Genomic DNA, 57,671 nt, shown 5'->3' with positions numbered 1-57,671 from the left:
CGGTATTGCGATTAACGATTATTGCCAAACTTCAAACCCTGACATTTATGCCATTGGTGAATGTGCGCTTTGGCAGAATAAAATTTATGGCTTAGTTGCACCGGGCTATGACATGGCGCGTATTGCAGCAAAGCATGTGATGGAACAAAACTGCACGCTTTTCGCTGGTGCGGATATGAGCACCAAGCTGAAACTGATGGGTGTTGATGTTGCATCTGTTGGCGATGCGCATGCAATGACACCAAATTCTTTAAGTTATTTCTATGCAGATGAAGCAGCTCAGGTTTATAAAAAAATTGTCGTGAATGCAGAGAAAACTAAGCTGCTAGGTGCAGTATTGGTGGGCTGTGCTAAAGAATACAATGACCTGCTGCAAATGATGCTGAATGGCTTAGAAGTTCCAGAAAGCCCAGAAAGCCTAATCATGCCTGGTTATGCACAATCTGCAGGTAAATCGGGCGGAAGCGGTGTCGATCTGCTGCCAGACAGCGCAACGATTTGTTCATGTAACAACGTCTCTAAAGCAGATATTTGTTCAGCCATTGCAGACGGATCGACCTCTTTAGGCGCATTGAAAAAATGTACTAAAGCTGCAACAGCTTGCGGCGGCTGTGCGCCATTAGTCACTCAAGTACTTAAATCGGAGCTTCAGCGTCAAGGTGTAACTGTAAATAACCATTTATGTGAACACTTTGCTTATTCACGCCAAGAGCTCTATCACTTGGTACGTGTGAACGAAATCAAAACCTTTGATGACCTGATTCAACAGCATGGCCATGGTTTAGGCTGTGATATCTGTAAACCGACGGCAGCCAATATCCTAGCGTCATGCTGGAATGACTTTGTACTTAAACCAAGCCATGCGGGCTTGCAAGACAGTAATGACTACTACCTCGGCAATATTCAAAAAGACGGTTCATATTCGGTTGTACCGCGTATGGCGGGCGGTGAAGTTACTCCGGACGGATTAATTGCCGTGGGTCAAATTGCCAAAGAATATGGTCTATATACCAAACTTACAGGCGGTCAGCGTGTTGATATGTTTGGTGCACAAGTGCATCAACTGCCTGAAATCTGGGAAAAATTGATTGCTGCTGGTTTTGAGTCTGGCCATGCCTACGGCAAATCACTGCGTACGGTGAAATCTTGTGTCGGCAGTACTTGGTGCCGTTATGGCGTGGACGATTCAGTCGGCTTGGCGATTTTTTTAGAGAACCGCTACAAAGGCCTTCGCTCACCGCACAAACTGAAAATGGCTGTGTCGGGCTGTACCCGTGAATGTGCTGAGGCGCAAAGTAAAGATGTTGGCGTGATTGCGACAGAAAAGGGCTGGAACCTTTATGTATGCGGTAACGGCGGTATGAAACCGCGTCATGCAGAATTATTGGCTTCTGACTTAGATACGCAAACATTGATCAAATACATTGACCGTTTCTTTATGTTCTACATTCAAACAGCAGACCGTTTGCAGCGTACTTCTGTATGGCGCGACAACATGGAAGGCGGTTTAGATTACCTGAAAGATGTCGTTGTGAATGATTCGCTTGGCGTAGCGGGTGAACTTGAACGCCGTATGAGCCATGTTGTGGGGACATATCAAGATGAATGGCGTACCGCTGTAGAAGATCCTGAAGTACGTAAACGCTTTGTGACTTTCGTGAATGCAAAAGCAGAACAGCAAAATGATCCGCATATTCAGTTTGCATCCGTTCGCGGTCAAATCAGACCCAAAACAGAAGCTGAACGCGATTCGTCACGCATTCCAGTGGTTGAAGCTTAATCACAGCAATAGAGATCTTACGAAAGTTAAAATTAAAATTTTCCATTATTTTTCAAAGTATAAATTCCTTTACTTAGACCTTATATGGCTCAGGTAGAAGGCTAGGATGAAGAGTTTTAACAAATACCTCTCCCTAACCCTCTCCTAAAAGGAGAGGGAATTTAGATCTAAATGAATTTATGGATAAAAAGAACTTCTGTAAGAGATCTAATAAAGCTAAAGAATGATAAGAGGAACTTAAAGATGACAGTTTTAAAAGAAATGAATGATTTAGACTGGTTTGATATTTGTGCATTAGATGATATTACGCCAAATACAGGTGTGGGCGCACTGATTGAAAATCAGCAAATTGCGATATTCCGTGTCGGTGAAGAAAAGCGGGTTTATGCACTGAGCAATCAAGATCCGTTTAGTCAAGCCTATGTTATGTCCCGCGGTATTATTGGTGACTTGCAGGGTGAGCGTGTTGTGGCATCACCCATTTATAAACAGCATTTCAGCCTTGCTACTGGACGCTGCTTAGAAGATAAAGACCAAAAACTCCTGGTTTTTCCAAGCAAAATTGAAAATGGCCGTGTGCTGATTAGTCCAACTGCTCAAAAAACCTATATTACCAATAACGCGCCATCGTCTGAGTTGATGAAACTTGTTTTGGTCGGCAATGGCTTAGCAGGTATGCGTTGCTTAGAAGATCTGCTGGATATGGCGCCAGAGCGTTATGAAATTACGGTCATTGGTGAAGAACCTTGGGGTAATTACAACCGAATTATGCTTTCACCTGTGCTTTCAGGTGATAAAACCATTGAAGATATCATGCTGCATTCACATGCTTGGTATAAAGACAAAAATATCCGTTTTGTAGCAGGTGATGCGGCGGTACGCATAGACCGTCCGCGCAAGCAGGTATACACAGAAAAAGGCTTGGTCATCGATTATGACCGTCTGATTTTAGCGACAGGTTCTAAGCCATTTATTCCGCCTATACCGGGAACTGACTTAAAAGGTGTTCTCAGCTTCCGTGATATTTATGATGTAAACCGCATGCTGGATTACTGTAAATCTAAGCAAAATGCAGTGGTGATTGGCGGCGGTTTACTTGGCCTAGAGGCTGCGTATGGCCTGAAACAGCGTGGCATGAATGTCACAGTACTGCATTTGATGGATCGTATTATGGACCGTCAGTTAGATGAAAAAGCCAGCTTAATGCTCAATCATGCGATTGAACAAAAAGGTATAAAAATCATGACCGCAGCAAATACCCAAGAGTTGATGGGTGAAGATGGCCATGTGAAGCAGCTGCGTTTGCAAGACGGTACTGTTTTAGATGCAGATCTTGTGGTTTTTGCGGTGGGTATTCGTCCGAATATTGAGCTTGCGCAAAGTGCAGGACTGCGCTGCGGCCGCGGTGTCATGGTGAATGACACCATGCAAACTTTTGATCCGAGTATTTATGCGGTGGGTGAATGTATTGAACACCGAAGCCAAACTTTCGGTTTAGTTGAACCGCTTTGGGGACAGGCATTCATTTGTGCATCGCATTTGGCCGAACATGGCAGCTTAACCTTCAAAGCGCCTACGGTTCCGACGCAGTTAAAAGTCAGCGGCTGTGATGTTTTTTCTGCAGGCAACTTTGAACCGTTGGATGATTTTGAAGACATTATTTTGAATGATGAAAAACGCCAAATCTATAAACGCATTATTATTCAAAAAGATAGAGTGATTGGTGCTGTGCTGTTTGGCGATACTGAAGACGGGGCATGGTATGCAGAATTGATTTCAGATCAAACTCCAATTTCAAGTATCCGAAACAAATTGCTGTTTGGTAAGGATTTTGCATTAAAGAAAGCAGGGTAATGCGTCTTTAATTTTGAAAGTCCCTTCTCCCACTGGGAGAAGGTTAGGATGAGGGGGCTTTTCATATAAATCCTCTCCCACTTGCGGAACTATGTTCCTCATCCTTTAAAAGGAGAGGAAACTTCCTATATGAATTAAGTGTTGATTAAAAATCTACTTATGCAAGTAGTCTAATATTAAAAATTATTGCAATACCTCGTTAGAATTGGAAAAGGAGCCAGCAGAAGTGAATAGCATCCCGATAGTGGAACTGCATAGCTCCACAGAAAATAAAATTAAAACAACGCAAACCACTTGTCCATATTGCGGTGTCGGCTGCGGCGTGAGCGCAACAGTTGAACAGACAGCTTTAGGGCAAAAAGTGAGCGTGACTGGCGATGCGAACCATCCATCAAACTATGGCAAGCTGTGCATTAAAGGCAGTAACTTAGCCGATACGATTGGATTAGAAACACGTGTTTTACAGCCGATGCTTGGGCGTCAAACATCACCATTTCATACTCGTCAGGCTACAGATTGGAACACAGCAACAGCACTGATTGCCAAAAAATTTCAGCAATGTATAGATCTTTACGGACGTGAAAGCATCGCTTTTTATGTGTCGGGCCAACTGCTGACGGAGGATTACTATGCCGTTAACAAATTTGTCAAAGGCTATTTAGGTACTGCAAATATTGACACCAATTCACGGCTTTGCATGTCATCGGCTGTGGCGGCACATAAGCGTGCATTTGGTGAAGACCTTGTACCAGCAAGCTATGAAGACTTTGAGCATACAGATATGGTGGTGCTGGTCGGATCCAATACAGCATGGTGCCATCCCGTGCTGTATCAGCGCATTATGAAAGCCAAAGAAGAACGTGATTTGTTCGTGGTGGTCATTGATCCGCGCTTTACCAGTACCTGTGAGGCTGCAGATTTGCATTTGCCAATTTTACCGGGGCAAGATGTCGCACTGTTCAACGGTTTGCTGCAGTATTTAGTACAAAATAATCATAGTGATGTAAATTTTATCACCAAACATACTCAAGGTTTGGCGCAAGCGCTGGAGCAAAGTAAAACAGAAGCTTCTATGACAGCAGTTGCTGAGCGTACAGGTATTTCTTTAGAAAAATTACAGCTATTTTTTGAAAAATTTGCGCAAACTGACAAAGTTATGTCGCTATTTTCGATGGGGGTTAATCAGTCTTCGCGCGGTGTAGACAAAGCCAACAGTATTATTAACTGCCATTTGCTGACTGGCAAAATCGGAAAATTAGGTGCAGCGCCTTTTTCTATGACAGGTCAGCCCAATGCAATGGGTGGCCGCGAGGTTGGCGGCTTAGCCAATATGCTGGCTGCGCACTTAGATGTCGATAACACAGCGCATCAGGCATTAGTACAAGCGTTTTGGCAAAGTCCATTTATTGCCAATAAAGCGGGATTAAAAGCGGTTGATCTGTTTCAGGCGGTTGAAAGCGGCAAAATAAAAGTCATCTGGATTATGGCTACTAATCCTGTAGTTAGCTTACCAGATGCAGATCAAGTCAAACGTGCCTTAGAGCAATGCGAGTTTGTAGTGGTGTCGGATATTTGCAAAGACACAGACACAGCAATATATGCAGATGTGCTTTTACCTGCATTGGGCTGGGGTGAAAAAGACGGAACCGTTACCAATTCTGAACGCCGTATTTCACGTCAAACTGCTTTTTTAGATGCGCCGGGTGAAGCCAGAGCAGACTGGTGGTCTATTGCACAAGTGGCGAAAAAAATGGGCTTTTCAGGTTTTAACTTTAACAATGCTCATGAAATCTTTATTGAACATGCAAAATTATCTGCCTATCAAAATGCGCCTTTAGATCAACGTGATACAACTGAGTCTTTTCGCTACTTTAACTTGCAGGGTTTAAGTAAGTTATCTGCACAAGATTATGCTGAATTAAAGCCCGTGCAATGGCCAGTTTGGCAGTTAGATCAGAGCGCTGATGCAGTCAGCCGTTTGTTTGCAGCAGGCCAATTCAGCCATGCCGATGCCAAAGCTAAGTTTGTAGCAACAACCGCTATTGACCCTTTGAACAAGATTTGCGGCGAATATCCGCTGGTTTTAAATACTGGCCGTATCCGTGATCAATGGCACACCATGAGCCGTACGGGTTTATCTGCAAACTTGAGTACACATATCGCCGAACCATTTTGTGAAATACACCCGCAAGATGCACTGAAGTTTGGTGTTAAAGATGGTGAACTGGTTGAGGTGAAATCTAACTGGGGCTTATGTATTTTACGTGCACAGGTCAGCAGTAAAATTCGACGCGGTCAAATTTTTGCGCCAATTCATTGGAATGACCAAGTCGCATCGGATGCGCGTATTGGCAAAGTGGTGAATCCTGTGGTCGATGCACTATCTGGTGAGCCTGAATTTAAACATACACCTGTATTTGTACAGCCGTTTTATACACAGTGGCAAGGTGTACTGTATGTACGTGACGGCTTTGAGCAAATGGTGCAAAACACCATTCAAAACACGGTGTGGTGGACCAAAATTAAAACAGCGAAAGCGACACGTTTTGAGTTGGCAGATCGTAAAAAATTTAGAAACACAGTTCAGCAGCTGAAAACATTACTGCCATTTACCGATGAAAGCTTTGAATGGCTGAATTTGGAAGATCAAACTGCCGATTTGAGTCATACCGTGGTGCTGCAAGATGGGCATTTAATTGCCAGTCTATATATTGCGCAACGCTCTATGCTGCCAGACCGTGATTGGATTGCTGGCATGTTTAAGCGTGAACGACTAAGCGCAATGCACCGCAAAGCGCTGCTTGCAGGTCAGCCGATGAACATGACCAACAGTGCAGGTCCGCTGGTGTGTAGCTGCTTTAAAGTCGGTAAAAATACCATTATCGAAACCATTAAAGAAAAGAATATTACCCATGAAAAACAAGTTACTGCATGTTTAAAGGCTGGCGGCAATTGCGGTTCGTGCTTATCAGAAATTCGAGGCTTAATTAAAGCCTGTCAGACGGAGTACGCAGAATGATGAAGAAAATCACCAAATCAATAGGCTATCCAGAAACAGACTTGGTTATTTTGGCGGGCGGTCAGGCCCGCAGAATGAACGGCATGAATAAAGTGCTGCAAAAATTTGATAATGAAATTCAGCTGATTAAGATCCATCAGCAGTTGAAATCACGGGCTGAAAATGTCTGGATCAACAGCCATCGCGATCATTCGATTTATAAACGGCTCATTCCCTCGATCCGCTTTTATCAAGATGATGAAGCCGGATTTTTAGGGCCATTGATGGGGATGAAAAGCGCGTGGTCACATGTTGAGTCTGATTATGTTTTGTTTGTCCCGTGCGATGTGACCTATATCCCGAAGAAAGTGCTTTCGAGATTGCATCAGGCCATGCAGCGGGATCCCTTGTGTGAAGTAGCTGTAGTGGAAATTAATGGCAAAGCGCTGTATCCATTTTGTTTGCTGAAACGAAGCAGTCTCACAATGCTGCAGGTGCATCTTGATCAAAAACAGCGCAGTTTGAAGGGGTGTTTTAGTAAAATGCACATGCAAGTTGCACGTTTTCAAAATAATGCACTCTTTTTTCACAGCATTAACTCTCTAGATGAGCTGCAGCAGCACCGTCAGCTGAATTTTCTCTAAAAGCTGTACCTTTTGCGGAGCTTTCCTTTCAAATAATGAGCCTAATGTGCTGTTTTTGAACCCAGAGAGAAAATCTACAGCCAATATGAAGCTTTTGAGCATGATATCTAGAGATAAAACAGACTGCTTTTATACCTTAGATAATGGGCTTAACGGCAATTTATATTTTTAATTGCTATTAGTTATTTATAAGTTATTGATTTTGTGTGTCAAAAAAAACAAACCAAATCCTCTGAAATAAATATTCAAAAAAGCGCAAAGTTGGAACACTTATTGCAATTTTTACTGCAAGAAAAGAGGGCGCAAAATTTGTACTGAGCTAAGACAGGGCAAATGACAGCACCATGGAAGATAAACATGAACAGCATGACACAATTACAGCCAGCGACCATTTTTAAGGATCAGTTTGGCCGTGAAAAACGCAAGTTGCGCATTTCAGTGACAGACCGCTGTAATTTTAAATGTGTCTATTGTATGCCTGAACATCCTGAATGGATGAAAAAACATAATCTTCTTAGTTTTGAATCACTTTACAATTTTTGTGAGTTTATGGTGCTGCGCGGGATTGATCAAATCCGGATCACCGGCGGTGAACCTCTTATGCGTCAAGGCGTTGTACATTTTATTGAACAGCTGCAGCACCTCAGAAAGCTAGGCCTTAAACGTATTTCCATGACAACCAATGGACATTATCTGAAGCAATATGCACAGGCCCTAAAACAAGCTGGCCTAGATGGCATAAATATCAGCTTAGACAGTTTGGATGAAGCGCAATTTTTCCAGCTGACACAAAAACAATTACAGCCTGTATTAGATGGGATTGAAGCAGCTCAGCAAGCGGGCTTTGAAATCAAAATCAATGCTGTGTTAATCAAAGGCTTGAATGAACAGCAAATCATTCCATTAGCAAAATGGGCGCTGCAAAAAGGTTTCGAACTACGGTTTATCGAGTTTATGCCGCTGGATGGCGATCAAAACTGGTCTAAAGCTGCGGTCGTTACCGAACAAAACATACTGGATAAACTCAATACTGTTTTTGAAGTGCAAACACTGCACGGTCAAGGCACATCGCCAGCCAGATCATACTTAATCAACGGCTTGCCTATAGGCATTATTTCAACCATCAGCAATTCTTTTTGCGGCAGCTGCGACCGTTTGAGACTGAATGCGCAAGGCGAGTTTTTTAACTGCCTGTTTGCCCGAAAAGGTTTAAATCTCAGCCATGAAATTCAACAGCTGAAAAGCAGTAAAACAACAGAGTTAATGCCGCTCGATGCAATGGCTTTGCAGCAAAAATTAGGCAGTTATATTTGGCAGAAGGAGCAAGGCTTTCATGCCATAACTGCCCAATCCAGCCCATCTAGAAAAATCAGCATGCATATGATTGGAGGTTAATGATGAGTCAGATCACCATCAAAATAGAATCTTTTGGCGCTATTGAACGCCTGCTGCCAGAGAATTTGAGTCTGACTTGCTTCGAACAGCAGTCAATCGCAGAGGTTTTGCTGCAGGTCGCAGATCAATTTCCGCAGTCATTCGACATGCTTGAACGCTGCGCCTGCGCTATGGGAGAAGACATTGTGCCAAGGCAAACCGCATTGATGCAGGACAGTACCGTTGTGCTGTTGTCACCTGTGGCGGGAGGCTGAATATGGAGCTCAAGCATATTTCACGCATACAAGACACGGTATTCAGCCAAGCCGATTTTGACAGCATTAAGGCATTTCCTGAATGCGGCGGTATAGGTGTATTTATAGGCGCGGTGCGTAATCACCATGAAGGCAAAGCGGTAAAAGCTTTGAAATATACCGCTTATGCGCCTGTGGCTGAAAAAATGATCCGTCAAATTGAACAGGAAGTTCAAGCCAAATACGGCGTGTCATATGTACGGGTTGTACACCGTATTGGCGCGCTGCAGGTCGGTGATACCGCCATTATCGCCATGGCCTATGCGCCGCACCGACGTGAGGCTTTTGCTGCCTGCGAAGAAGCGGTTGAGCGGGTTAAGCATGAAGTTCCGGTCTGGAAAGAAGAGTTTTATATGGACGGCAGCAGCCAATATGTAGAGGGCTGCTGTATTCGTAAAGATCATGTGCTCAAGGCGACAAGTCATGCAGCGCAGCATGCTCATATTCATGGCGAGTCATGTGAACATGCACATCAAAACAGCCATCAGACCATGCATTTGAACGCCAATATTTACCAATGGCACCTATAAAACTCCAAATTTAATACTGCACATGCAAATGAATAAGATAAGGACAAAGCAATGAAAAATGTGGGCATGAAAGCGGAAAGTTACCGTACAGCCATTGCAACTGGAATTCTGCATGCGCCGCCACATTGCATTGAACTGCTGCGTAATGGCAATACAGAAAAAGGCGATGCGCTGAAAACCGCACGGATTGCAGGTATATTGGGCGCAAAACGCACGGATGAACTCATTCCGCTGTGTCATCCGCTGCCGATCTACCGTGCAGATGTCGAATATGAATTATTTGAGGCGCATGTCGAAATCAGTGCTGTGGTCGAAACCATTGGCCCAACGGGTGTGGAAATGGAAGCATTAACTGCGGTCAGTCTTGCCGGTTTAACGCTGTATGACATGCTGAAACCGCACTGTGAGCCTGAAGATTTATGCCTAGATCAGGTGAAACTGCAAAAGAAAAAAGGCGGTAAATCACATTTTACCCGTGTATTGAAAGAAAGCTTATCGGCGTCGATTATTGTGCTTTCAGATACGGTTGCTGCCGGTAAAAAATCAGATACTGCAGGGCAAAATGTCCTCGAAATTTTAGAAGAAGCAAACTTCAGCAACATCAGCTATCAAGTGATACCGGACAGTCCTGAACAGCTTTTGACTCTTATTGAACAGCATAAGACGCAATATCCGCTGATTTTGACCGTGGGCGGTACAGGTCTAGGCCAGAAAGATTTAACCGTTGAAACCATTCAGCCGCTGTTAAAACGGGAAATTCCAGGGCTGATGGAAGCATCCCGCAGTTTTGGGCAGAAACGCACCCCTTATGCGGCCCTCAGCCGCGGTGTTGCCGGCTATATTGATGACAGTTTAGTCATTACACTGCCGGGCAGCAGACAAGGCGCAAAAGAATCATTGATTGCCATTTTACCTGCCTTGGTGCATCTATTTGATGTGCAGAAGAATATTCCGCATGCAGGAGGCTACCAATGAACCAAGCCGTATTGCACGCAGGCTGCGGGGCCGAGGCTGGACTGATTTCAGTGGACGAAGCGCTTACGCTGATTCAGACACATACGCAAAGTTTAGCGCATGAAACTTTGGCGCTTCAGCACGCTTTAGGCCGTTATTTGGCGGCAGATGTGCATTCACCAATTCAGCTGCCTTTATTTGCGCAAAGCGCAGTGGATGGCTATGCCATTTGCGCAGCGGGTGAAATTAAACCCGGCGCGCAATTTGAGCTCATTGGAGAAATCCGTGCAGGGCAAACAGCTGAAACTATTTTAAAAGCAGGCCAAGCTGTCCGGATATTTACCGGCGCGCCGATTCCTGAAGGCACGGCAACTGTGGCGCGGCAAGAAATAGTGAAGGCGGATAGACAGCAGATTGAACTGACTGCAGCCTTAAGCCCGCATGCAGATATTCGAGATGCAGGTGAGGAAATTTCATTTGGACAATGTTTAGCAGCGCGTGGTCAAAAGCTGACGGTTGGATCAATTGCAGCGCTCAGTATGGCTGGTATTTCACACTGCGAAGTTTTTGCCTATCCGAAAATTGCGGTCGTAATTACAGGTGATGAAGTTGCGCAAAATATAGAAGATTACCGTGCTGGTAAAATATTTGATGCCAATGCGCCGCTGATTTTAGTATGGTTTCAGTCGCAGCACGTCCAAGTTGAAGTGATTCATATTGCAGATGAAAAACAGGCGGTTTTAGATTTATTCAACCGTTTAAAAGACAGCTTTGATTTAATTATAACGACTGGCGGCGTATCTGTCGGTGATTATGATTTTGTTCGGCCGGCAGCCTTGGACATCGGTTTTCAGCAAATTTTCTGGAAAGTGAAACAAAAACCCGGCAAACCGATGCTGTTTGCACAATATCGACGTCCTGACAGCAGTTCCTGTTATTTACTCGGACTGCCGGGCAACCCCGCTGCAGTCTATGTCGGCATGCAAATTTATACAGATAGATTATTGAAAGCCCTACAAGGTCAAACACCTGCGCTGGACTGGTTCAGCGCAGTCATGACACATGACCTAAAAGCAGATGCACGTGAGCGGTTTTTAAGAATGTCGGCGCACTTTGATAAGCAAGGCAAGCTTCAACTAACCAGCCTGTCTAAACAGCAGTCGCATATGTTGAGCAATTTAATGCAAGCCAATTGCATTGTTCGGATTCCTGCAGGGCAGTCTGTGCAAGCAGGACAAATTCTTCAAGGCGTATTTATTCAGCATTAGGAGTTTGCTATGCGATTCAAATTTATTTTAGCACTAGGACTGAGCTTCATTGCTGGCGCATCTCAGGCGGAAACAGTCAAAATTTATGCTGCAGCCAGTTTAAGCAATGCTATCAGCGATATTGCAAAGCAATATCAGGCACAGAATCCAGACATCAAAATTGTACCGGTATTTGGCGCGTCATCTGCTTTAGCCAAACAGATTGAAGCCGGTGCGCCAAGTGATTTGTATTTTTCAGCAGATGTGGACTGGATGAATTATTTGGTGCAAAAACAGAAAATACCTGCAAAGCAAGTATTCAACATGCTAAGCAATGATTTGGTGCTGATTACGCCTAAAGCGGTGAATATGCAATTTAAAGCCGTGCCGCAGTTTAATTTTGCCAAGGCATTCAAAGGTCACTTATGTACAGGGCAAATGGAGTCTGTACCTGCTGGAAAATATGCTAAACAAAGCCTAACCAAGTTGGGCTGGCTATCAAGTTTGAATGGAAGGATTGTCGGGACAGATGATGTACGATCGGCTTTGGCTTTTGTTGAACGCGGTGAGTGCCAAGCGGGGATTGTTTACCGTACCGATGCGCTGATCAGTTCTAAAGTTAAAATAGCCGGGATTTTTCCAAATCATACTCATCAACCGATCATTTATCCATTGGCTTTAACATATCAAGGCGCAGCTAAACCTGAGGCCGTGAAGTTTTACCGTTATCTTAAAGACCATGCGCAAAGCAAAATGCTTTTTAAGCATTATGGCTTTGGTGTGAAAGGCTAAAGCATGCTCAGCCCAGAAGAGTGGAGCGCCTTGTTTCTGTCGGCTAAGGTTGCCGTTTGCGCCACTGTATTTTGCTTGCCATTTGCTATTGGGCTGGCTTGGGCGCTGGCGCGCTATGAGTTTCATTTGAAATTTTTAGTCGAAGCGCTGTTACAAATGCCGATGGTGCTGCCGCCGGTGGTTTTAGGTTATCTGCTATTGGTGCTGTTTGGTTCAAATGGCTGGATCGGCAAGCTGCTCAATGAATGGGGCATTCAACTGGCTTTTAATTGGAAAGGCGCCGTTTTAGCATCCATGATTGTGTCATTTCCGCTGATTGTGCAGCCGATCCGTTTGTCTTTTCAAATGATTAATCAGCAGCTGGAGCAGGTTGCAGGCTCACTAGGCGCGCATCCGTTACGGGTATTTGCATCAATTAGCCTGCCGCTGGCATTGCCGGGCATTTTAATCGGGAGCATTTTAGGATTTAGCCGAAGTTTAGGCGAATTTGGCGCAACCATTACCTTTGTGGGTAATATTCCTGATGAAACCCGAACCATTCCAATTGCTATCTATTCGCTGATACAGCAGCCCAATGGCGAAGAATCCGCAATGCGTTTAGTGATCCTTTCACTGCTGGCGGCTTTGGGCGCATTGATTGCCAATTATTATATTTTACAGCGCTATCAGCGAAAACTCGGAGCCGGCCATGCTTCAGTGTGATTTTCAGTTTCAATATGCAGATTTTCAATTGCAGGCTCGGCTGCAGATGCAAGAACAGCTGCTTGGCATTATGGGGCCATCAGGCAGCGGCAAGTCTACGCTGCTGAAAAATTTGGTTGGTTTGCTGCAGCCGCAGCAAGGTTATATATCGCTGAATCAGCGTGATGTGTTCGATACGGCGCAGAAGATTAACGTGCCGATGCATAAACGCCGTATTGCGCTGATTTTCCAAAAAGCATGGCTTTTCCCGCATATGAATGTGCAGCAAAATTTACAATATGCGGAGAACCTAGGCGCTCAGGAAAATGCGAAATTTAAATTTGAGCAAGTGACTAATCTGCTTGAGTTACAGCCACTGCTCAAACGGCGGGCGCATGAACTTTCTGGCGGTGAGGCGCAGCGCGTTTCCATAGGACGCGCATTGCTGTCACAGCCTGACTTACTGCTGTTAGATGAACCGCTGACAGGACTGGACCGCAGGCTGAAAGATCAAATATTGCCATTTTTAAACACGGTGAAAAAACAGTTGGCGCTGCCGATGATATATGTTACGCATCATGGCGATGAGTTAGATTATTTAAAAGCCCATATTTTGTATCTAGAAAATGGTCAAATAAGTTTTTAAATAAATATAAATTATATAAGTAATAACAGTGAATTAGATGAAAAAATGGTATTAAGCTGCATCTTAAAGTTTTGATTAGAACTATGAAAAACTCATTTTCTAGATTAAATTGTTACAAAACAAGGGAGAACACAGCGTTTTCCCTTTTTTATTCCTAATGATCTTGGAAATAATGATTTGTACGACTGACCGTGCAGACAGGGAATCTAATCGATGCATGATGATAGCTTAGCCACACATAATTCAACTGCAAAACTGGGTGCAGGGCTATCTAATCGGCATATTACAATGATCAGTATTGGTGGTGTAATTGGTGCTGGACTGTTTGTTGGATCATCTGCTGCGATTGCAAAAGCAGGGCCTGCCGCCGTTCTTGCTTATATTACTACCAGTATTTTGGTTTTTTTAATCATGCGAATGTTGGGAGAAATGGCTGTAGCTCAACCTGACACCGGCTCATTTTCAACCTATGCAAGAAAAGCCATTGGGCCTTGGGCGGGCTTTACCATCGGATGGTTATATTGGTGGTTTTGGGTTTTAGTTATTCCAATTGAAGCAATCGCTGGTGCAGAAATTCTGCATGCATGGTTTCCTTCAATATCAAGTGCTGTATTTGCGACATTCTTTATTGTGCTTCTCAGTTTAGCGAACTTTTTTAGTACTCGGAGTTTTGGTGAGTTTGAATTTTGGTTTTCTCTGATAAAAGTCTTGGCTATTGTAATTTTTATCGGCATTGGACTCACCGCCATATTGGGGTTTTGGCCCTTAGCACCTAATGTAAGTGGTGTAGAAAATCTGTTTAAAAATGATGGATTTATGCCAAATGGCCTGGGTGGTGTACTTTCAGCAATATTGATTTCAGCATTTTCATTCTTTGGTGTAGAAATACTGTCTATCGCTGCAGCAGAATCAAAAGATCCTGAACAAAAAATTAAACGTGCAACCAATTTAGTACTGTATCGGGTCATCTTATTTTTTGTGGTTTCAATTTTTATAACGGTTGCACTGGTAGATTGGCGTTCACCACAATTACAACAATTAGGCACTTTCCAATATGTCTTGGTCAGTTTAAATGTCCCTCAATCAAAATTGATTATTGATAGTGTAGTCTTTATTGCAGTTGCAAGTTGTATGAATGCTGCACTTTATAGTTCATCAAGGATGCTATTTTCATTGGGGACACGCAAAGAAGCACCTCAATGGGTCACATCAATTAATGCCTCTGGTGTACCTGCTATTGCTGTATTTGCATCGTCTGTAGTGGGCTTAATGTGCTGTGCAGTCAATTATTTATTTCCAGGCCAAGTATTTGGATTTTTACTTTCAACCACAGGTTCAATTGCCTTATTGGTTTATTTAGTGATTGCATTTTCACAGCTTAAATTGAGAACACAAATCGAAAAAAATGGAACTGAGGTTGCGTTTAAAATGTGGCTATTTCCATGGCTGACATGGGCTGTCATTATTGTGATTTTAAGTGTGCTGATCTATATGTTTTTATCTCCAGCCTACAGTTATGAGACTTCATTATCTTTAGGTGTTACGACATTGGTAGTTCTCTGCGGCATAGTGGTGACAAGAAAAGCTAAGTTGAAGAATGATTCCGAACTGAATTAAAAATAAAGGTATCGCTGATAAAAATCGTAAACGTGAACCAATGGATTGTCTTTAGAATGTGCCATGTAAGGGGATTAAGGCGAATGGGTTAGGTTATATCTCTATGGCAATCCATTTTTAAGACAAATTCAAAAATTCACTTGACCTTCGACTGACTCCAAGCTTTATCATCATTCAAATTTTCTTGATTGATGCAATATGCGTTCTGCGACATGGATAACAGTCTTAGTCGGATTGTTCATGTTCCAAAGCCTTTGGAACGTGGCAGCCGCTTTCTGTGTGCATGAAGAGCAAACCCAAGTTGTTCAAAGCTATCATTTTGGTCATCATCAAAATACCTTATGCGTCAGCAGTGAAACCAATCCACAGCATTCGTTGCATCAAGCATCTGAATCAAGTAATAAACCAGTCAAAAATACCGCAAGTGATCTGCAACTCGGTGAAGATCATCAAGACCATTTGCCGTCTATGACGCATTTGATTGTGCAAAATCAACAATCGATTCTTTTTATTGCACATCAGGCCTTTGAATATTTGCCAAAATTTGTTTGGACGAATCTTTATCAAGCGCCTGATCTCTTACTGCAAACACCTCCTCCTGTTTATGCCCCGCTAATGGCGGGATAGCCTAAAACATTCCCGCCACTTTTTTTTAATAAATGAGTGGGAAAAATCATGTCTTTATATTTTACGGCGTTTATACGTCTAGGCTTAGCTGTTGGTATTTCGATGGCCTTACAAAGTACTTTTGCGGAAAATGTCAGCAATTTCGAATCTGCATTTGCCAAGGTACAATACGACCAAGCACAAACAGATATTTGGCTACTGCCAGTGCTTTACCGCTGCCTTAATTCAGCTCGATCTCAATTACGGTTCATTCATTAGACAGAATGGATCGTATGGACTCAGGATCCATTAATATTTAAAATCAGCAAATCAGCAAATCAGCAAATCAGCAAATCAGCAAATCAGCAAATCAGCAAATCAGCAAATCAGCAAATCAGCAAATCAGCATAAGCCGATATTCACCTGCATTTTCAACAGGTGCGCGGTGCACACAAGGTAAAACTGGCTGTGTAGGATGATCCACCGCTAAACGCCATAGATAACCATTGCCTAAATTTACAGGCACAGCATTGTCTTTGAGTTGATAATGTAAATCAAAAAAATATTCCTTTAAAAAGTCATCAAACTCTGAGTCAGGGCCATCGTATAAAGCTTTGAGTTGCTCTCGTATTTCAGGAATTAAGATTTTTTGTGTGACTTGATCATTTGGCACAATATCACTAGAAGCACCATAATACGTACATAAAAAGGTATCGGTAGCGATGGGTGATCGATCAACATGAAAAGAATAAACATCGGTTGAGATGAAATCGAATTGATCATCGCGTTCATAACATTTAAGCAAATTCAGCGAGGGTGATGCACCAAATGCTGTTAATTGTTGCATGTCATTTAAAATGATTTCTCTAGCTAAATGACCTTGCGCTGAAAGCTTTAATTCCATCAGATAATCTATAGAAACTTCAGTAATATTTTCAATCAGTTCGAGTTTTTTGACTACTTCTTTAAAGTCACCTTGTAAGCTACGTTGCCAGCAAAGCGCATTCATTTGACCTTCGAAATGACTGTGAATCAATTCAGAAAATGTAGTAACTACACCAATTTGAGGATGCTGGGAAAAAGGATTGCTCATAATAGGGATCGAATTAAATCTGAGGCGAAAATACTGCGTGCAAGGAATAGCTAGAAGGATTCAGCAGTTTCATTTTATCTTAAAACACAAACTGCTATACAAGATTATTTGAGCTTAGGTATTAATCGTTATGCTTTCTGTTTGGCTTTTTGGCGTAAGACATACAAATATAAGCTTTCTACTTTTTCACGTGCCCAAGGTGTAGTACGTAGGAATCGTAGTGATGATTTAACGCTTGGATCTATGCAAAAACATCTAATTTCAATTTTACGGCTTAAGCCCTCAAAACCGCCGTAGTAATCCAATAATTCATCCAAGATGTCAGCAAGTCTTTTGCCGTGTAAAGGGTCATTGGAGGTGCTCATATTAGATCAATCGTATTTTGGGAGACGATCATTATAACCTGAGCGAGTTGAAAAAAGTGGGAGCTTGAACTGAAATGTGATTCATATTCAATATTTAACATATTTCCGAAGCCATTTTGCAAGACTAAAATTTCTTAAAAACAAAGAAACACTCTAGATAAGATCTTGGGTATGAGATTTATAAGCGTAAAATTAATAAAAGAAGAATTAACATTCATAAAATAATTAATTTAAACAATTCATTTTTAGTTAGTCAGCCTATACTTCTTTTGACTGTTAGTATATGCAGAAATTTATAAGCATCAGTCAAGAAAAAACTCGGATTGAAAAGTCCGAGTCAAGTCTTATTTTTAATGACATCATGTGCAAGTCATTTTAAAAATCTAAACGCTAAGATTATTTCCAAACAAATGGCGATTTCTTTTGTGCATTCTCAGCTTCATCGGTTGGTTCCAGTGTAATACCTGTGCGGTCTTTAAGTACACAGATTGCAATGAAAGCAATAACAGCCATAACCGTCAGATAGGTGCTTACCAAGAAAATGCCGTTAGCTTTAGTGATTAAAGCTGCAGCAATCAGGGGAGCAAATGCACCACCAATGATTGAACCCAGTGCATAAGTAATCGAAATACCAGAGAATCGAATAGATGCAGGAAAGAGTTCAGAATAATAAACAGCTTGCACACCATAGGTGATTCCAATTCCCATAGCGAGTATTGCTAAACCAAGCATAATGTATACATATTCACCAGTGCTAACCAATGGGAATAAGAATAGTGCAGTTAAAATTTGGATGATTGAACCTAAAATATAAATAGGTTTTCGACCAAATTTATCGGACATGACTGCTGAAAGCCAAGTAAAGAATGTCCAAATGACTGCAGAAGTACAGACTAAACTCAAAATTGTTGGTCGATCTAACGCCATGCCATTTGGATTAGTAGTAAAACTTTGAATGAAACCGCCTGCTGTCATATAACCAAGTGAAGTTGTACCAGCAGTAAGAAGGGAAGCTGTTAAAATAAGTTTTTTATACTCAGAAAATAGTTCCCGTATTGGTTTTTTTGCTGTGCTTTTACGCTCTTTTAATTGTTCGAACACTGGACTTTCTTCAACGGAGCGACGAATCCAATAGCCTAAACCAAATAAAATAATACTGAGTAAAAATGGTACGCGCCATCCCCATTCTAAAAATGCGTCACCAGGAGAAACATAAGCGGTCATAATCACCAGAACAAAGGATGCAAGTAACAAACCTAGTGGTACACCTAACTGTGGAAATGAACTAAATAAGCCACGTTTTTTGGTAGGAGCGTGTTCAACAGCCATTAATACAGCTCCACCCCATTCACCACCTGCAGAAATACCTTGTAAAATACGCAATAAAATTAAAATGATCGGAGCTGCGATACCAATATTCTCATAGGTTGGAAGTAAACCAATCATGGTCGTCGTCCCACCCATCAAAAGCAAAGTCATAGCGAGTACAGCTTTACGTCCTAATTTATCGCCAAAGTAACCTGCAATAAAGGCACCAAAGGGTCTGAAAATAAAACTAATACCAATCGAGGCGAAGACTAATAGAGTTCCGAAAGCAGGTCCGGCAGGTGTAAAAAAAAGTTGGTTAAAAACTAAACCTGCAACAGCAGCATAAATAAAATAATCATACCACTCGATGGTGGTACCAACGATGGTTGCTAAAGCAATTTTCTGTGTCCTCGATTGTTCGGGGATATCCATTGCAAGTTCTGGTGTATTCATTTCTATTTGCGAATTATTCATGCGAAATTCCTTTTATTCATGTCCATAAAACTACCTACTTTGATTAAAATGGCAGGTTGCTTGATGCAACCAACTGTTTCTAAAACCATTGTTTTGTCATTCATTTTGCAACTTCCTGTGCAAAGCTATTATTGAAATATATTTGATACATTTATTATTTATTTTAGTTTTAAAAAGTATCATTAATCGAATTTAGGTTGAAATTCATTATTCGTCAATGTTATTTACAAAAAAAAGATACAGATATATCTGTGAAATAAAAAAAAGGAATCATATTGATTCCTTTTTTGGTTGAGTCGAAATTATACATCACGCTCGACAAGCGTTAAGATGTCATAGGTTGCAACCAATTCACCACGTTGGTTTTTCACTTTAATGTCCCACACCACCACGCCGTGAGGTTTTTGTTCTGGATCACGCAAGGTTTTTGGTGTTTTTTGCTTACAGGTCAGTTCCACTTGAATGGTGTCGCCAATTTTGACCGGCTCTACAAAACGTAAATTATCCATACCGTAATTGGCAATAACAGGGCCTGCTGCGGCATCTACAAATAAACCGGCTGCTGCAGATACAATAAAGTAACCATGCGCAACGCGTTCACCAAATAATGATTCTGCAGCGGCAATTTTATCCATATGTGCATAGAAATAGTCGCCACTCAAACCACCAAAATTAACGATATCTGCTTCGGTAATGGTGCGGCGTGCTGTTAGTAAACGCTCACCAATACGCAGTTCATCAAATGACTTTTTAAATGGATGTACGCGATCTTCAAAGACCTGTGCACCTGCTGTCCAGCGATGACCAATTTGTGTCAACACATTTGGAGAGCCTTGTAATGCTGTACGTTGCATATAATGTTTGACTGCACGTAAGCCTCCTAATTCTTCACCGCCACCTGCACGCCCAGGTCCACCATGAACTAAAAGTGGTAGGGGTGAACCATGGCCAGTACTTTCACGCGCACTTTCCGTATCTAAAATATGCAGACGACCATGCCATGGTGCAATTTTTGCGACCAAGCTTTCAATATTTTCATCCGCATTGCGCACAATGGACGCCACCAAACTGCCTTCACCTTTTGAGACTAAGGTTACCAACTCGCTTTCTGTGCTATACGGCATCAGTGTCACCACCGGGCCAAACGCTTCAACCTGATGGACGTACTGTGCATCAAGCGGTTGACGGCAAAGTAAGACTGTAGGTGGATATAAGGCTGATTTTTCATGATATGCACCATTTACCGTGATATCTTGGCGTAAATGACTGCCAAAAATAATATCAGCATCTTGTGCCAATATTTCGACTTTTTCTGCAACATCGAGCTTTTGTTTATAGCTCGCCAAAGCACCCATCGTCACACCTTCTTGGCTTGGATCACCCAATACGACTTTTTTCAGCTTCTCAATCAAACGCTGTTGCACCGTCTCTAATAAAGCCGTAGGGACAAATGCTCGGCGAATCGCGGTACATTTTTGTCCGGCTTTGGTGGTCATTTCACGGAAAATTTCACGGACAAACAAATCAATGCTTTCATCTGAGGCTTGGGTTGTCAGGATGGCACTGTTGACTGAATCGGCTTCCATGCTAAATGGAATGGAATAGGCATTTAAATGCGGATGTGCACGTAATTTTTGTCCCGTTGAGGCAGAACCAGTAAATGTCACAGTGTCCTGTTCATTTAAATGCTCAAAGAGATCGTAGGTTTGACCGCAGATCAGCTGTAATGCACCTTCAGGTAAGAAACCACTTTCATGAATGGCCTTCACCACTGCATGGGTCAACTGAGCACCTTCTGTTGCAGGTTTAACAATACACGGCACACCCGCCAATAAAGTCGGTGCAATTTTTTCCAGCATGCCCCAAATCGGGAAGTTAAAGGCATTGATATGCACTGCCACGCCAGCTTTGGGACTCAGTAAATGCTTAGCACCAAATGAACCATGTTTAGACAGTTGAATGAAGTCATCTTCAATCCAAACTTTTTCATCGCTGAGTTCGCGGCGTACTAAGCTTGAATAGGCAAATAATGTGCCGATACCGCCTTCGATATCAATCCATGCATCTTTACGGGTACAGCCCGTTGCTGTGGCAAGCGCATAGTAGTCTTCTTTACGTTCCAATAAGTACTGTGCAATTTGCTTTAATGCATTGGCACGTTGATGAAAGGTCCAATTGGCAACACTTGAACCATGCGTTTTGGCATATTGCACCACGGCTTGAGTGTCAATACCATGACTACTGACTTGGTAAATGGCTTGACCTGAAATGGCGTGAAATACTGTACGTAAGTCTTCTGATGCAACGTGTTCTTGTCCAAGAACCAATGAACTTAAGCGCAGTAAAGATTCCGATGGCTCATATTTGCCATCCACTGAAATGGTATTGTCTTGTGAATTTTGCTCAAGATCCAACATCGATATAACTCCATTTATGATACGTTGTTAATATTAAATTTATAATATGTGTTTCATAAATTGCATTCAAAAAAACAGATTGTCAATCAAATTCCTTGTTGAAAAAATTATTTTTTAGTATGAAAAAAATATTAATTAAATAAAAACAATATCTTATTAATAGGTGTTAAAAATATTTATATGATACCAATAAAAATCAATTGAATTATTTTTTGTATCGTATTAATTTGAATCTAACAACACTTGGGATAAGTGAGACAACATGAACACGCAACAACAAAGATTTGATGACAACATTGTCAATAATGTATCGATTGAGCCAAAGGATTGGATGCCAGACGCTTATCGTAAAACTTTAATTCGCCAAATTGGACAACATGCACATTCTGAAGTGATTGGTATGTTGCCAGAAGGCAATTGGATTACCCGTGCGCCCACCTTAAAACGTAAAGCGGTATTACTTGCCAAAGTACAAGACGAAGCAGGTCACGCGTTATATCTCTATAGCGCAGCTGAGACCTTAGGCGCAGATCGTGACGATATGATGGATAAACTGATTGCAGGTCGCATGAAGTATTCATCAATCTTTAATTATCCAACCTTAAGTTGGGCAGATGTCGCAGCCATTGGTTGGTTGGTCGATGGCGCGGCAATTGTCAATCAGGTTGCTTTGTGCCGTACCTCGTATGGTCCTTATGCACGTGCCATGGTGCGTATTTGTAAAGAAGAAAGTTTCCATCAACGTCAAGGCTTTGAAGCCATGATGCGTTTAGCTGAAGGCACACCTGAACAAAAACAAATGGCGCAAGATGCAGTCAATCGTTTTTGGTGGCCTGCACTCATGATGTTTGGTCCAAGTGATGACAATTCACCAAACAGTGAACAAAGCATGAATTGGAAAATTAAGCTGTTTAGTAATGATGCCTTACGTCAAAAATTCGTGGATAACACCGTGCCACAAGTTTTACAGCTTGGTTTAACTGTGCCAGATCCAGACCTGAAGTGGAATGAAGAGACCGGTCATTATGAGTTTGGTGAAGTGAATTGGACTGAATTCTTTAATGTGATCGCAGGTAAAGGTCCATGCAATCATGAACGTATTGAAGCACGTCGTAAAGCATGGGAAGGCGGCAAATGGGTTCGTGATGCAGCAGCAAGCTATGCCAAAAAACAACAGCAATTCAATGATACGCGCAAAATTGCATAAGCATTTAAGTCATCAATGACATACAGGAAGTTTAATCATGGATAACAAAAACAATTGGTCTTTATACGAAGTCTTCGTACGTAGCAAACAAGGTTTAAGCCATCGACATGTGGGTAGCTTACGCGCACCGGATGATGAAATTGCCTTACAAAATGCGCGTGACGTGTATACCCGTCGCAACGAAGGTATCAGTATTTGGGTGGTCAAATCTGAGTTAATTACTTGTTCACAACCAGATGAAAAAGCGGAGTTTTTTGAACCACATTTGGATAAGGTTTACCGTCATCCAACCTTTTACAACATTCCACACGGCATTGAGCATATGTAATTGGAGGATCACAGCATGACCAATAAAGTTTTATCCGAATTTCTATTACACATTGGTGACAGCCAACTGATTTTGTCACATCGTTTAGCGGAATGGTGTGGGCATGCACCTGAACTTGAGCTTGATATTGCACTTGCGAATATTGGCTTGGACTTATTAGGTCAGGCACGTACTGCGCTTTCACTGGCAGGGAGTATTGAAGGTTTAGGACGTGATGAAGATCGTTTAGCGTACTTCCGAACTGAGCGTGAATATCGCAATTTACTGCTCTGTGAACAACCCAATGGCGACTTTGCACAGACCATCGTACGTCAATGGTTAATGGATCATTATCATGCCTTGTTATTTGCCGCGTTAAGCAATAGCAACAACGCCGAACTGTCTGCCTTTGCGATTAAGTCTCTCAAAGAAGTGAAGTATCACCAACGTTTTTCAACAGCTTGGATGGAGCGCTTAAGTCTGGGTACGCAAGAAGCACATGACAAGGTGCAACATGGTTTAAATCAATTGTGGCGTTTTACCGAAGAGCTATTTGCACTGACCAACGATGAAAAACAATTGGTGGAAGTGGGCATTATTCCTGACTTAACAATATTGCCTGCGAAATGGTTAGAACTGATTCAATCGGAATTAACGCGTTTCGAGCTACAACTACCACAAGAGGGAGCCTACCGTAGCGGAGCCAAGCAAGGTTTGCATACTGAACATTTAGGTTATGTCCTTGCCGAGTTGCAATATTTACAACGCAGCTATCCAGAGATGGTGTGGTAATCACAGCGTTCACAGGGAGTGAGTGACATGAACCGAATTCAACACGTTGAGCAGCAATGTTGGGAGATTTTACAACAGGTGTCTGACCCAGAAATTCCGGTGTTATCGGTCTTGGATTTGGGCATGATTCGTGGTGTAGAAATCAATGCAAGCCAAGAGATTGTGGTGCGTTTGACCCCAACCTATAGCGGTTGTCCTGCCACTGATTTACTCAAAGACGAAATCAAAACAGCGTTATTGGCGCATGACATTCACCCTGTCAAAGTGGTGGTGGATTTATCTGAGGCATGGACCACGGATTGGATGAGTGAATCAGGTAAAGAAAAGCTACGCGAATACGGCATTGCACCACCACAAGGTTCATCTCATCTGTGTGGTACGCATGTGGCGCTGACGGATGGCGTGGCTTGCCCACATTGTGGCAGTGCACATACACAGCTGTTAAGCGAGTTTAGTTCTACTGCATGTAAAGCCTTATACCGCTGCCAAGACTGCTTAGAGCCCTTTGATTACTTTAAATGTATTTAATCTAATGGACATCGATGTGCGCTGAACAGCACAGCAATAAAATAAAAGAAGGATTTTAACAATGAGTCAATTTATTCCCTTAACCATTAAATCAATCCAGCCGCAAACGGAAAATGCCATTTGTATTTCTTTTGCTGTGCAAGATGAACAAACCTCAGCGTTTCAATATCAACCAGGTCAACACCTGACTATTCGCCATCTCACAGAGCAAGGTGAAATTCGTCGTTGCTATTCGATTTGTAGCGATGTGCAAGAAGATATGAGTATTGCCATTAAAAAAATTGATCAAGGTCAATTTTCAACATGGGCAAATGAAAACCTCAAAGCAGGGGATGTGTTAGAGGTGATGCCACCTCAAGGGGTTTTTTTCCAAAAAGCAGCAAAAGTCGGTGGACAACATTATTTAGGCTTTGCTGCAGGCAGTGGAATTACGCCAATTTTATCCATCGTGAAATCAGTGCTGAATCGTCAGCAAGATGCCACATTTACACTGGTTTATGGCAATCGTTCATGGAAACAAACCATGTTTGCTGAACAAATCATGGATCTTAAAGATCGCTTTCATCAGCGTTTGCAATTGGTGAATATTTTTTCACGTGAATTGAATGACAGCGAGATCTTTAACGGTCGTATTGATACTGAAAAGCTCCAGCAGTTGGCCAAAGCCGGTTTGATTCGTACAGATACTGATCACTGCTTTGCCTGTGGTCCAGAAGAGATGATGACGGCCGTTGAGGAAATTTTGCCGACGCTAGGGATTGAGCGCAGCAAGATTCATACAGAACGCTTTAATACAGGTACGACTACAAAAGCATCAGCACAACAAGTTGCGCAACGTAGTGAAGAAAAGGTCAACATTATTTTAGATGGTCGTGAGTTGATCATTGAGGTATCAAAACAAGATGACAGCATCCTCGATGCCGCATTACGTGCAGGTGCAGATTTACCTTATGCCTGTAAAGGTGGGGTGTGTGCCACCTGTAAGTGTAAGGTGCTTGAAGGTGAAGTCGAAATGGCCATCAACTACAGCCTTGAAGAGGATGAAGTTGCAAGAGGTTATGTCTTGAGCTGCCAAGCCCGTCCAACCACTGCCAATGTACGCTTAAGTTTTGATGAATAACGCTGTGTGGAATGAAAGTATGGACATGCAATATCTAAAAAGTAGTTCTCCAAAAACCGGTGTGGTGCTCATTGAACTGAATCGCCCTGAAAAACGCAATGCCTTAAACAATGCCACATTGCAGGAGCTCGCGGATTATCTAACAACCTTAGATACAGACCGTGAAGTGCGTGCAGTCGTGATTACAGGTCATTCACAATGCTTTGCTGCAGGTGCGGATTTGAATGAGCTTGCCCAACTTGATGTGGTCAGCATTCAACAGGATCAACGACCACAGTTGTGGAAGCGGATTGATGAGTTTTCAAAGCCTTTAATTATGGCCGTCAACGGTTATGCCTTAGGTGCAGGTTTTGAATTGGCATTGCATGGTGACATTGTGTTGAGTGGTGAAAATGCACAATTTGCTTTACCAGAAATTGGTTTAGGCATGTTGCCCGGGGCAGGTGGAACACAGCGTTTGGCACGTCTCGTCGGTCAGCAACTGTGTATGCGTTGGGCAATGACAGGTGAAATGATCAGCGCCCAGACCGCATTGCAACACGGGATCAGCAGTCAAATTTGCCCAACAGCTTTAACGGTGCAATATGCCGTTGAATTGGCAGAAAAAATTGCCAAGCAAGCACCCCTAGCGATTCGTGTGATTAAACAGTCGCTAAAAAGTATTCATGAAGTGACCCTAAGCCAGGGTTTAAAACTCGAGCGTCAACATTTTGTGTGGTTGGCAGCAACCCAAGATCGTAAGGAAGGCATTCAAGCTTTCTTAGAAAAAAGACAACCCGCATTTAGAGGTGTGTAATGGATTACCAAACAATTATTGTCGAAGAAAAAAATGCAGTCGGTTATTTAACGTTTAATCGTCCAAAGCAACTCAATAGCTTTAATGAAACTATGCACAAAGAAGTCTCAGGAGTTCTCAAAGCATGGGCAAAAAATGCTGAGATTCGTGCAGTGGTGATTTCTGCGGAAGGTCGAGGTTTTTGTGCAGGACAAGATTTAAGTGACCGCGTGGTTGATCCAAATGCCGATGCACCTGATTTAGGCCGTTCGATTGAAATGTATTATAACCCACTGATCAAACTGATTACTGAAATGCCGAAACCAGTGCTGTGTGCAGTGAATGGTGTAGCAGCGGGTGCAGGTGCCAACATTGCTTTGGCGTGTGACATTGTACTGGCTGCAAAATCAGCATCCTTTATTCAAGCCTTTTGTCGTTTAGGTTTAGTTCCAGATTCGGGTGGAACATGGTTTTTGCCACGTTTGGTTGGTCGTGCACAAGCAATGGCTTTGGCTATGCTTGGCGATAAGATTCCTGCTGAGCAAGCACAACAATTGGGCATGATTTGGCAAGTGGTTGAAGACGAAAAACTGAAAGCCGAAGCCAGCAAATTGGCAGAACATTTAGCGACACAACCCACTTATGGTTTGTCATTGATTAAAAAAGCCATTCATGCTGCAGCAGCTAATAGCCTCGATGAGCAATTGATTTTAGAACGTGATTTACAGCGTTTAGCAGGGCGTAGCAGTGACTATCGTGAAGGTGTACAAGCCTTTATGCAAAAACGTACACCACAATATACAGGATGCTAAATCATGGCAGAACTTCATTTACAGCATGCCCCTGTGGCAGTGATTGGTGCCGGTACCATGGGCATCGGCATTGCACAATTGGCGGCCATGCATGGCCATCCGACCCATGTGTATGATGTCGATCCACAACGTGTAGAAAGTGCTTTTGCCGCACTAAAACAGCAATTACAAAAACGTGTAGATGCCGGAAAAATGGCGGCTGATCTCTTGCAACTGACCTTGTCCAATTTAAACGTGGCAGCGGATTTACACGCATTAGCAGACAGCCAACTGATTGTAGAAGCGATTATAGAAAACAAAGACGTTAAACAAAAGCTATTTCAACAGCTTGCTGATATCTGCTCGCCTGAGACGATCTTTGCATCCAATACATCTTCAATCTCGATTACTGCGATTGCTGCCAATATTCCACATCCAGAACGCGTGGTCGGTTTGCATTTCTTTAACCCAGCACCAGTGATGAAGTTAGTGGAAGTGATTGCAGGCTTAAAAACAGACCCAGCAATTTCTGATGCTTTAGTCAGCTTGATGACAGCATGGAAAAAAGTGCCAGTACGTGCAAAATCCACCCCAGGGTTTATCGTCAATCGTATTGCACGTCCTTATTATGCAGAAGCCTTCCGTGCCTTGCAGGAAAATGTCACCACACCTGAGCAACTTGATTTTATCATGCGTGAATGTGGACGCTTTTCGATGGGGCCGTGTGAGCTGACCGATTTAATTGGCCAAGACATTAATTTTTCTGTCACACAGAGTGTCTATGATGCCTTTTTTGATGAACCGCGTTATCGTCCATCCTTAATTCAAAAAGAATTAGTCGATGCAGGCTGTTTCGGTCGCAAAACTCAACAGGGTTTTTATGACTATCGAACGGAACATTCTAAAAAAGTGTATCAACTCCCTGTGATTTACAGTAAATCACCTGAAAAAAATGAGGTGGTGGTCAAAGGTGATTGGTCACATTCACAGGGTTTGATCGAGCTATTGCAACAATCTTTACATATTAATCTGCGTATTGAAGCGGCGCCAATGGCTGAAATTCTCATCGGTGATGTGTCTTTACGTTTATCAATGGGGCAATCTGCCGAAATTGATTATGCATCACAAAAAGTGGTGTTGATGGATTGGCATGGCGATTGGTCACAAGCCAAAGCCATTGCAGTTACAGCTTCACCAGCGTGTACAGCGATAGATCAAAAAAAGATTGAACAGTTGTTTATCGGCCAAAATATTATTCCGATTTGGTCTCAGGATCATCCAGGATTATATGTACTGCGCACTATTGCCATGTTGGTCAATGAAGGATGCGAGGCCGTTTTACATCAAATTGCGTCTGAACAAGACATTGATTCAGCCATGAAATTTGCTGTGAATTATCCTAAAGGACCATTCCAATGGGCACAAGAATTAGGATACAACATTATTTTACAGACTTTGCAAAATCTGTATCGTATTTATGGTGAAGAGCGTTATCGTCCTAATCTATATTTATTAAAAAAAGCGGCACAAGGACATGTGTCAACGCAGCAGCCATTACGCGCTGCCAGTTAAGGATAAAATGATGCAAGACGTATTTATTTTTGATGGGATTCGTACCCCAATTGGGCGCTATGCCGGTGGTTTAAGTAGTATTCGTACCGATGATTTGGCTGCATTGCCGATTCAGTATTTGAAGCAACAACATCCAAATTTGCCTTGGACGGAGGTCGATGAAGTGATTTTGGGTTGTGCCAATCAAGCCGGTGAAGACAATCGTAATGTGGCACGTATGGCAACATTACTTGCAGGCTTGCCTGAAAGTGTACCTGCCATTACAGTCAATCGTTTATGTGCTTCAGGTCTTGATGCAGTGGGGCTTGCTTCACGTGCGATTAAATCGGGTGAAGCGCAGTTTGTCTTGGCAGGTGGTGTGGAAAGCATGTCTCGAGCGCCCTTTGTTCAGTCTAAACCGACGAGTGCATTTAGCCGTACACCTGAAATTTTTGATACCACTATTGGTTGGCGTTTTATCAATCCGCTATTTAAAGCCAATTTTGGCGTCGACAGCATGCCTGAAACTGCTGAAAACGTGGCAGAAAAATACAATATCAGCCGTGCCGATCAAGACCAATTTGCCTACAACAGTCAGCAAAAAGTCGCAAAAGCACAGGCTGAAGGTCGCTTTGAGCGTGAGATTTTACCAGTCGAGATTAAAAGCAAAAAAGGTGTAGTGCGTGTTGCTCTAGATGAACATCCACGTGCAGAAACCACACTAGAAGCTTTAAATGCACTTAAAGCACCATTTCGTAAAGAAGGAGGTTCAGTCACAGCAGGCAATGCATCAGGTGTCAATGATGGTGCTGCATGTTTACTCTTAGGTAATAACGCCTTTGCTGAGCAGCATGGTTTAACTCCCCAAGTGAAAGTTTTAGGGATCGCAAGTGCTGGTGTAGAAGCACGTTATATGGGTATTGGGCCTGTACCTGCAGTGCGTAAAGTTTTAGCACAAACGGGCTTAACTTTAGAGCAAATGGATGTGATTGAACTCAATGAAGCCTTTGCAGCACAAGCTTTAGCTGTGATTCGTGAACTGGGTTTAGCGGATGATGATGCACGTATCAATCCAAATGGTGGTGCCATTGCTTTGGGCCATCCACTTGGCATGAGTGGTACACGTTTAGTCCTTACCGCAATGCATCAACTGAAAATTCAACAAGGAAAATATGCGCTGTGCACCATGTGTGTCGGTGTTGGGCAAGGTGTTGCCTTAATACTCGAAAATATCAATTCAGGACGTAATTGATTGACATAAAACAAGCTGTCGCGATGACTGCGTAAGGAGCAAGACAATGAATAAAAATGCAATGGAACACATCGAAACCGCATCTGTAGATGAATTACGTCAACTGCAAGTTGAGCGTTTAAAAAAGACGCTCAATCATGCTTATCATAACAGCACGGTGTATAAGCAAAAGTTTGATGAAGCAGGTGTACATCCGGATGATTTTAAACATCTTGAGGACTTAGCAAAATTTCCTTTTACCACCAAAAAAGATTTACGTGACAATTATCCATTTGGCATGTTTGCGGTGCCTCAAGAGCAAATTGTGCGCGTACATGCTTCATCGGGCACCACAGGTCAACCGACGGTGGTTGGCTATACCGAACATGACATCAATATCTGGTCGGACGTAGTCGCACGATCGCTGCGTGCTGCAGGGCTAAGCAGTAAAGACACCATTCAAGTGTCGTATGGTTATGGTTTATTTACCGGTGGCTTAGGTGCACATTATGGCGTAGAGCGTTTGGGTGCTACTGTCATTCCAATGTCAGGCGGGCAAACAGACAAACAAGCGCAGTTAATTCACGATTTTAAACCAACAGCACTCATGGTGACACCATCGTATTGCTTGAATATCATTGAAGCTCTTGAGAAAAAGTTTGGTTCAGCCAAAGACTGTTCTATTAAAACTGGTGTATTTGGTGCTGAACCTTGGACCAATGAAATGCGTAAAGAAATTGAAACGCGTTTAGGTATTGATGCCTTAGACATTTATGGCTTATCTGAGGTCATGGGTCCTGGGGTGGCAATGGAATGTTTAGAGTCCAAAGATGGCCCAACCATTTGGGAAGATCATTTTTATCCAGAAATTATCAATCCTGAAACAGGCGAAGTGGTGCAAGATGGTGAGCTGGGTGAATTGGTATTCACGACAATTACCAAAGAAGGCATGCCGGTTATTCGTTATCGTACCCGTGATCTGACACGTTTACTGCCAGGCACATCACGTACCATGCGTCGTATGGATAAAATTGTCGGTCGCAGTGATGACATGATGATTATTCGTGGTGTGAATGTGTTCCCATCACAAATTGAAGAGCAAATTTTGCAAATTCCACAATTAATTGCGAATTATCAGATTCATATTTGTAAGCAAGGACACTTGGATACATTGCATATTCGCACCGAAATGCGTCAAGATAGCAGTTCACAATTGGCGTCACAGCTTGCAAACCAATTAAAATCACAGATTAAAACCATGGTGGGGATTAGTGTGAGTGTTGAAGTGCTGAATGAAGGGAGTTTACCTCGCTCTGAAGGCAAAGCGCAGCGCGTGTTTGATATTCGACAATCCGCTTAAATGAACATGCCTGATGACTAGGCTCATCAGGCAATTCACAGGTAAATGAAAACGCAATGAATCCTAAATTAAAACAAATTATTGATGAGTTTATTCAACGTGAAGCGCTCAGTGGGACTTCATTGGTCATGACCATTTTTGGTGATAGCATTTATCACCGTGGCGGTGTCATCAGTCTTGCGAGCTTAATTCAGCTAATGGACGTATTTGGCTTGAATGAACGTTCAGTACGTACTGCGGTCTTTCGTTTGGTACAAAATGGCTGGCTCAGTTCAGAGAAAATTGGGCGCACCAGTTATTACCGTATTACGGAAAGTAGTCGTCAGCGTTTTATCATGGCTGATCAGAAAATTTATGGCTTTAGTCATAAAGATTGGGATAAAAAGTGGGACTTGGTGCTCCTTAGCTCAGTTGAACTTGAAAATAAATTGGTCTTAAAGAAAGAGCTTGAATGGTTAGGTTTTGCCAATATCGCGACCAATGTCATGGCGTATCCGGGCTGTGATCAACAAAAGCTGCAAAATTTATTACTCAGTCATCAAATGACCGATCAAGTCGTAGTATTTCGTGCCGAAACCCTAGAACTTTGGCAAGAATCTTATCCCACCATTAAACGTATGGTGGTTGTGAATTGGCCCATTCAAGAATTACATCAACGCTATGAAAAATTCATTAGTGATTTTCGTGAGTTTTTCTATTTTGTCGAGCAAGATGAAGACATAGATGCTGTCCAAGCCTTTCAAATTCGTATCTTATTGATTCATCAGTTCCGTCGTATTTTACTCAAAGATCCAAATTTACCATTTGAGTTGTTACCGACGGACTGGCTGTCGTTAATTGCACGTAATTTAAGTACCAATTTGTATCAGGCGGTGTTTATGGCAGGCGATGAGTTTTTCTTAAATGTTGCACGTACGGCTGAAGGCAGTATGCCGCCTGCACACCCACAGTTTTATAAACGTTTTGGTGGTTTAAAACAGCCAGATTTGAGCTATTAAATTAGCGTCTAATTTAAAATTAACAATAAGGATATAACAATGCCGTGCTATGCCATTGATGGCGTGATTCCAGTGGTCGATCCTCAGGCTTTTGTACACCCAAACGCCGTGTTGATTGGCGATGTGATTATTGAGGCAGGGGTTTATATTGGACCTTTTGCTGCCTTACGTGCTGATTTTGGCCGTATTCATATTCAAAAAAATGCCAATGTACAAGATTCTTGTACCATTCATGGCTTTCCAAACAGTGTGACCTTGGTGGAAGAGTGTAGTCATGTGGGGCATGGTGCTATTTTGCATGGCTGTGTGGTACGCAAGAATGCCCTCATTGGCATGAATAGTGTGATTCTCGATGAAGCTGTGATTGGGGAAAATGTGATTATAGGTGCCAACAGTACAGTTAAGGCAAAAGCAGAGATTCCTAATAATATGCTGGTATTGGGCAGTCCTGCACGGGTGGTGAGAGCCTTAACCGATCAAGAAATTGCTTGGAAACGTCATGGTACGGCGCAGTACATTGAGTTAACCGAGCGTTGTCTCAACAGTCTACAAGTGGTAGAACCTTTACCCCATGACACAGCAGAACGCTTAACATATAAAAATTTTCAGGCAGATCATGTCTTAAAGCAACAGATATAAGCTCTTCACATATTCAATTCATCTGTCCAAACGTCTCTGGCATGTTGCAAATGTCCGCTTTGATACACAGCGTTGCACCTGATTCGGTGACGTGTAGATCAATAACATAATCTGAAGGGAAGCGCATCCAGGTTCCCGTAGGATATACATGGTGTGCTGAGCTAAGCGCACCTTGCAAGGATAAAAATTTCAATGCCATGTTCAGCACTTTCAGCCATGCATTGATTGGGTTTTAATTTTTCCAAAAAAGTCTGTTCAACATTTGATTTAAATAAGGAGCAGATTTCTCGGCCTTGCTGAATACGCCAATGCTTTGGGTCATGAGTATTAATGCGTGTTGGAGTCACTTCATGTTTTGTCATTTGCATGAGTTTGACAAAAATTTGGCAACCCATTTCACTCGATACCCGATGGCTAGATTGATGTGGATTACGCATATACCATCCTGCAAGATAGTGTTGATCCTCATTTTCAGTAAATGTTCCAGTTAAGACCAAAACCTCTTCACCAAGGGGGTGCGTATGTTCAGTGAATGGAGTCTGTGGCGAAAATTCAACCACACTGGTTGCGCGCGCTTTTTCTGCACCAATTCGGTCAAGTATCATACGATTGACTTGACCGCCTGGAGATTTGACCCAATGGTAATCTTGCGGAGTGATGATAATTGGTTTTGAAAAATCAGCATGAAGATGCATAACACAATACACGTTTGTAAATTTAAAGAGAAAATAAATGTAACTTTTTCAACAACACTATACGAGTTTAAACAACATCTCAGCAGTTGAATTATTAAGTGAATTGCAGTGCAATGGACTGAAATGGGAAGGAGGAATGTCGGTTGTATGTAAAGGTGAGAGCAGGTCCGAGTAATCACAAGGGGCTCAGTACAAGGAGATACTATGATGATTCATGGTTCAATTTAGCGGTTCAAAAGTATGCTTACACCGCGTAGCAAGATCAGCATTGTGATTATCTATAAACAAAATACCTGTTGCGACTTTTAACTGCTCCACAGCGCCCAAAATTTTATAATTTCAAGCCCAAGACGGAATTTCTTACGAGCAGATTGCGACTTTACATAGTCATGCTGTGATATCGACTTGCGTTAATTTGCTTTAAAAAGCATATAGTTGCTTGGACTTTTTGGTGATTTTAAAGATGATTATGGTTATATACATGGGGTTCTGCTTGTTTCTTAGGAATTGATCAAGATGCCAAATATGTGTCAAAGCATATTTTAAAATGTTATCAAATTTTTCAAATATGCTGGGAGGATTGCTTGGCGTTAATATGACGCATAACAAGATGACTCTAGGAAAATAGGGTCATTTTTCGATGTTCTGTTTTAAATCCTAAGAAAAACGTCATGTGACAATTTTTTGGAATCAAAGCATTAAACAAGTGATCAATGTGAGAAAATAAGAATAGTTTTTGTGCCAATTAAAGAATCAGAGAATTACGTAAGCCAGACAATAGGTCAGTATCGTGTTTAGGTTTGCATATTACCTTAATTTAACATAATATACATTATACGAAATGCTTCAACTTTATTTACAAAGATGATAATTCACAGCTCTTGCACATCAACTGTATTCAAATTGCTATGTTCCTAAGCTTCGCTAAAAATAAATTTGTCCTGCCACAATCCTTAGACAAGAAAAAGCCATAACAATTGTTGTTATGGCTGTACATATGTATTTCTATATTTAAATCAATCAATTGTTTTCCTGATTGTTGATTTAGGAAGATTTGATTTTCTCACTGCTAAATGCATTTGCCTTTCGCTCTATTTGATCCGGCTTTAAGAATGATGATGCAATAATCGCAATCACTGCAAAGCCTGAAATATAGGCAATAATTAAATTAGGGCTTCCATCACCAATACTCAGCAATTTCGTCGCGATTAATGGTGCTAAACCACCACCTAGCACGCCTGCAAATTGAACTGAGATTGAAATACCGCTATAACGTATTTCTGCTGGAAATTGGCGCGAAAATAACTGTGACTGCGGCGCATACATCAAAGGAAAAACCACACCAATACCAATCACAATGGCCGTCCAAACCAATACTGGATCTTTAGTATTTAACATCGCAAAAAATGGATAGCTGTATAAAGCCAGTACGCATAAACCAAATCTAAACATGTTTTTTTGCCCAACTTTATCAGACAAATGTCCAAAAATTGGCGTAATAACCATGATGACTGCAGCACCACAAATCGTTGCAAACAAGATATCTTGCCTAGGAATATTTAGCTGTGTGGTGGTATAGGCTAAAGCAAATGTCGATGCCAAATAGAACCAAGCATTTTCAGCAGCTCGAGATAAAATAATCGTAATCAACTGCTTAGGATGATTCTTCAATACCTGTTTTGCTGGAACTTTAATTGTTTCGGTTTGCGCTTTAACTTTTTCAAAGTCTGGTGATTCAGGTACTTTTACACGAATATACCAACCTACAGCCAGTAAAATAATGCTGGCTAAAAATGGTAGACGCCAACCCCAGCTAAATAACGCTTCTTCAGGTAACATTGAGACTAAGCCTAAAGCCACCGAAGCGAGCAATAAACCACCACCTGTACTGGCTTGCGGTAAACTTCCCCAAAAGCCTTTTTTACCCGCTGGCGCATGCTCTACCGCCATGAGGACTGCTCCGCCCCATTCTCCACCCATGGCCATGCCCTGTATAAATCTTAAAATAATTAAACAGACCGTTGCCCAATAACCAATGGTTTCAAATGTCGGTAACAACCCAATCATCACTGTGGGAATACCCATCAACATTAGTGTGACCAATAACATTGATTTACGACCAATTTTATCGCCAAAATGGCCAAAAACAATGCCACCAAGTGGTCGACCAATAAAGCCTACAGCATAGGTAGCAAATGCTGCCAATACGCCAGTTAAGGGATCAAGATTTGGGAAAAAAGTCGATTGAAAATGAGTGCTGCGGCAGCACCATAGATAAAAAAGTCATACCATTCGATGGTTGTACCCACCATGCTGGAAATACCCGCTAAACGATGCGAGGACTTAGCTGGTGGAGCTGTGTTTCCCTGTACATTTTGCATTGTTATCTTCCTTATTCTGCAAGATATTTCTACGTTGCATTTTCACGATGCTTGATTTGTATGATGATTTTCTTCATGAAAATCAATATTTTTAGATCTTATATGTGTTTAATTTACGCTGAGTCACTGGTTCATATCGAACATAAAATCAAATATGAATATTGACCAAGGGTTTGAACCGTTAAAAATATAAACCTACTGATTAAATAGATATTTCCTCCATTATTTTGTCTAAAGTCGGACTAGACTGTTGCCACTTTGGCTGTTTGTCTTTATCCACAATTAATGCACGCACACCTTCAACAATATCGCCATGTTGAAACCAAACGTCTTGTAAATGTCGTTCAATTTGCATGCATTGCTTTAGTGAAAGACCTCGACCTAAATGTTGGAGTTGCAAACTGATCCTTTTCGCGATTGGAGATCGTTGTTCCAAGGTATTGCGTATTTTTAACGCCCACGCTTGAGCATCATTATGCTGTTCATTTTCAAGACTATTTTCAATGGCATCAATGCTCTCAAAACCAAAATGCTTACGAATTAAATCTGCATTTTGACTAAGTTTACTTTCCGCTGGTCGAGTAATATATTTCGCAATCAATTGTTCAATATTTTCTTTGCTGAGATGCTTGGAATTTCTTAAATCTTCTTCTAATTGAACAAGTTGCTCACTCGGAACATGGTAGTCAATCAAATCTAGATACAACGCATCGCTAGCACTGATTTGATCGCCCGTAGTTGCCATGTACACACCAATATCATCTAAACGGGATAAAAAGTGTGTCGCAGCCACATCTGGGAAAAATCCAATGGCAGTTTCAGGCATGGCAAATCTAGACTTTTCGCTGCTGACAAGCACATGACATGCTTGGGCTAAGCCAAATCCACCGCCAAGTACATAGCCATCGAGTATGACAATAATGGGTTTTTCATACGAACGAATGGTGTTCAGCATTTCATACTCAGCTTGAAAATAAGCTTGATGATCATCTCTACCATTCATATAACTATCATAGAGATAGCGAATATCTCCACCTGCACAAAATGCTTTGGGACTATTTGAGCGAATAAGTACAGCATGAATATTGGTTTGATCAGCCCATAGTGCTAATTGCTGTTGAATCCCCTGAATCATTTCCAAAGACAAGGCATTTAAACTTGCCACGCGATCTAAACTGATTTGGCCTAAATGTCCATGTTCTTCAATCATTAAGTTATTTGTACTCATATCCATATAATCCTTTTTTATTTTTAATTGTCTTTAAAATTGGCTTGGCGCTTTTCAACAAATGCTTGCATGCCTTCTTTTTGGTCTTGAGTTGCAAAAATCGAATGGAATGTTCTACGTTCAAAGCGTAAACCTTCTTGCAAACTGACTTCAAATGCACGATTAATTGACTCTTTGATCATCATGGTTGCGACTACAGATTTTTCGGCTATTTTTTCAGCAGCTTTTAAGGTCTTTTCGACCAACTCCTCTTTAGGAAAGACTTGAGCAACTAAACCACTCTGCTCTGCTTCTACTGCGCCCATTTGTCTGGCAGTCAGACACATTTCCATAGCTTTGGCCTTACCTATAGCAAGCGTTAAGCGCTGTGTCCCACCTATCCCTGGGATTACTCCTAAAGTCACTTCTGGTAAACCGAATTTTGCATTGTCGGCACAGTAAATAAAGTCACACATGAGCGCTAACTCACAGCCTCCACCTAACGCATAACCACTAACAGCTGCAATTAAAGGTTTACGGCGCTGAGCAATTCGATCTGCCAGATGAAAAAAATCATCCAAATAAATATTCGGAAAACTCAGTTCAGCCATTTCTTTAATATCTGCGCCAGCGGCAAAGGCTTTTTCTGAACCTCTAATAACCATACAACCGATGGCAGGATCTCGATCTAAATCATCCAACGCCAAATTAAGGTCTTGAATTAATGTGCTATTTAATGCATTTAAGGCCTGAGGACGATTTAAAGTAATGAGTCCAACACCATTGTTTTTTTCGAGCAGAATCGTTTCAAATTGCATGTGATATCCCTATATATGTTCAATATTTATAAGTAGGCTTCGTCTGAAGCCTTGTCGTTTTAAATGTCTTAATGACCACGTTATAAGCTGCGAGCAATTACTAAACGTTGGATATCACTCGTACCTTCATAGATTTGGCAAATACGTGCATCACGATATATACGCTCTATCGGGAAATCTTTGAGATAGCCATAGCCTCCAAAGACTTGTAATGCTGCGGAGCAAACACGCTCAGCCATTTCAGACGAAAAAAGCTTGGCCATAGACGCTTCATTTAAACAAGGTTGTCCTGCTTCTTTTAAACGTGCCGCGTGATAGACCAATTGGCGTGCGGCCTCTATTTCTGTTGCCATACTTGCCAATCGGAACGCAACTGCCTGATGTTCAAAAATTGGTTTACCAAAAGTAATACGCTCTTTGGCATATCGGGTTGCTTCTTCTAATGCTGCACGTGCAAGACCAACTGCTTGCGCCGCTATACCAATACGACCGCCTTCTAGATTTGATAAGGCAATTTTCAAACCTTCACCTTCTTTTCCTAACATTAGGCTTTCATGCACACGCACGTCTGTGAGTGCAATTTGGCAGGTATCTGAGGCATGTAATCCAAGCTTTTCTTCAGTACGAATCACTTCATAACCGGGTGTTTCTCTTGGTACAATAAAAGCACTCATGCCTTTTTTCCCTGCACTTGGGTCAGTCACAGCAAAGACAATAATGACCCCTGCATTATGTCCCGAGGTAATAAACTGCTTAGCACCATTAATCACCCATTCATTGCCATCTTTTACTGCACGAGTTTTAATGGCAGCAGCATCTGAACCCGTATGTGGCTCAGTTAATGCAAATGCACCGATCATTTTGCCTTGTGCTAAAGGCACTAAATATTTCTGCTTCTGTTCTTCTGTGCCAAATTTAGCAATAGGAACACAGCCTACCGAGTTATGTACACTCATAATGGTTGAGGTTGCCCCATCTGCCGCTGCAATCTCTTCTAGAGCCATAACATAGGCAAGATTACCTGTATCTGAACCACCCCATTCATCTGATACCAACATACCCAATAAACCCAGTTCCCCCATCTGCGCTAAAGCCGCTTTGGGAAAGGTACCGTGTTTATCCCATTCAGCCGCTTGAGGTTTAATTTGTTCCTGTGCGAAACTGCGTGCCATGTCCTGAATTAATAATTGTTCTTCGGTAAATTGCATCTTATCTTCCTGTACATCAATCAATTGCTTCCATCCAGTTTGAAAATGACTAGAACTGAATGAAAGCTTGATTTTGATCCTGATTGTTCGGCATTAATTTAGAGTTAATCGTTACGTCATTTAACTTGCATGCTGCGTGGATTGTTTCGCAATCTCTTGATTTCTTAATAAGAAACGCTGAATTTTTCCACTTGGGGTTTTCGGCAGTTCTTGAACAAACTCCACCAATCGTGGATAAGCATGTGCAGATAAGCGCTTTTTCACAAATTGCCCTAGTTGCTCTGCTAACTCTTCTGACGCTGTGACATGCTCAGCTAAAATCACAAAAGCTTTTACAATTTCTGTCCGATCCGGATCAGGTACACCAATGACCGCAGCTTCAATCACTGCATCATGCTCAAGTAAAGCGCTTTCAACATCGAATGGCCCGATACGATAACCTGATGTGGTAATCACATCATCATTACGACCAACGAAGCTCATACTGCCATCTGCGTGTAATTCTGCGGTATCACCCGTGAGGTAATAATGCTTTACAAAGGGTGACTTACGACTTTCTTTATAGCCACCAAACCACATCATCGGTGATTGACTAATATCGACAGCCAGTACTCCTGGCGTTCCTGCAGCTAGCTCTTGCCCTTGTTCATCAACAACCGCCACGCGATATCCCGGACTGGCATAACCTGCGACACCTGCGCGAATATCATGTTGTAAACCATGGTGATTACACACCACCATACCAACTTCAGTCTGACCATAATGGTCAAAGATCGGTGCATCGAGGACTTGTTTAAACCAACGGAACACTTCAGGGTTAAGCGGCTCTCCAGCACTACTCACGACTCTAAATTTCCCTTTGAGTTTTGCCATTTGTTCAGGATCAGCCGCCATCATCATTCGATACGCTGTCGGTGCGCCTGCAAGGTTCGTCACTTTGTAGTCATCTACGATCTGACACAAACTATCAATGCTAAAACCACCTTCGTAAAAGAGTGTTGCATGTCCAAGTAAAAGTGGCCCAGTAATTCCGTAATACAAACCATAAGCCCAACCCGGATCGGCAATATTCCAAAACGAATCATCTTCACGCAGTCCTACCGCATTTTTCATATATTGACCAAAAGCGATCAAAGCTTTAAGCGGGACTTCTAAGGGCTTTGCAGGACCTGTAGTACCTGAAGTAAACATCAAAAGAAATGGATCATTGATGCTCTGTAGGACAATTTCACAATCTGTAGACTGTGCGTTTACTTCATCCCAAAAGTTTAAATCTCCCTGTTGTATCCCTTGACCCGCTGGATCTGCAACAGTAACGATTTGAGGACAATGTGCGACTTCATCTAATTTACTGCGATTACCAACATCGCTAATCACCAATTTGCTTTGTGCAAGGTGTAAACGATGTTCAATGGCTTTGGGGCCAAAGGCGGTAAATAGCGGTTGATATACAGCACCTATTCGCCAAGTACCTAAAATAACCACAAGTAATTCAACTGTACGAGGTAATAAACCCGATACACGATCACCTTTTTGCACACCCTGTGACTTTAAAAAATTGGCAAATTGGCTCGACCACTGTTGCAGCTCTGCAAAGGTATATTGTTCTTTCCGCCCATCTTTACCTTGCCAATATAGTGCGACCTTATTTTGATCAATCGCATGACGGTCGCAGCATTCATAACATGCATTTAATTGCTCTAAAGAGCCTGATAACATTTCTTTGGCAGCATGATTTAAGTCAAATGCCTTTGCAACATCTTGATAATTCGACATCTTCTCTACCTCAGTCTCAATTTATTGTTATTCCGACACGAGTGTTAGTATTTTTAGCCATCCCTAGGCTAGATTGGTGTTCAAAGCGATTAAGCGTCCTTAGGTAAGTATTGCTGCACAATGCTTGAAAAATCTAAGTGTGCATTACCTTGTAAACACAGCTGTTGATACATTTGCTGAACCAGTCCGCCTAAAATAATCGGCTGTTTGACTTGTCCTGCGGCTTCTACAGCCAGTCCTAAATCTTTCAACATCAACTGCGTTGCAAAACCATCGGTATAGCCACGTCCCGCAGGTGCATTTGCTGAGATACCCGGCCATGGATTACATACATCCGAACTCCAGCAACGTCCGCTCGAACTATTCACCACACCTGCTAAGGCTTGAGGATCAATCCCTAGACGCGCACCGAGCGCCATACCTTCAGCAACGGCTGCCATGGAAATACCAAGAATCAAGTTATTGCAAATTTTCGCAATTTGACCTGCACCCACATCACCACAATGCACAATGTTTTTACCCATGTGGCCCAATACCGCTTTGGTTCTTTCAAAGGTTTGATCATCTGAACCGACCATAAAGGTTAATGTACCTGCCTGAGCACCAATAGTTCCGCCTGAAACAGGTGCATCACAGATTTTTATCTGATGTGCAGCACCTGCCTCGGCTATGTCCTTAATGGTTTGCGGATCAATGGTACTGCTATCGATACATAAGCTTCCTGCTTTCATTACCGCCAACACACCATTTTCTCCCAAGTACACCTCTTTGACATGCTTGGCAGCGGGCAACATGCTAATTACAACATCTGCTTGTTTCGCAGCATCTTGTGGACTTTGGCAAACGATGCCACCTGCTTCAGTAAAATACTGAATCGCAATTTCGCTTAAGTCGAAACCGTAAACCGTAAAACCTGCTTTGAGTAGGTTTTGGGCCATTTTCCCGCCCATGTTTCCTAAACCGATAAAGGCAATATTCATCCTTGAACTCCTAAATTAACGTAGGTTAATGGTGGTATTCACTTCACCTTTTTCTTGTGTATCTTCGAACCAACGACTGGTGATGGTTTTGGTTTGTGTATAGAACTGAACCGCTTGCTTACCATATGGACCTAAGTCACCCAGTTTTGAACCACGCGATCCTGTAAAGCTAAAGAAAGGAACTGGTACAGGAATTGGAATATTGATACCTACTTGACCAATATCGATATCGCTTTGGAATGTACGAGCGACTGCACCACTTTGTGTAAATAGTCCAACACCGTTGCCGAATGGATTGGCATTAATCAATTCAATCGCCTGCTCCAGAGTATCGACATGAATAATGGCTAATACGGGCCCAAAGATCTCTTCGGTATAGATGCGCATATCGGTTGAAACTTGATTAAAAATCGTTGCTCCGACAAAGTTTCCTTGCTCATAGCCAATGACTTGAACATCACGACCATCCAGCAGCAACTCCGCACCTTGCTCTACACCGCTTTGAATTAAATCCAGTACACGTGCTTTTGCGCGAGGTGAAATAACTGGGCCAATATCGGTATTCGGCTCATGCCCTGCATTGACCTTCAGCGTTTTGGCTTTTTCAACCAGTTCATTGACCCATTCTTTACTTTCACCAACCATGACAGCAACCGACAAAGCCATACAACGCTGACCAGCCGCACCAAATGCTGCACCAACGAGAGCATTTAAAGTTTGTTCTTTATTGGCATCTGGCATCACAACCACATGGTTTTTAGCCCCCATCATCGACTGCACACGTTTTCCATGCTGTCCTGCAAGGTTATATACATGTGTACCAACGGCTGTAGAGCCTACAAATGAAATGGCCTTAATAGCTTGATGTGTGCATAAACGATCAACGACGTCCTTACCACCATGCACTACGTTCAATACGCCTGCTGGAATACCGGCTTCAATCGCAAGTTCAACAAGCATCATAGTCGATAATGGATCTTGTTCAGATGGCTTTAAAACAAAGGTATTTCCACTGACAATGGCCATTGGGAACATCCACAGTGGAATCATCGCTGGAAAGTTAAATGGCGTAATTCCTGCACATACACCCAAAGGTTGTTGCAAGGTATAGGTATCCACACCACGTGCAACACCTTCTATATATTCGCCCATTTGAAGTGTGCCAACCGAACACGCATGCTCAACGACTTCTAAACCACGTTGAATATCACCCTCGGCATCTGCTAGCGTCTTTCCTTGCTCAGCCGTCAGTACACGGGCAATGTCTTTCATATTGCTACGGATCAGATCTTGTAGTTTCAGCATAATGCGCATACGTGCTTGAACGGGTGTTAAGCGCCAAGTTTTAAACGCCTCTTGCGCTGAAGCAATCGCTGCATCCACTTCTTCCATAGTCGCCATTGGTACACGACCTAAAACCTCTTGAGTTGCAGGATTTAGAATGTCTTGCCACTCTGTAGTGTTTGACTCTACAAATTTACCGTTAATTAATAATTTAGCCGTCGCTGACTGAATATTTGACATTGTGTTCATGACCTCTCCATAGGCACTTATTGTTTTGTACTGACTTAGAAAATATCCAAAAGCCTTATATTTATATTTTCCAATTCACTTCAAACTAGCAAAGAAAATTTTGACTACCAATAGAGATTCACGCACGATTGATGTGCAAATATGCACAGGGATGACAATAACAATGAAAGTAGATTGGGATCATTTACAGTATTTTTTGGTTTTGGCTCGTGCGAAAACCCTAACCAATACCGCACGTATTATCGGTGTTGAGCACAGTACGGTTTCTCGACGTATACATGCGCTAGAACTGGCTTTAGGCACGCCATTATTTAAACGTGAAGCCACAGGTTATGAGCTCACTTTAGAAGGTTTGGCACTGGTTCCTCGCGTTGAACAAATGGAACAGGCTTTTTTACAAATCGAAAAACCTAACCAACCTATGCAAGGTCGTGTGCGAATTGGCACACCCGAAGGGTTTGGAACAGCATTTTTGACACAGCTCTTGGCAGAATTGTCCAAAAAATACCCTCTATTGACTATCGACCTTATTCCAGTGCCGAAAATGATCAAGCTTTCACATCGTGAAGCAGATATTGTTATTTCCATTGATCGGCCGAAATCCGGCCCCTATATCATTACTCGACTGGCAGACTATTGTTTAAAGATTTATGGCAGTAAAGAATACCTAAAAAACACGCAACCCATTCATACATTAGAAGATTTAAAATCACACACTTTTGTGAACTATATAGATGATCTAGTCTATAGCCCAGAACTGTATTGTTTAGAGCGCTTACCTATTCAGCTCAATGCTAACTTTAGAAGTAGTAGTATTTTGGCACAACAAATTGCCGTGAGTGCGGGTGCAGGATTGGCAATATTGCCCAAATTTTTGGCCGAGGAAAAACCCGAATTAGAACAGGTCTTAGCGCAAGATGTTCGTTTTGTACATACCTTTTGGATGCTGACCTTAGTCGATTTACAACATGAGCCACGCATTAAATTGGTTTGGGACTTTTTGAGAAAAAGAACTGACCAATATCATAGTTTATTAATGGATTAAGAGATGAAGCTTCCTTCCAAACTATAACTGTTATAGAAATTTAGATGAATGTTGTATCTATGCTTTAAGATGTTATACCCCAATAATCACCTATAACTACTAGGGATTTAGAGTACATCTTATGAGCAATCAAGAGCCTAAAAAACCGCAAAAATATGCAGACAGTGAAATTTCAGATAAGGCCTTTAAACGTGCCATTATTTGGTTCTCAATCTATGTGCTTTTATTCTGTATTGGTGTAGCGTTTGTCGTTGGTGCAGATAATTCCTATCTACCTTAAACGATAATCTATTCACTTATGGCAACTCGCTATTGCATGTACATCTTACATTTCATGTTTGCTAGTGATCAGATCATATTGTATTGATCATTAGGCCAAATAAATTGGTCTTAAATTTGAATTTTAAAAAAGCTTGTAAATCTAGATACAAGCTTTTTGCATTTTTAAAGTGATCAATTCACAGCTATAAACTTAATTAGTCATCTTTATCGCTTATGCAGGACTCTGCTTTTTCACTTGATGCTGTAGATGCGTTTGAATATATTCACCGTATACCGACATTTTTTCGAAGATATGCTCTGAATAAAACATGTCTTCTACCAAGACTTGCGCACGATCAAACTCATATAAACTTAATCGTTGTAAAATTTGCGCATTAATAAACGAAAATTTTTGGCATAAATCGATATATTGCTGATCTTTGTCTTTAAATAGCAGCTTTAACATATTGATTTTATTTAGATCAAAATCAATCGGTTCAACTTTATCCGCCAAGACATGGATTTCAACATCTAAAAATTCAGCGAGCTGTTTTAATTTCTCTAGGTTTATATGTAGATGTGTAATACAAATGATTTTGGAAACTTTCGGATTACATAAGCTATTGATCAAACTAAAATAGAAGTATTCTGCTGGCGATAGCTGTTCATTATGTAGCTCAATGTAGACATTGAGTCCCGATAAAACATCATCAACTTTAAATGCGCTAAGTTTGGCCTCAGCATGATAATAACGATTTAATATCGCAACATTTTCAGGACTTTGCGGTGTAGCGTAGATCACCTTCTGATTCAAATTCGCTAGGATAAATGGTGCAAATATAAAAGCCGCATTTTCAGCCTTGGCATTCATATGCTCCTGACAAATACTGACATAGCCCACTTGCTGTACTTGGCGCAAAATTCGACTGCGTAAAAGCACTGCTTCTAAATTTGTATGCTGTTGTTGCAACAGATGCAGCGTTGAATCTGTCAATGGAACACCCACCAGTAAATGTTGTAACAGTTCTAATTCACTGGCTTTAAACATACTCAACTCCCTAACTTCCATACCATTTGACGCCACAAGTGTTGTGGTCAATGCACCTTATAAAAAATTCAAGCTTAAAATTAGATACAGTGAATTTGAAAAAACATATAACAGTACAGACTCATCTGTTATAAAAATATAATGTAAAGTTTCTTTTACTGATATATTTATAACAGAATCTTGTCTTGTTGATGACTATGTATAAATCGGAACAGCTCGCACAGCACCTACGTCAACTGATTGAAAATGGCACTTTAAAAGCGCACGAAAAACTTCCGTCTTTACGTGAACAAGTGCAGTTGTCCGGTTTTAGTTTAATCACGGTCATGAATGCTTATCAGGAGTTGGAATCACGTGGCTTAATCTATGCACGTGAGAAATCTGGCTACTATGTGGCGCAAGGCTTACTCGAAATAGAAGCTGAACAAACTCAAATCGTGTCCTTAAACACACCGGTTGAAATTAACTCTCTGGTCTTTAAGTATTTAAAATCAATACAAGATGAAAAAATCATTCCATTGGGTTCAGCCTTTCCATCTCAAGACATTGTTTTTTCTAAAAAGTTAACCCAAATCATGGGGCAAATTTCCCGAAATCCCAAAAGTTACGATGCCATTGATAATCTTCCACCCGGTAATTTAGCCCTTCGTAAGTTGATTGCACAGCGTTATTGCATGCAAGGCATTGCCACAGATCCAGAGGATATTGTGATTACCTCAGGCTGTATGGATGCACTGAATCTTTCCTTACAAGCCATTGCCTCACCGGGTGATTATATTGTGTTACAGCAAAATATTTTCTATGGCGCCTTGCAAGCTGCAGAGCGCTTAGGCCTTAAAGTGGTGACCTTACCTGAACATCCACAAGACGGTTTTGATTTAACCGCGTTTGAACATATTTTAAAAACTTATCCCGTCAAGATCTGTTGGCTGATGCTGAATTCGCATAATCCTGTGGGCTTCACAGTGAGTGATGAAATCAAGCAAAAAATTGCCGTTTTATTACACCAATATCATGTGCATTTAATTGAGGACGATGTGTATGAAGAAATGTATTATGCATCCAAGAAACCCGTTTCAATGAAATACTTTGACCAAAATAATATGGTCTTACATTGCTCATCTTTTTCTAAAACTTTGGGCGCTGCATTTCGGGTCGGTTGGGTGCACGCCGGTAAATACTCTCAAGCGATTCAACACTTACAGCTTATGAGCACGATTTCCGTCAATACCTTATTGCAAAATGCCTTGGTGGAATTTATTTCAAATTATCATTATGAAAAACATTTACGGGTCTTAAGAAAAAGTCTACAACAACATAAATTACAGTTTTACCGTTATTTAGAAAGCCGCCTACCGACTGGATGCAAATTACAATATCATCCAAGTGGTTATTTTCTTTGGTTAAAATTACCGGAGAATGTTGAAAGTATGGCAGTCTATGAAGCCTTAATTCAACAGCAGATCGGTGTTGCTCCAGGCCGTCTATTTAATGTTGTGGAAGCCAAAACTCAATATATCCGTTTAAATTGTTCCTTTGCATGGAAGGATGAGATTCAACAGGCTTTAGATGCCCTCCTTAGTATAATCTCTGCACTTTCCTCAAATCAGATGAATATTTGACAATTTTTATTGTCATTATTATGCTCAAACAGATATTGTTCAAATACATATATTTGTTGTTGAGATAACACCGAATTCATTCAACATTTACCAAAATTCAAAAAACAAATGGGTTAGTTCATGGAAGATCAAAAACACAGTCAACGCATACATGCCTTTAGTTCGGATGTACTCACAGATCTAGATGCTGTGGGGATTGCACAGCTCATCAAATCTAAAGAAGCCTCCGTGCAAGAAATAACTCAAGCGGCCATTGCACGTGCGGAACAAGTGAACCCCCATCTAAATGCCATTGAACTGGACTGTTTTCAGCGTGCTTTAGAGCAAAATCAATATGTTGAACATGGTCTTTTTGCGGGCGTCCCTTTTTTCTTTAAAGATAATCTAGATTATCAAGGCTTGCCCTCACGTCATGGTTCAAAGGCCATAGGTTCAAAACCAGCCGATCGTAATCCTCAAATTAGCCAACAAATCTTAGATCAAGGTTTTGTCGTATTAGGAAAAACTAAACTGCCTGAATTTGGTCTAAATGCCAGCACCGAATATAAAGATGGCTCAGCCACCTATAACCCGTGGCATTTAAGTTATTCCTGCGGCGCATCTTCTGGCGGTTCTGCAGCTCTCGTTGCAGCCGGTGTCGTGCCGATTGCCCATGCCAATGATGGCGGTGGTTCGATTCGTATCCCTGCTGCATGCTGCGGCCTGATTGGATTAAAGCCTAGCCGTGGCCGTACTTATGACAGTGAAGCAGCAGCTTCTCTTCCGATTAATATCATCAGTGAAGGTGTCCTAACCCGTAGCATACGAGATACTGCTCATTTCTATGCAGGAATGGAGTCAAGTTATTACAATAAAAAGTTGCCACGCATAGGCATGATTCATGGCCCTTCTAAACGTCGACTACGCATAGGCTTAGTCCCGCAATCGATTACAGGGCAAATAGATAGCGAAACAACTACAACCTTAATGCATAGCGCAGCACTATTAGAAAAATTAGGTCATCATGTTGAAGAACTTCAGTTACCTTTTTCCTTAAGCTTTGTTGAAGATTTCAGTGAATATTGGGGGATGTTGTCCTTTTTACTGAGTACCTTTGGCAAGAAAATCTTTGGCGCTGACTTTAATCCAAAAGAGTTAGATCACTTAACCGTTGGTTTATCGAAGTTGTATAAAAAGAACTTTTATAAAACCCCGCTATTTCTGTATCGATTAAAGAAAATGCAGCAACAATATCGTGAAATCTTTAAGCATTATGACGTTTTGCTATCGCCTGTACTTGCACATACCACACCTAAAATCGGCTATTTGTCACCTCAATTACCGTTTGACCAGTTATTTGAACGTATACAGAACTATGTGACTTTTACACCCATCCAAAATGTTGTTGGTGCTCCAGCCATGTCGATTCCTATGGGAGAAACGCAAAACGATGGACTACCGATCAGTATGCAAATTTCAGCCGATGTCGGTGATGAAAAAACCTTGATCGAACTGGCATATGAAATTGAAGAAGCTCAGCCATGGCGACGTATTCAGGATGTGCCTCGAACTGCTTAACAGCCCAATCAAAGGTTTAAAAAAGGGAGCTGATTGGCTCCCTTTTTTATTTTCAGATCCGCAGCATAAGGCTTTTCAATTGTTCGCTGTATTTGAATATAAGATGCTTAATTAAAATGATACGTCAGTCCTGCATATACTGCCCGACCTTCACCCGGTGTTAAACGAGCAGGATCTTTGCCGGCATCGTTATAGCCCGGTGTCACGGTAGATGCATATTTTTTATTGGCTATATTTCTGAAATCCAACCAAGCCATATACTGTTTTTGCGGTTGAATATAGCCGAACGATGCTCCCCAAATTTGCCAATCTTTTGCGTAGAAACTATTGGCATAGTCGGTTGTGACCTTTGCGGCATAAAGTGTATTAACCGCAGCATAAAAGCCTAAAGGATGTTCGTATTTCAGTTCAGCCTGATAGATGTGTTTTGGTATACCTGCAAGCTCATTTTTTCCAAATACCGCATCATTTTTATAGTGAAAATCATTCAAGGTGTAGGCTTGTTTCAGTTGAACTTGTCCATATTCATCATTTTGCCAAAGTGAACTGTTTAAACCGAATTCAATCCCTTGATGAATGGTGTCTGAAGCATTCGATTCGGCAATAATCTTTTTAGGCTCTGTTTGGATTTCAACAGCCAACAGTTCATTTTTAACCTGTGAATAGTAATATGCAATATTCCACTCACCTAGTGCATGTTGACCACGCCCACCCAGTTCAAATGTATTCGCAGTCTGACTATTCAAATGAATCGGAGCGCTTTGGCGTCCCGTCGCTGCGCCACTTTCGTCGGGGAACTTTTGATCCGAACCCCAAATTAAAGCCCAAGGATGTGGTGCTTCTAAGCTTCGACTGACATTGGCAAAGAGCTGTGTTTCAGGTTGGATTTGATATCGAAAACCTAGCGATGGCAGGACATTCCATTCACGAATATTTTCTTTATGACTTTGCACAGGCCATGTCACTTCACTTTCACGATGGGTGTACGCCAATGCAACTCGACTATCGAGCCAAAACTGTGGGTGTAGTGCCAAGGCATTGGCATAATGTAAAACATAGTCACCACCTTGGTAGGTATAATGCCGCGTTTCTGTACCCGCAGCATAGGCGCCTTGCGCTACACGCAAGCGTTCAACGACCTGACCATCTGGCAAATGCGTGGTACTACGAAAACCTAAAGTATTTTGGCTTTCATGCCCCCATAGCGTTCGGTCAAATTGGTAGTTAAATAAGGTAATGATATCGTCATAGTCAACATCGGTACTATACAAACCTTCTTGCAAATCCATCGGATAATGATGATAGGCCAGACCCAACTGTAAACGATCGCCCGAGTCCAAAGTCATATTGGTTTTATTCGCCAACCAAAGACTTCCCGGCTGCGGACGATTATTATTCAGCGAGATATTTTGGGCTACTGCTTGTTTTGGATTTTGTTCAATCTGTTGTTGGGTTAGACGTCCCGGCGTTTGGTGTTCAGTCTCTCGGTAACGCAGATAAAAACGTGTATCTAGGTTAGGGTTTATTTTATATCCCACATTGGCCGATAAACCTTTGCTCTGGCTTGAAGCATGATCTTGAAAACCGTCATCATCACTTTGCGTTAAGGAAAGATAATAGTCTAAGTCACCGATTTGTTGTCCTGAACTGATTTCACTTTTTTGATAACCGTGGCTGCCCATTTCATGATGCACTGACAGTTTTGCTGCATTTTTTCCTGTTGGGCTTGCATAGTTAATTAGACCACCCAAGCTTAATGCGCCACGTGTTAAACCATTAGCCCCTCGTAAAACCTCTATATGGTCTACCCACAGCGGCTCAAGCAGTTCATAAGGTGTTCCTCCTGGCCCTGTAAATGGCAAATCATCTAAGGTTACATACAACCCTGAAGCATGCGCCCCCGGTGCACGATTGATCCCCGAGCCACGTATCGACAGTTTCACCCCTTCATTTCCTGAAGATGCCGCGTATATCCCCGGTTGATTTTTAAATAAATCAGCATTTGTTCGCTTGGGTACATCTTGAATGTCTGCTGCAACGATCGCATTTGTTGCACCATTTACTTTGGTCAGTGCTTTTTTTATTTGTTCATCCATTGAACTTTGTTCAACGTTAATGGTGATTTCAGGTAATACATTGCTATCTGCAACACTATATTGTGCCATTGCAGTAAGCATCATCAGGCTTAAAAGCTTAAGTGACGTGTTGTTATATTTGGAAAATTGAGGGACATCCATGATTGCGTCTTCTAAGTGAAACGAATTTGACGGCAAGGATTGTAGTGTGTTTTATCGTCATGTATGTATCAAAATATTTCAAAATTCATGATTTTTATCAATATCCTTCTTCGTATTTTTATATTCAAATGATTTGTTAAATGAAATAAAACAGATAATTATATTTTTTAGTCAAAAAATAAAAGTTTCTAAATAAGATAAAAGCCCTCAATCGATAAAGATCAAGGGCGTGTATGGATTGAGAGCACGTATTGAAAGATTGTCGGAAAGTCAGATGTCAAAACCTGAATATACTTTCAATCACGCTCTCGTTAAATTGATATTGAAATTTCTAAGGCAATTTAAATTAAACAATTCTCTGTAACAGCATTAGAAGTTGTACATCGCGACTGCATTGATTCGATTATCTTCACCTTTAGTACTGCCATTTGGTGCAGCGCCAAAAGCTTCACGTTCACCATAGACATATTCCAGACCTAAACTAATCGGCTTAACAGGGCTGTAAAATACATTTGCCCATGCTTGCCACAAGTTTTTATTGGCCTTGGTTTTATCGACTAATGAGTTGACATAATCTGCATTGTTATCTGCTTTCATATAACCATAGCCCAATGTTCCGCGCCATTGTGCTGAAATTTGTTGAGTTAAACCTACTGTAATCGAGTCAAATTCATTGGTGGCGATGATGTCTTTATCCGCATTGGTCACAAAACCTTGGTTGGTCCATGACACAAAACTACTGTCGCCTTTGACATGGTAATAATCCGCTTTGAGCACTGTTTTATCCGTCAAATCTAGCTTTGCGCCCAGACCAAGTCCCCATGCGGTTTCTGTATCCGTATCCGTTTTCTTTTCAGCACCCATCGCACGTGCGCTCAACATGAGTGTATCTGTCATTTTATGGTTTAACCGCGCTGTTAATGCAGGCAAACGCATATTTGAACTGTCATCCTTAGAATCTTCTGCTGCAAGCACAAGATTTGTCTCAGGACTAAATTTGTGACTATAGCGAACTTGCGGTGTACGTTTAACAGCACCACCAACATAGCCCAATGCATCAATGGTTTCAGGCATATAATCAGGTACAGCAAAGTTAGACCATGTTTGCCCCACCAGCCAATCACCATAGGTCAAATAGGCATGACGAATCCGCAGTCCATCATTTGCACCCAAAAAGTCGACTTCAATTTTACCGCCTACATCGCCCACTTGAGTCGGTGTTTTAAAGTCTAGTCCTAAACGTGTGGCAGCAAGTGTTGCTTTTAAACGATCTGAACTTTCAGCATTCCCTTCTAGCGGAACACTATTCATTTGGTTATACAGGCGAGATAAACTGCCGCCTTCTGCCTGATAAGATGCATCTGCTCGCACATTGCCATACAAGCTAAACTCAGCGTCCGATTTGGTATTTAAACTCAGGCTCGGTGTTTGAGTCGGTTTTTGATTCTGCACAGCAACTACAGGTCGTTGTTTTACGTCTTTGATTTCACTCGACAAAGTGTTTTGCTGTTGAACATATTGCTGCATCATGGCTTTTAACACTTTGACTTCTTCACGCAACTGTTCAACTTCGGCCTCGCTGACAGCCGCATGTGTCCACATGGGGAACGCGGCTGCACAAGCCAGTATCATAAGTTTAATTTTAAAGGTTTTTTTGACTAAATTTAGCTTTTGAGTTTTCATCCTGACCTCGATTTGGGCGATGCCCTTTCCTTATTTTTTGTCACAATTTCCCACTAGCCCTCATGCTGTGCGTCAGGGCCTAGAAACTTAAAATTTTGGGGTAATATTAAATCTTTAAATATCGGCTTAATTCGATGGATTTTTGATAGCTTGCGTATTGGGTTTTGGCGATTGACCTTGAGTAGATGCCTCTATAGACGCTTGCAAATTCACCATAAATATTGCTAAAGCAGCTATGACACCGGGAATGGCTATCACCAAGAAGTTCATTTGATGCGGCAAATTCATGGTTAACAGCGCACCAGTAAGTACCGGTCCAACGATTGCACCAATTCGTCCAATGCCCGATGCCCAGCCCATACCTGTAGAACGTACCGTGGTTGGGTAGTATTGTGCGACAAAGGTATAAAGTAAGATTTGTGAACCGATGGTAGCTGCACCTGCAACAGCAATTAAGGTATACAGAACCATTTGCGGACTGTTAAAGCCCAGTAAGATTAAAGCCAATGCGCCACACATGAACATGATGCTCAGAACTTTTTTGATATGGAATCGGTCTGCCAAAGCACCACCACCAATAGCACCTACCATTCCACCAATATTCAGTGCAAAGAGGAAAATCATACTTGCACCAAGCGAATAGCCGGCTTGAATCATCAATTTTGGTAACCAGCTTCCAAGTGCATAAACCATCAATAAGCACATGAAAAATGCAATCCAGAACATAAACGTACTGAAACTACGGCCTTGTTGAAATAATGCTTTTAACGGAGCGTTATCTTCTTCAGAAACTTCATTGAGTACAAATTGTGTATCAGTTGTGAGGACTTGTTCAGGGGCAATTTTAGAGACAATCGTTCGAGTCGTATCTGTTTGATGCTTTGAGGTTAAATACATCAATGACTCAGGGAGGAATTTCCAAATTAAAGGCAGTGCAAGACATGGAATAATTGCAATATAAAACATGATTTTCCAGCCATATACAGGCACTAACCAAGCACCCAATAACGCTGAAGCCATACCACCTATGGCATAACCACTAAACATTAGTGCAACCAAGGTACTGCGTATACGTTTAGGCGCATATTCCGTCATTAACGCCACAACGTTCGGCATAACACCACCGATGCCTAGACCGGCAAGAAAGCGTAAAATACCAAACTCAACGGGAGTACTTGCAAAAGCGCCGCAGAAGGTAAAACCACTAAAGATACCGACACAGATCATAATGGTTTTTTTGCGACCAATTTTATCGGACAGTGTGCCAAAACACATGGCACCAAACATCATGCCAAATAAAGCCGTACTTGCCAGTAAGCCGGCTTGTACCGCAGATAATGACCACTCTTGCATCAACAAAGGTAAGGCAACGCCATAGATCACCAAGTCATAACCGTCAAAAATAATAATCAAAAGACACCAAATCAATACACCCCAATGAAATGGCGTAAATTTGGCTTCATCAACCAAGGTATTAATATTAATTTTCTGGTTTTGCATAGCCCACCTCCTAATTGTGAAGCTTGTAAAATTCGCTTTTCACAATGAATAAGTCGGTGCTTAATGTCCAAAACCGATTAGGCATGTTTGTATACCTAAAAAGTTGAATACAAATTAATCCCTTGATTCCGCTTTATTTAAATAGATCATTTCATAACTGCTGTTCATCTGAACGTCTTGCGACAGCATACTCAAAACACAGCACGATCATATGGAATCGCTTCTAAATCATAAACTTGATAAACACTATCAAATAAACCACGAATATCTTCGCTTTCATCCATATTACGTACAGCCATAAATACAGGGCTGATCGCAGCTTCGTCTAAGATCGGAACAAAGGTTAAATGTGTTAATTGCACACTTTGGGCACTCATTGGGGTGATACAAACCCCTTCATTGGCTGCAACAAAGCCCAGTGCCAGTTGTAATTCACGTACTTTTTTAGGTTCCAAACCATACTCTGAAAATATGCCACGCACTTGGGTCGAAAAGTTTGGTTTGTTGTGATTTGGGTAAAAAATCAATTGCTGATCGATCAGATCTGCAAGATATACTCCTTCCTTTTTTTGTGCCAAAGGATGACTAGCATGTAAGGCTACCACTAAGCGTTCTTCACGCAGTAAAACTCGTTTAATCGCGGGGTCTGAAATACGCAAACGCCCAAAGCCGACATCTATACGACCTTCTTTTAATGCTTTGATTTGTTCAGTGGTGGCCATTTCCTCCATTTCTATTTTTAAATGTGGGTGTTGTTGCTTAAATAAGTACAAAATATTCGAGAGTAAACCAAACAATAAAGAGCTCACAAAACCGATTGTCACTGTTCTTTCGGTCAAACCGATTCGTTTCGTCATCGACTTAATTTCTTCTGCATTAGACAAAAGTTTTAAAGCATGATGATAAAAAAATTGGCCTGCTTCTGTGGTCTTAAGCGGTCGGCTACCGCGTTCAAATAACTGAATTCCAAGCTCATGTTCCAAATTTTGAATCTGCCGACTCAAAGGTGGTTGAGCTATATATAGTTTTTCTGCCGCTTTGGTAAAACTCTGCTCTTCAACCACTGCGACAAAGTATCTTAAGTGTCTTAGTTCCATGGTTATCGATACCTATTAAGTATAATAAAATGCAAATTTGATCTTCGACGTGAAGATTTTATTCTTTTAAGGTATATCACATAGACAGGATTAAGCAAATTTAATCCCATCCAACAGATCAAAAACATCGTGCAGCGCATTACCTGAAAGAAGCTTCAGCCGCTACACGAAACAACTTAAAAAGTATTGTTAGACAACCAAACAAGGAACGTGGCAGCCAAAGACCTCTTTTATCGAGTGATAGCCACCCATACTTAAATGCATACTTAAGGAGATATTGTATGAACCGTCAAGAGATTGATGTTCTGGTTAAACAAATGAACGTAGATACAGCGACAGGGCCTGTTGACCAACGTGTACAGCAAGTTGTGGTCCGTTTATTGGGTGATTTATTCCAAGCGATTGAAGATCTAGATATTACTCAAACTGAACTATGGAAAGGTCTAGAGTATTTTACAGATGCAGGTCAAGCGAACGAATTAGGTCTTTTAGCCGCTGGTTTAGGTTTAGAGCACTACCTTGATTTACGTGCCGATGAAGCTGATGCGAAAGCAGGTATTACAGGTGGTACACCACGTACCATTGAAGGCCCTTTATATGTAGCTGGCGCACCTGAATCAGTTGGCTTTGCTCGTATGGATGATGGTACGGAAACCGATAAAATTCCAACTCTGTTTATTGAAGGTACAGTAACAGATACCGAAGGCAACATCATTGAAGGCGCTAAAGTTGAAATTTGGCATGCCAACAGCCTGGGTAACTATTCTTTCTTTGATAAGTCACAATCTGACTTTAACCTTCGCCGTACGATTCTTTCTGACCAAGACGGTAAATATGTTGCACAAACCACGATGCCAGTTGGTTATGGCTGCCCTCCAGAAGGTACAACTCAATTTGTTTTAGACAAATTAGGCCGTCATGGTAACCGTCCATCACATATACATTATTTTATCTCTGCACCAGGTTACCGCAAGCTAACCACTCAATTCAACATCGAAGGTGACAAATACCTTTGGGACGACTTTGCCTTTGCAACTCGTGATGGTCTGGTAGCAACTGCTGTTGATATCACAGACGAAGCTGAAATTGCGCGTCGTGGTCTAAACCAACCGTTTAAGCACATTAGCTTTAATGTTGAGTTAGTTAAAGAACAAGCCGCAGCACCAAATACTGAAGTTGATCGTCGACGCGCTAGCGCTTAATTACTCACTCAAAGGAAGCCGAGCTGTCTCATCCAAGTTTGACAACTCGGCGACTATCCCCTCATTGGACAGTCGGAGAATGGACATGCCACGTATTCCTGTAATTAACACCAGCCATCTAGATCGTATTGATGAACTTCTTGTCGATAATTTTGATACTGGTGAATTTAAACTGCACCGCTCAGTATTTACCGATCAAGCGTTGTTTGATCTTGAAATGAAATACATTTTTGAAGGTAACTGGGTGTATTTGGCACATGAAAGCCAAATTCCAAATAACAATGATTATTACACAACTCATATTGGTCGCCAGCCGATCATCATTGCACGTAACCGTAATGGTGAACTGAATGCCATGATCAATGCCTGCTCACATCGTGGCGCACAGTTATGTCGTTATAAAAAAGGCAACAAAGCGACGTATACATGTCCATTCCATGGTTGGACCTTTAATAACTCAGGTAAATTACTCAAAGTTAAAGACCCTGCCGAAGCGGGTTATTCAGATTGCTTTAACCAAGATGGCTCACATGACTTGAAAAAAGTCGCACGCTTTGAAAGTTATAAAGGCTTTCTATTTGGTAGCTTAAATCCTGATGTGCCAAGTCTAGAAGAATTCTTAGGTGAAACCACCAAAATTATCGACATGATCGAAGGTCAATCTGAAAACGGTTTGGAAGTTTTACGTGGTTCATCTACCTATACCTATGAAGGTAACTGGAAACTGACAGCTGAAAATGGCGCAGATGGTTATCACGTTTCAGCCGTACATTGGAACTATGCAGCGACCACACAGCACCGTAAAGAAGCACAAGCAGCAGATAATAT

The 57,671-nt window shown here is 41.7% G+C and carries 48 protein-coding genes and 2 pseudogenes (2 of these 50 cut by a window edge); 33 read left to right on the top strand and 17 right to left on the bottom strand.

Translation table 11 applies throughout. From position 1 onward, the window contains the following. The 15 genes from nirB to FTU34_RS07500 form a co-directional block, all read left to right on the top strand. Positions 1 to 1,780, top strand: partial view of a nitrite reductase large subunit NirB gene (gene nirB / locus FTU34_RS07570; RefSeq protein ID WP_218950048.1) — the 3' portion only. The gene continues 767 nt to the left of window position 1, outside the view; only the last 1,780 of its 2,547 coding nucleotides appear in the window; its start codon lies off the left edge, out of view; it ends in the stop codon at positions 1,778 to 1,780. Positions 1,781 to 2,023: 243 nt separating this feature from the next. Further along, a complete protein-coding gene (nirD, locus tag FTU34_RS07565; protein WP_180023671.1) occupies positions 2,024 to 3,634 on the top strand; it encodes a nitrite reductase small subunit NirD in 1,611 nt (536 codons plus the stop codon). 226 nt (positions 3,635 to 3,860) lie between these two features. Beyond that, a complete protein-coding gene (locus tag FTU34_RS07560) occupies positions 3,861 to 6,653 on the top strand; it encodes a nitrate reductase (protein ID WP_180035192.1) in 2,793 nt (930 codons plus the stop codon). Next, complete coding sequence (locus FTU34_RS07555) at positions 6,653 to 7,276, top strand: NTP transferase domain-containing protein (protein ID WP_143221703.1); 624 nt, start codon at positions 6,653 to 6,655, stop codon at positions 7,274 to 7,276. The genes FTU34_RS07560 and FTU34_RS07555 overlap by 1 nt, the downstream gene beginning before the upstream one ends. Before the next feature lie 357 nt (positions 7,277 to 7,633). Next, complete coding sequence (gene moaA, locus FTU34_RS07550; protein WP_078193755.1) at positions 7,634 to 8,671, top strand: GTP 3',8-cyclase MoaA; 1,038 nt, start codon at positions 7,634 to 7,636, stop codon at positions 8,669 to 8,671. Positions 8,672 to 8,673: 2 nt separating this feature from the next. Next, complete coding sequence (locus FTU34_RS07545; RefSeq protein WP_078193754.1) at positions 8,674 to 8,925, top strand: MoaD/ThiS family protein; 252 nt, start codon at positions 8,674 to 8,676, stop codon at positions 8,923 to 8,925. Positions 8,926 to 8,927: 2 nt separating this feature from the next. After that, positions 8,928 to 9,494, top strand: a complete 567-nt coding sequence (locus FTU34_RS07540; RefSeq protein WP_180035193.1) for a molybdenum cofactor biosynthesis protein MoaE — start codon at positions 8,928 to 8,930, stop codon at positions 9,492 to 9,494. Between the two features lie 51 nt (positions 9,495 to 9,545). Continuing rightward, positions 9,546 to 10,469 carry a bifunctional molybdenum cofactor biosynthesis protein MoaC/MoaB gene (moaCB, locus tag FTU34_RS07535; RefSeq protein WP_078193752.1) on the top strand — a complete coding sequence of 308 codons (924 nt, stop codon included), beginning with the start codon at positions 9,546 to 9,548 and terminating at the stop codon, positions 10,467 to 10,469. Beyond that, on the top strand, positions 10,466 to 11,716 hold the full coding sequence (locus FTU34_RS07530) for a molybdopterin molybdotransferase MoeA (protein ID WP_180035194.1): 1,251 nt from the start codon (positions 10,466 to 10,468) through the stop codon (positions 11,714 to 11,716). The genes moaCB and FTU34_RS07530 overlap by 4 nt, the downstream gene beginning before the upstream one ends. A gap of 9 nt (positions 11,717 to 11,725) precedes the next feature. Next, positions 11,726 to 12,487, top strand: coding sequence for a molybdate ABC transporter substrate-binding protein (gene modA, locus FTU34_RS07525; RefSeq protein WP_180035195.1), 762 nt, complete (start codon positions 11,726 to 11,728; stop codon positions 12,485 to 12,487). 3 nt (positions 12,488 to 12,490) lie between these two features. Further along, positions 12,491 to 13,189, top strand: coding sequence for a molybdate ABC transporter permease subunit (gene modB, locus FTU34_RS07520; protein ID WP_180035196.1), 699 nt, complete (start codon positions 12,491 to 12,493; stop codon positions 13,187 to 13,189). After that, entirely contained in the window at positions 13,176 to 13,814 is a 639-nt protein-coding gene (locus FTU34_RS07515) for an ATP-binding cassette domain-containing protein (protein WP_180035197.1), read from the top strand. Before modB ends, FTU34_RS07515 begins: the two co-directional genes overlap by 14 nt. A 213-nt stretch (positions 13,815 to 14,027) precedes the next feature. Continuing rightward, the gene (locus FTU34_RS07510) at positions 14,028 to 15,431 is read left to right on the top strand and encodes an amino acid permease (protein ID WP_180035198.1); all 1,404 of its coding nucleotides are present in this window, start codon (positions 14,028 to 14,030) and stop codon (positions 15,429 to 15,431) included. 198 nt (positions 15,432 to 15,629) lie between these two features. Beyond that, positions 15,630 to 16,058, top strand: coding sequence for a cation efflux protein, CzcI-like (locus FTU34_RS07505; protein WP_218950050.1), 429 nt, complete (start codon positions 15,630 to 15,632; stop codon positions 16,056 to 16,058). A gap of 48 nt (positions 16,059 to 16,106) precedes the next feature. Then, complete coding sequence (locus tag FTU34_RS07500) at positions 16,107 to 16,316, top strand: hypothetical protein (RefSeq protein ID WP_180035199.1); 210 nt, start codon at positions 16,107 to 16,109, stop codon at positions 16,314 to 16,316. Between the two features lie 115 nt (positions 16,317 to 16,431). On the opposite strand, the gene FTU34_RS07495 is transcribed toward FTU34_RS07500, so the two are convergent. From FTU34_RS07495 to paaZ, 4 genes are all read right to left on the bottom strand, one after another. Continuing rightward, positions 16,432 to 17,130 carry a DUF1826 domain-containing protein gene (locus FTU34_RS07495; protein WP_180035200.1) on the bottom strand — a complete coding sequence of 233 codons (699 nt, stop codon included), beginning with the start codon at positions 17,128 to 17,130 and terminating at the stop codon, positions 16,432 to 16,434. Between the two features lie 128 nt (positions 17,131 to 17,258). Continuing rightward, positions 17,259 to 17,495, bottom strand: a complete 237-nt coding sequence (locus tag FTU34_RS07490) for a VF530 family DNA-binding protein (protein ID WP_180035201.1) — start codon at positions 17,493 to 17,495, stop codon at positions 17,259 to 17,261. Between the two features lie 396 nt (positions 17,496 to 17,891). Then, positions 17,892 to 19,277 carry an MFS transporter gene (locus tag FTU34_RS07485; protein WP_180035202.1) on the bottom strand — a complete coding sequence of 462 codons (1,386 nt, stop codon included), beginning with the start codon at positions 19,275 to 19,277 and terminating at the stop codon, positions 17,892 to 17,894. A 302-nt stretch (positions 19,278 to 19,579) separates the two neighbouring features. Next, positions 19,580 to 21,694 carry a phenylacetic acid degradation bifunctional protein PaaZ gene (paaZ, locus tag FTU34_RS07480; RefSeq protein ID WP_180035203.1) on the bottom strand — a complete coding sequence of 705 codons (2,115 nt, stop codon included), beginning with the start codon at positions 21,692 to 21,694 and terminating at the stop codon, positions 19,580 to 19,582. A 262-nt stretch (positions 21,695 to 21,956) separates the two neighbouring features. On the opposite strand from paaZ, the gene paaA reads away from it, so the two are divergent. The 12 genes from paaA to FTU34_RS07420 all read left to right on the top strand — a co-directional run bounded on the left by paaA (position 21,957) and on the right by FTU34_RS07420 (position 32,993). Continuing rightward, positions 21,957 to 22,901, top strand: coding sequence for a 1,2-phenylacetyl-CoA epoxidase subunit PaaA (gene paaA, locus FTU34_RS07475; RefSeq protein WP_111884663.1), 945 nt, complete (start codon positions 21,957 to 21,959; stop codon positions 22,899 to 22,901). A gap of 37 nt (positions 22,902 to 22,938) precedes the next feature. Beyond that, complete coding sequence (gene paaB / locus FTU34_RS07470) at positions 22,939 to 23,229, top strand: 1,2-phenylacetyl-CoA epoxidase subunit PaaB (RefSeq protein WP_078193737.1); 291 nt, start codon at positions 22,939 to 22,941, stop codon at positions 23,227 to 23,229. A 15-nt stretch (positions 23,230 to 23,244) separates the two neighbouring features. Continuing rightward, complete coding sequence (gene paaC / locus FTU34_RS07465; RefSeq protein WP_180035204.1) at positions 23,245 to 24,000, top strand: 1,2-phenylacetyl-CoA epoxidase subunit PaaC; 756 nt, start codon at positions 23,245 to 23,247, stop codon at positions 23,998 to 24,000. A gap of 27 nt (positions 24,001 to 24,027) precedes the next feature. After that, on the top strand, positions 24,028 to 24,528 hold the full coding sequence (gene paaD / locus FTU34_RS07460) for a 1,2-phenylacetyl-CoA epoxidase subunit PaaD (protein ID WP_180035205.1): 501 nt from the start codon (positions 24,028 to 24,030) through the stop codon (positions 24,526 to 24,528). Positions 24,529 to 24,589: 61 nt separating this feature from the next. After that, positions 24,590 to 25,648 carry a 1,2-phenylacetyl-CoA epoxidase subunit PaaE gene (gene paaE / locus FTU34_RS07455; RefSeq protein ID WP_180035206.1) on the top strand — a complete coding sequence of 353 codons (1,059 nt, stop codon included), beginning with the start codon at positions 24,590 to 24,592 and terminating at the stop codon, positions 25,646 to 25,648. A 25-nt stretch (positions 25,649 to 25,673) separates the two neighbouring features. After that, positions 25,674 to 26,444 (top strand): enoyl-CoA hydratase-related protein, encoded by a 771-nt coding sequence (locus FTU34_RS07450; RefSeq protein ID WP_180035256.1) that lies wholly within the window; start codon positions 25,674 to 25,676, stop codon positions 26,442 to 26,444. Beyond that, positions 26,444 to 27,235, top strand: a complete 792-nt coding sequence (gene paaG / locus FTU34_RS07445; protein WP_078193733.1) for a 2-(1,2-epoxy-1,2-dihydrophenyl)acetyl-CoA isomerase PaaG — start codon at positions 26,444 to 26,446, stop codon at positions 27,233 to 27,235. The genes FTU34_RS07450 and paaG overlap by 1 nt, the downstream gene beginning before the upstream one ends. 3 nt (positions 27,236 to 27,238) lie before the next feature. After that, positions 27,239 to 28,786 carry a 3-hydroxyacyl-CoA dehydrogenase gene (locus FTU34_RS07440; protein ID WP_180035207.1) on the top strand — a complete coding sequence of 516 codons (1,548 nt, stop codon included), beginning with the start codon at positions 27,239 to 27,241 and terminating at the stop codon, positions 28,784 to 28,786. Positions 28,787 to 28,796: 10 nt separating this feature from the next. Then, positions 28,797 to 30,017 (top strand): 3-oxoadipyl-CoA thiolase, encoded by a 1,221-nt coding sequence (gene pcaF / locus FTU34_RS07435; protein WP_180035208.1) that lies wholly within the window; start codon positions 28,797 to 28,799, stop codon positions 30,015 to 30,017. A 46-nt stretch (positions 30,018 to 30,063) separates the two neighbouring features. Then, a complete protein-coding gene (paaK, locus tag FTU34_RS07430) occupies positions 30,064 to 31,356 on the top strand; it encodes a phenylacetate--CoA ligase PaaK (protein WP_180035209.1) in 1,293 nt (430 codons plus the stop codon). A 56-nt stretch (positions 31,357 to 31,412) separates the two neighbouring features. Next, positions 31,413 to 32,354, top strand: coding sequence for a PaaX family transcriptional regulator C-terminal domain-containing protein (locus tag FTU34_RS07425; protein ID WP_180023690.1), 942 nt, complete (start codon positions 31,413 to 31,415; stop codon positions 32,352 to 32,354). A 39-nt stretch (positions 32,355 to 32,393) separates the two neighbouring features. Further along, on the top strand, positions 32,394 to 32,993 hold the full coding sequence (locus FTU34_RS07420) for a gamma carbonic anhydrase family protein (RefSeq protein WP_180035210.1): 600 nt from the start codon (positions 32,394 to 32,396) through the stop codon (positions 32,991 to 32,993). A gap of 5 nt (positions 32,994 to 32,998) precedes the next feature. Here FTU34_RS07420 and FTU34_RS07415 read toward each other — a convergent pair. From FTU34_RS07415 to FTU34_RS07380, 8 genes and pseudogenes are all read right to left on the bottom strand, one after another. Beyond that, a pseudogene (locus tag FTU34_RS07415) lies at positions 32,999 to 33,688 on the bottom strand (cupin domain-containing protein). Positions 33,689 to 34,732: 1,044 nt separating this feature from the next. Next, positions 34,733 to 36,069, bottom strand: a pseudogene (locus FTU34_RS07410) (MFS transporter). Between the two features lie 202 nt (positions 36,070 to 36,271). After that, on the bottom strand, positions 36,272 to 37,297 hold the full coding sequence (locus tag FTU34_RS07405; RefSeq protein WP_180035211.1) for an enoyl-CoA hydratase/isomerase family protein: 1,026 nt from the start codon (positions 37,295 to 37,297) through the stop codon (positions 36,272 to 36,274). A gap of 23 nt (positions 37,298 to 37,320) precedes the next feature. Continuing rightward, positions 37,321 to 38,094 carry an enoyl-CoA hydratase gene (locus FTU34_RS07400; RefSeq protein ID WP_180035212.1) on the bottom strand — a complete coding sequence of 258 codons (774 nt, stop codon included), beginning with the start codon at positions 38,092 to 38,094 and terminating at the stop codon, positions 37,321 to 37,323. Between the two features lie 80 nt (positions 38,095 to 38,174). Further along, on the bottom strand, positions 38,175 to 39,302 hold the full coding sequence (locus FTU34_RS07395) for an acyl-CoA dehydrogenase family protein (protein ID WP_180035213.1): 1,128 nt from the start codon (positions 39,300 to 39,302) through the stop codon (positions 38,175 to 38,177). 120 nt (positions 39,303 to 39,422) lie between these two features. Next, entirely contained in the window at positions 39,423 to 41,078 is a 1,656-nt protein-coding gene (locus tag FTU34_RS07390; RefSeq protein ID WP_180035214.1) for an AMP-binding protein, read from the bottom strand. Positions 41,079 to 41,167: 89 nt separating this feature from the next. Continuing rightward, entirely contained in the window at positions 41,168 to 42,058 is an 891-nt protein-coding gene (gene mmsB / locus FTU34_RS07385) for a 3-hydroxyisobutyrate dehydrogenase (RefSeq protein ID WP_078193326.1), read from the bottom strand. Positions 42,059 to 42,073: 15 nt separating this feature from the next. Next, a complete protein-coding gene (locus FTU34_RS07380) occupies positions 42,074 to 43,591 on the bottom strand; it encodes a CoA-acylating methylmalonate-semialdehyde dehydrogenase (protein ID WP_180011812.1) in 1,518 nt (505 codons plus the stop codon). A 163-nt stretch (positions 43,592 to 43,754) separates the two neighbouring features. Here FTU34_RS07380 and FTU34_RS07375 point away from each other — a divergent pair, with 163 nt between their 5' ends. Both FTU34_RS07375 and FTU34_RS07370 read left to right on the top strand, forming a co-directional pair. Further along, positions 43,755 to 44,636: a LysR family transcriptional regulator gene (locus tag FTU34_RS07375; RefSeq protein WP_078193328.1), complete on the top strand. Its 882-nt coding sequence runs from the start codon at positions 43,755 to 43,757 to the stop codon at positions 44,634 to 44,636. A 121-nt stretch (positions 44,637 to 44,757) separates the two neighbouring features. Next, positions 44,758 to 44,916 (top strand): hypothetical protein, encoded by a 159-nt coding sequence (locus tag FTU34_RS07370; RefSeq protein WP_168379604.1) that lies wholly within the window; start codon positions 44,758 to 44,760, stop codon positions 44,914 to 44,916. Between the two features lie 213 nt (positions 44,917 to 45,129). On the opposite strand, the gene FTU34_RS07365 is transcribed toward FTU34_RS07370, so the two are convergent. Next, a complete protein-coding gene (locus FTU34_RS07365; protein ID WP_180035215.1) occupies positions 45,130 to 45,945 on the bottom strand; it encodes a hypothetical protein in 816 nt (271 codons plus the stop codon). 197 nt (positions 45,946 to 46,142) lie between these two features. On the opposite strand from FTU34_RS07365, the gene FTU34_RS07360 reads away from it, so the two are divergent. Further along, positions 46,143 to 47,567 carry a PLP-dependent aminotransferase family protein gene (locus FTU34_RS07360; protein ID WP_180035257.1) on the top strand — a complete coding sequence of 475 codons (1,425 nt, stop codon included), beginning with the start codon at positions 46,143 to 46,145 and terminating at the stop codon, positions 47,565 to 47,567. Positions 47,568 to 47,687: 120 nt separating this feature from the next. Beyond that, positions 47,688 to 49,124: an amidase gene (locus FTU34_RS07355; RefSeq protein ID WP_180035216.1), complete on the top strand. Its 1,437-nt coding sequence runs from the start codon at positions 47,688 to 47,690 to the stop codon at positions 49,122 to 49,124. 107 nt (positions 49,125 to 49,231) lie between these two features. Here FTU34_RS07355 and FTU34_RS07350 read toward each other — a convergent pair whose 3' ends face one another. The 4 genes from FTU34_RS07350 to FTU34_RS07335 all read right to left on the bottom strand — a co-directional run bounded on the left by FTU34_RS07350 (position 49,232) and on the right by FTU34_RS07335 (position 55,641). Beyond that, on the bottom strand, positions 49,232 to 51,361 hold the full coding sequence (locus tag FTU34_RS07350) for a TonB-dependent receptor domain-containing protein (protein WP_180035217.1): 2,130 nt from the start codon (positions 51,359 to 51,361) through the stop codon (positions 49,232 to 49,234). A 369-nt stretch (positions 51,362 to 51,730) separates the two neighbouring features. Next, positions 51,731 to 53,044 carry a DcaP family trimeric outer membrane transporter gene (locus FTU34_RS07345; protein WP_180035218.1) on the bottom strand — a complete coding sequence of 438 codons (1,314 nt, stop codon included), beginning with the start codon at positions 53,042 to 53,044 and terminating at the stop codon, positions 51,731 to 51,733. 126 nt (positions 53,045 to 53,170) lie between these two features. Continuing rightward, positions 53,171 to 54,544: an MFS transporter gene (locus tag FTU34_RS07340; protein WP_180035219.1), complete on the bottom strand. Its 1,374-nt coding sequence runs from the start codon at positions 54,542 to 54,544 to the stop codon at positions 53,171 to 53,173. 191 nt (positions 54,545 to 54,735) lie between these two features. Continuing rightward, positions 54,736 to 55,641: a LysR family transcriptional regulator gene (locus tag FTU34_RS07335; RefSeq protein ID WP_180035220.1), complete on the bottom strand. Its 906-nt coding sequence runs from the start codon at positions 55,639 to 55,641 to the stop codon at positions 54,736 to 54,738. Between the two features lie 281 nt (positions 55,642 to 55,922). On the opposite strand from FTU34_RS07335, the gene catA reads away from it, so the two are divergent. Together catA and benA are read left to right on the top strand one after the other, a co-directional pair. Beyond that, on the top strand, positions 55,923 to 56,843 hold the full coding sequence (catA, locus tag FTU34_RS07330; RefSeq protein ID WP_180035221.1) for a catechol 1,2-dioxygenase: 921 nt from the start codon (positions 55,923 to 55,925) through the stop codon (positions 56,841 to 56,843). An 85-nt stretch (positions 56,844 to 56,928) separates the two neighbouring features. Further along, positions 56,929 to 57,671, top strand: the 5' portion of a protein-coding gene (gene benA, locus FTU34_RS07325) for a benzoate 1,2-dioxygenase large subunit (protein WP_078190863.1). Its footprint extends 655 nt past the window's final position; the window shows 743 of its 1,398 coding nt (coding positions 1-743); it begins with the start codon at positions 56,929 to 56,931; its stop codon lies beyond the right edge, outside the window.

The organism is Acinetobacter sp. YH12094, assembly GCF_013419295.1.
In the GTDB taxonomy this organism is placed as follows: Bacteria; Pseudomonadota; Gammaproteobacteria; order Pseudomonadales; family Moraxellaceae; genus Acinetobacter; species Acinetobacter amyesii.
The sequence above is the reverse complement of the archived record's forward strand: the minus strand, read 5'-3'. Positions and strand labels throughout refer to the sequence as shown.

What these genes read in the sequence shown, in the direction of transcription:
- paaE (WP_180035206.1), top strand. Translation starts at nt 24,590, where the DNA reads ATGAGTCAATTTATTCCCTTAACCATTAAATCAATCCAGCCGCAAACG.
- paaC (WP_180035204.1), top strand. Translation starts at nt 23,245, where the DNA reads ATGACCAATAAAGTTTTATCCGAATTTCTATTACACATTGGTGACAGC.
- FTU34_RS07405 (WP_180035211.1), bottom strand. Translation starts at nt 37,297, where the DNA reads ATGAGTACAAATAACTTAATGATTGAAGAACATGGACATTTAGGCCAA.
- catA (WP_180035221.1), top strand. Translation starts at nt 55,923, where the DNA reads ATGAACCGTCAAGAGATTGATGTTCTGGTTAAACAAATGAACGTAGAT.
- paaB (WP_078193737.1), top strand. Translation starts at nt 22,939, where the DNA reads ATGGATAACAAAAACAATTGGTCTTTATACGAAGTCTTCGTACGTAGC.
- paaZ (WP_180035203.1), bottom strand. Translation starts at nt 21,694, where the DNA reads ATGTTGGATCTTGAGCAAAATTCACAAGACAATACCATTTCAGTGGAT.
- FTU34_RS07335 (WP_180035220.1), bottom strand. Translation starts at nt 55,641, where the DNA reads ATGGAACTAAGACACTTAAGATACTTTGTCGCAGTGGTTGAAGAGCAG.
- FTU34_RS07370 (WP_168379604.1), top strand. Translation starts at nt 44,758, where the DNA reads ATGAGCAATCAAGAGCCTAAAAAACCGCAAAAATATGCAGACAGTGAA.
- pcaF (WP_180035208.1), top strand. Translation starts at nt 28,797, where the DNA reads ATGCAAGACGTATTTATTTTTGATGGGATTCGTACCCCAATTGGGCGC.
- moaA (WP_078193755.1), top strand. Translation starts at nt 7,634, where the DNA reads ATGAACAGCATGACACAATTACAGCCAGCGACCATTTTTAAGGATCAG.
- FTU34_RS07390 (WP_180035214.1), bottom strand. Translation starts at nt 41,078, where the DNA reads ATGTCGAATTATCAAGATGTTGCAAAGGCATTTGACTTAAATCATGCT.
- FTU34_RS07360 (WP_180035257.1), top strand. Translation starts at nt 46,143, where the DNA reads ATGTATAAATCGGAACAGCTCGCACAGCACCTACGTCAACTGATTGAA.
- FTU34_RS07375 (WP_078193328.1), top strand. Translation starts at nt 43,755, where the DNA reads ATGAAAGTAGATTGGGATCATTTACAGTATTTTTTGGTTTTGGCTCGT.
- paaA (WP_111884663.1), top strand. Translation starts at nt 21,957, where the DNA reads ATGAACACGCAACAACAAAGATTTGATGACAACATTGTCAATAATGTA.
- FTU34_RS07355 (WP_180035216.1), top strand. Translation starts at nt 47,688, where the DNA reads ATGGAAGATCAAAAACACAGTCAACGCATACATGCCTTTAGTTCGGAT.
- FTU34_RS07555 (WP_143221703.1), top strand. Translation starts at nt 6,653, where the DNA reads ATGAAGAAAATCACCAAATCAATAGGCTATCCAGAAACAGACTTGGTT.
- FTU34_RS07545 (WP_078193754.1), top strand. Translation starts at nt 8,674, where the DNA reads ATGAGTCAGATCACCATCAAAATAGAATCTTTTGGCGCTATTGAACGC.
- FTU34_RS07510 (WP_180035198.1), top strand. Translation starts at nt 14,028, where the DNA reads ATGCATGATGATAGCTTAGCCACACATAATTCAACTGCAAAACTGGGT.
- FTU34_RS07500 (WP_180035199.1), top strand. Translation starts at nt 16,107, where the DNA reads ATGTCTTTATATTTTACGGCGTTTATACGTCTAGGCTTAGCTGTTGGT.
- FTU34_RS07345 (WP_180035218.1), bottom strand. Translation starts at nt 53,044, where the DNA reads ATGAAAACTCAAAAGCTAAATTTAGTCAAAAAAACCTTTAAAATTAAA.
- FTU34_RS07425 (WP_180023690.1), top strand. Translation starts at nt 31,413, where the DNA reads ATGAATCCTAAATTAAAACAAATTATTGATGAGTTTATTCAACGTGAA.
- FTU34_RS07450 (WP_180035256.1), top strand. Translation starts at nt 25,674, where the DNA reads ATGCAATATCTAAAAAGTAGTTCTCCAAAAACCGGTGTGGTGCTCATT.
- paaG (WP_078193733.1), top strand. Translation starts at nt 26,444, where the DNA reads ATGGATTACCAAACAATTATTGTCGAAGAAAAAAATGCAGTCGGTTAT.
- FTU34_RS07420 (WP_180035210.1), top strand. Translation starts at nt 32,394, where the DNA reads ATGCCGTGCTATGCCATTGATGGCGTGATTCCAGTGGTCGATCCTCAG.
- paaK (WP_180035209.1), top strand. Translation starts at nt 30,064, where the DNA reads ATGAATAAAAATGCAATGGAACACATCGAAACCGCATCTGTAGATGAA.
- FTU34_RS07440 (WP_180035207.1), top strand. Translation starts at nt 27,239, where the DNA reads ATGGCAGAACTTCATTTACAGCATGCCCCTGTGGCAGTGATTGGTGCC.
- FTU34_RS07505 (WP_218950050.1), top strand. Translation starts at nt 15,630, where the DNA reads ATGCGTTCTGCGACATGGATAACAGTCTTAGTCGGATTGTTCATGTTC.
- FTU34_RS07540 (WP_180035193.1), top strand. Translation starts at nt 8,928, where the DNA reads ATGGAGCTCAAGCATATTTCACGCATACAAGACACGGTATTCAGCCAA.
- paaD (WP_180035205.1), top strand. Translation starts at nt 24,028, where the DNA reads ATGAACCGAATTCAACACGTTGAGCAGCAATGTTGGGAGATTTTACAA.
- FTU34_RS07380 (WP_180011812.1), bottom strand. Translation starts at nt 43,591, where the DNA reads ATGAACACAATGTCAAATATTCAGTCAGCGACGGCTAAATTATTAATT.
- FTU34_RS07495 (WP_180035200.1), bottom strand. Translation starts at nt 17,130, where the DNA reads ATGAGCAATCCTTTTTCCCAGCATCCTCAAATTGGTGTAGTTACTACA.
- moaCB (WP_078193752.1), top strand. Translation starts at nt 9,546, where the DNA reads ATGAAAAATGTGGGCATGAAAGCGGAAAGTTACCGTACAGCCATTGCA.
- FTU34_RS07490 (WP_180035201.1), bottom strand. Translation starts at nt 17,495, where the DNA reads ATGAGCACCTCCAATGACCCTTTACACGGCAAAAGACTTGCTGACATC.
- nirD (WP_180023671.1), top strand. Translation starts at nt 2,024, where the DNA reads ATGACAGTTTTAAAAGAAATGAATGATTTAGACTGGTTTGATATTTGT.
- FTU34_RS07485 (WP_180035202.1), bottom strand. Translation starts at nt 19,277, where the DNA reads ATGAATAATTCGCAAATAGAAATGAATACACCAGAACTTGCAATGGAT.
- FTU34_RS07515 (WP_180035197.1), top strand. Translation starts at nt 13,176, where the DNA reads ATGCTTCAGTGTGATTTTCAGTTTCAATATGCAGATTTTCAATTGCAG.
- FTU34_RS07365 (WP_180035215.1), bottom strand. Translation starts at nt 45,945, where the DNA reads ATGTTTAAAGCCAGTGAATTAGAACTGTTACAACATTTACTGGTGGGT.
- modB (WP_180035196.1), top strand. Translation starts at nt 12,491, where the DNA reads ATGCTCAGCCCAGAAGAGTGGAGCGCCTTGTTTCTGTCGGCTAAGGTT.
- FTU34_RS07395 (WP_180035213.1), bottom strand. Translation starts at nt 39,302, where the DNA reads ATGCAATTTACCGAAGAACAATTATTAATTCAGGACATGGCACGCAGT.
- FTU34_RS07530 (WP_180035194.1), top strand. Translation starts at nt 10,466, where the DNA reads ATGAACCAAGCCGTATTGCACGCAGGCTGCGGGGCCGAGGCTGGACTG.
- mmsB (WP_078193326.1), bottom strand. Translation starts at nt 42,058, where the DNA reads ATGAATATTGCCTTTATCGGTTTAGGAAACATGGGCGGGAAAATGGCC.
- FTU34_RS07400 (WP_180035212.1), bottom strand. Translation starts at nt 38,094, where the DNA reads ATGCAATTTGAAACGATTCTGCTCGAAAAAAACAATGGTGTTGGACTC.
- FTU34_RS07350 (WP_180035217.1), bottom strand. Translation starts at nt 51,361, where the DNA reads ATGGATGTCCCTCAATTTTCCAAATATAACAACACGTCACTTAAGCTT.
- modA (WP_180035195.1), top strand. Translation starts at nt 11,726, where the DNA reads ATGCGATTCAAATTTATTTTAGCACTAGGACTGAGCTTCATTGCTGGC.
- FTU34_RS07340 (WP_180035219.1), bottom strand. Translation starts at nt 54,544, where the DNA reads ATGCAAAACCAGAAAATTAATATTAATACCTTGGTTGATGAAGCCAAA.